The sequence below is a fragment of the Shewanella putrefaciens genome (assembly GCF_016406325.1).
In the GTDB taxonomy this organism is placed as follows: Bacteria; Pseudomonadota; Gammaproteobacteria; order Enterobacterales; family Shewanellaceae; genus Shewanella; species Shewanella putrefaciens.
This window is the reverse complement of the sequence record NZ_CP066370.1, coordinates 807,401-865,071: the sequence shown is the minus strand read 5'-3', so window position 1 is coordinate 865,071 and position 57,671 is coordinate 807,401. Positions and strand designations below refer to the sequence as shown.

54 protein-coding genes (2 of these 54 running past the window's edge) are annotated in these 57,671 nt (G+C 44.3%); 23 read left to right on the top strand and 31 right to left on the bottom strand.

Going from position 1 to position 57,671, the window contains the following annotated elements; all coding sequences use genetic code 11:
• From nhaD to tkt, 6 genes are all read right to left on the bottom strand, one after another.
• Positions 1 to 924, bottom strand: the 5' portion of a protein-coding gene (gene nhaD, locus JEZ96_RS03975) for a sodium:proton antiporter NhaD (protein WP_198779853.1). Its footprint begins 546 nt before the window's first position; 924 of the gene's 1,470 nt are visible here — the first part of the coding sequence; it begins with the start codon at positions 922 to 924; its stop codon lies off the left edge, out of view.
• A 180-nt stretch (positions 925 to 1,104) separates the two neighbouring features.
• On the bottom strand, positions 1,105 to 1,842 hold the full coding sequence (locus JEZ96_RS03970) for a DUF481 domain-containing protein (protein ID WP_011790559.1): 738 nt from the start codon (positions 1,840 to 1,842) through the stop codon (positions 1,105 to 1,107).
• 196 nt (positions 1,843 to 2,038) lie between these two features.
• Positions 2,039 to 3,106, bottom strand: coding sequence for a class II fructose-bisphosphate aldolase (gene fba / locus JEZ96_RS03965; protein WP_011790560.1), 1,068 nt, complete (start codon positions 3,104 to 3,106; stop codon positions 2,039 to 2,041).
• A gap of 213 nt (positions 3,107 to 3,319) precedes the next feature.
• Positions 3,320 to 4,495: a phosphoglycerate kinase gene (locus tag JEZ96_RS03960; RefSeq protein WP_011790561.1), complete on the bottom strand. Its 1,176-nt coding sequence runs from the start codon at positions 4,493 to 4,495 to the stop codon at positions 3,320 to 3,322.
• Positions 4,496 to 4,622: 127 nt separating this feature from the next.
• Positions 4,623 to 5,639, bottom strand: coding sequence for an erythrose-4-phosphate dehydrogenase (gene epd, locus JEZ96_RS03955; RefSeq protein WP_011918750.1), 1,017 nt, complete (start codon positions 5,637 to 5,639; stop codon positions 4,623 to 4,625).
• A gap of 116 nt (positions 5,640 to 5,755) precedes the next feature.
• On the bottom strand, positions 5,756 to 7,750 hold the full coding sequence (tkt, locus tag JEZ96_RS03950) for a transketolase (RefSeq protein WP_011918749.1): 1,995 nt from the start codon (positions 7,748 to 7,750) through the stop codon (positions 5,756 to 5,758).
• 478 nt (positions 7,751 to 8,228) lie between these two features.
• Here tkt and metK point away from each other — a divergent pair, with 478 nt between their 5' ends.
• The 3 genes from metK to JEZ96_RS03935 all read left to right on the top strand — a co-directional run bounded on the left by metK (position 8,229) and on the right by JEZ96_RS03935 (position 10,982).
• Positions 8,229 to 9,380: a methionine adenosyltransferase gene (metK, locus tag JEZ96_RS03945; RefSeq protein WP_061782833.1), complete on the top strand. Its 1,152-nt coding sequence runs from the start codon at positions 8,229 to 8,231 to the stop codon at positions 9,378 to 9,380.
• Positions 9,381 to 9,513: 133 nt separating this feature from the next.
• Complete coding sequence (locus JEZ96_RS03940; protein ID WP_011918747.1) at positions 9,514 to 9,999, top strand: hypothetical protein; 486 nt, start codon at positions 9,514 to 9,516, stop codon at positions 9,997 to 9,999.
• 467 nt (positions 10,000 to 10,466) lie between these two features.
• On the top strand, positions 10,467 to 10,982 hold the full coding sequence (locus tag JEZ96_RS03935; protein WP_025008430.1) for a hypothetical protein: 516 nt from the start codon (positions 10,467 to 10,469) through the stop codon (positions 10,980 to 10,982).
• Between the two features lie 228 nt (positions 10,983 to 11,210).
• On the opposite strand, the gene JEZ96_RS03930 is transcribed toward JEZ96_RS03935, so the two are convergent.
• Positions 11,211 to 11,801 carry a hypothetical protein gene (locus tag JEZ96_RS03930; protein ID WP_025008429.1) on the bottom strand — a complete coding sequence of 197 codons (591 nt, stop codon included), beginning with the start codon at positions 11,799 to 11,801 and terminating at the stop codon, positions 11,211 to 11,213.
• A 331-nt stretch (positions 11,802 to 12,132) separates the two neighbouring features.
• Here JEZ96_RS03930 and JEZ96_RS03925 point away from each other — a divergent pair, with 331 nt between their 5' ends.
• A complete protein-coding gene (locus tag JEZ96_RS03925) occupies positions 12,133 to 13,167 on the top strand; it encodes a transposase (RefSeq protein ID WP_025008428.1) in 1,035 nt (344 codons plus the stop codon).
• A 154-nt stretch (positions 13,168 to 13,321) separates the two neighbouring features.
• On the opposite strand, the gene JEZ96_RS03920 is transcribed toward JEZ96_RS03925, so the two are convergent.
• From JEZ96_RS03920 to JEZ96_RS03910, 3 genes are all read right to left on the bottom strand, one after another.
• Positions 13,322 to 13,672, bottom strand: a complete 351-nt coding sequence (locus JEZ96_RS03920; RefSeq protein ID WP_025008427.1) for a hypothetical protein — start codon at positions 13,670 to 13,672, stop codon at positions 13,322 to 13,324.
• Between the two features lie 66 nt (positions 13,673 to 13,738).
• Positions 13,739 to 14,275, bottom strand: a complete 537-nt coding sequence (locus tag JEZ96_RS03915) for a GNAT family N-acetyltransferase (protein WP_025008426.1) — start codon at positions 14,273 to 14,275, stop codon at positions 13,739 to 13,741.
• 120 nt (positions 14,276 to 14,395) lie between these two features.
• Positions 14,396 to 14,620, bottom strand: coding sequence for a hypothetical protein (locus tag JEZ96_RS03910; protein WP_011790569.1), 225 nt, complete (start codon positions 14,618 to 14,620; stop codon positions 14,396 to 14,398).
• Positions 14,621 to 14,691: 71 nt separating this feature from the next.
• Between JEZ96_RS03910 and JEZ96_RS03905 the strand changes: the two genes are divergently transcribed.
• Positions 14,692 to 15,108 carry an META domain-containing protein gene (locus JEZ96_RS03905; protein WP_011790570.1) on the top strand — a complete coding sequence of 139 codons (417 nt, stop codon included), beginning with the start codon at positions 14,692 to 14,694 and terminating at the stop codon, positions 15,106 to 15,108.
• 99 nt (positions 15,109 to 15,207) lie between these two features.
• On the opposite strand, the gene JEZ96_RS03900 is transcribed toward JEZ96_RS03905, so the two are convergent.
• Positions 15,208 to 16,539 (bottom strand): dicarboxylate/amino acid:cation symporter, encoded by a 1,332-nt coding sequence (locus JEZ96_RS03900; RefSeq protein WP_011790571.1) that lies wholly within the window; start codon positions 16,537 to 16,539, stop codon positions 15,208 to 15,210.
• 339 nt (positions 16,540 to 16,878) lie between these two features.
• Between JEZ96_RS03900 and JEZ96_RS03895 the strand changes: the two genes are divergently transcribed.
• On the top strand, positions 16,879 to 17,322 hold the full coding sequence (locus JEZ96_RS03895; RefSeq protein WP_011790572.1) for a GNAT family N-acetyltransferase: 444 nt from the start codon (positions 16,879 to 16,881) through the stop codon (positions 17,320 to 17,322).
• A gap of 93 nt (positions 17,323 to 17,415) precedes the next feature.
• Here the strand turns inward: JEZ96_RS03895 and JEZ96_RS03890 are convergent, their stop codons facing one another.
• Positions 17,416 to 18,711, bottom strand: coding sequence for an SLC5/6 family protein (locus JEZ96_RS03890; RefSeq protein ID WP_011790573.1), 1,296 nt, complete (start codon positions 18,709 to 18,711; stop codon positions 17,416 to 17,418).
• A gap of 466 nt (positions 18,712 to 19,177) precedes the next feature.
• Entirely contained in the window at positions 19,178 to 21,742 is a 2,565-nt protein-coding gene (locus JEZ96_RS03885; RefSeq protein WP_198779852.1) for an acylase, read from the bottom strand.
• Positions 21,743 to 22,000: 258 nt separating this feature from the next.
• Here JEZ96_RS03885 and yjjX point away from each other — a divergent pair, with 258 nt between their 5' ends.
• The 3 genes from yjjX to JEZ96_RS03870 all read left to right on the top strand — a co-directional run bounded on the left by yjjX (position 22,001) and on the right by JEZ96_RS03870 (position 24,473).
• Positions 22,001 to 22,555 carry an inosine/xanthosine triphosphatase gene (gene yjjX, locus JEZ96_RS03880; RefSeq protein WP_011790575.1) on the top strand — a complete coding sequence of 185 codons (555 nt, stop codon included), beginning with the start codon at positions 22,001 to 22,003 and terminating at the stop codon, positions 22,553 to 22,555.
• Positions 22,556 to 22,677: 122 nt separating this feature from the next.
• The gene (locus JEZ96_RS03875; protein ID WP_082785923.1) at positions 22,678 to 23,640 is read left to right on the top strand and encodes a bifunctional helix-turn-helix transcriptional regulator/GNAT family N-acetyltransferase; all 963 of its coding nucleotides are present in this window, start codon (positions 22,678 to 22,680) and stop codon (positions 23,638 to 23,640) included.
• A gap of 413 nt (positions 23,641 to 24,053) precedes the next feature.
• The gene (locus JEZ96_RS03870) at positions 24,054 to 24,473 is read left to right on the top strand and encodes a hypothetical protein (RefSeq protein ID WP_025008423.1); all 420 of its coding nucleotides are present in this window, start codon (positions 24,054 to 24,056) and stop codon (positions 24,471 to 24,473) included.
• 137 nt (positions 24,474 to 24,610) lie between these two features.
• Here JEZ96_RS03870 and JEZ96_RS03865 read toward each other — a convergent pair whose 3' ends face one another.
• The gene (locus JEZ96_RS03865; RefSeq protein WP_025008422.1) at positions 24,611 to 25,810 is read right to left on the bottom strand and encodes a serine hydrolase domain-containing protein; all 1,200 of its coding nucleotides are present in this window, start codon (positions 25,808 to 25,810) and stop codon (positions 24,611 to 24,613) included.
• Between the two features lie 491 nt (positions 25,811 to 26,301).
• Here JEZ96_RS03865 and JEZ96_RS03860 point away from each other — a divergent pair, with 491 nt between their 5' ends.
• From JEZ96_RS03860 to JEZ96_RS03850, 3 genes are all read left to right on the top strand, one after another.
• Entirely contained in the window at positions 26,302 to 26,934 is a 633-nt protein-coding gene (locus tag JEZ96_RS03860; RefSeq protein ID WP_025008421.1) for a hypothetical protein, read from the top strand.
• Between the two features lie 302 nt (positions 26,935 to 27,236).
• On the top strand, positions 27,237 to 27,419 hold the full coding sequence (locus tag JEZ96_RS03855) for a hypothetical protein (protein WP_198779851.1): 183 nt from the start codon (positions 27,237 to 27,239) through the stop codon (positions 27,417 to 27,419).
• A gap of 130 nt (positions 27,420 to 27,549) precedes the next feature.
• Positions 27,550 to 27,867 carry an ankyrin repeat domain-containing protein gene (locus JEZ96_RS03850; protein WP_115018049.1) on the top strand — a complete coding sequence of 106 codons (318 nt, stop codon included), beginning with the start codon at positions 27,550 to 27,552 and terminating at the stop codon, positions 27,865 to 27,867.
• Positions 27,868 to 27,986: 119 nt separating this feature from the next.
• Here JEZ96_RS03850 and nqrF read toward each other — a convergent pair whose 3' ends face one another.
• The 6 genes from nqrF to JEZ96_RS03820 all read right to left on the bottom strand — a co-directional run bounded on the left by nqrF (position 27,987) and on the right by JEZ96_RS03820 (position 33,903).
• Positions 27,987 to 29,204, bottom strand: a complete 1,218-nt coding sequence (gene nqrF / locus JEZ96_RS03845; protein WP_014609952.1) for an NADH:ubiquinone reductase (Na(+)-transporting) subunit F — start codon at positions 29,202 to 29,204, stop codon at positions 27,987 to 27,989.
• A gap of 77 nt (positions 29,205 to 29,281) precedes the next feature.
• On the bottom strand, positions 29,282 to 29,890 hold the full coding sequence (nqrE, locus tag JEZ96_RS03840) for an NADH:ubiquinone reductase (Na(+)-transporting) subunit E (protein ID WP_011790579.1): 609 nt from the start codon (positions 29,888 to 29,890) through the stop codon (positions 29,282 to 29,284).
• 9 nt (positions 29,891 to 29,899) lie between these two features.
• A complete protein-coding gene (locus tag JEZ96_RS03835; protein WP_011790580.1) occupies positions 29,900 to 30,520 on the bottom strand; it encodes an NADH:ubiquinone reductase (Na(+)-transporting) subunit D in 621 nt (206 codons plus the stop codon).
• Positions 30,517 to 31,311, bottom strand: a complete 795-nt coding sequence (locus tag JEZ96_RS03830; protein WP_025007837.1) for a Na(+)-translocating NADH-quinone reductase subunit C — start codon at positions 31,309 to 31,311, stop codon at positions 30,517 to 30,519. Before JEZ96_RS03830 ends, JEZ96_RS03835 begins: the two co-directional genes overlap by 4 nt.
• The gene (locus JEZ96_RS03825) at positions 31,301 to 32,533 is read right to left on the bottom strand and encodes an NADH:ubiquinone reductase (Na(+)-transporting) subunit B (protein WP_061782829.1); all 1,233 of its coding nucleotides are present in this window, start codon (positions 32,531 to 32,533) and stop codon (positions 31,301 to 31,303) included. Before JEZ96_RS03825 ends, JEZ96_RS03830 begins: the two co-directional genes overlap by 11 nt.
• Positions 32,533 to 33,903, bottom strand: coding sequence for a Na(+)-translocating NADH-quinone reductase subunit A (locus JEZ96_RS03820; RefSeq protein ID WP_011790583.1), 1,371 nt, complete (start codon positions 33,901 to 33,903; stop codon positions 32,533 to 32,535). Before JEZ96_RS03820 ends, JEZ96_RS03825 begins: the two co-directional genes overlap by 1 nt.
• A 454-nt stretch (positions 33,904 to 34,357) precedes the next feature.
• Here JEZ96_RS03820 and JEZ96_RS03815 point away from each other — a divergent pair, with 454 nt between their 5' ends.
• From JEZ96_RS03815 to JEZ96_RS03805, 3 genes are all read left to right on the top strand, one after another.
• The gene (locus JEZ96_RS03815; protein ID WP_011790584.1) at positions 34,358 to 35,398 is read left to right on the top strand and encodes an NADP(H)-dependent aldo-keto reductase; all 1,041 of its coding nucleotides are present in this window, start codon (positions 34,358 to 34,360) and stop codon (positions 35,396 to 35,398) included.
• A gap of 233 nt (positions 35,399 to 35,631) precedes the next feature.
• The gene (ompV, locus tag JEZ96_RS03810) at positions 35,632 to 36,405 is read left to right on the top strand and encodes an outer membrane protein OmpV (protein WP_025007838.1); all 774 of its coding nucleotides are present in this window, start codon (positions 35,632 to 35,634) and stop codon (positions 36,403 to 36,405) included.
• A 21-nt stretch (positions 36,406 to 36,426) separates the two neighbouring features.
• Complete coding sequence (locus tag JEZ96_RS03805; RefSeq protein ID WP_011918736.1) at positions 36,427 to 36,885, top strand: CC0125/CC1285 family lipoprotein; 459 nt, start codon at positions 36,427 to 36,429, stop codon at positions 36,883 to 36,885.
• 113 nt (positions 36,886 to 36,998) lie between these two features.
• Here JEZ96_RS03805 and JEZ96_RS03800 read toward each other — a convergent pair whose 3' ends face one another.
• The 4 genes from JEZ96_RS03800 to JEZ96_RS03785 are packed head-to-tail and all read right to left on the bottom strand — an operon-like array spanning position 36,999 to position 40,235.
• Positions 36,999 to 38,294: an ATP-binding protein gene (locus JEZ96_RS03800; RefSeq protein ID WP_025007839.1), complete on the bottom strand. Its 1,296-nt coding sequence runs from the start codon at positions 38,292 to 38,294 to the stop codon at positions 36,999 to 37,001.
• Positions 38,295 to 38,299: 5 nt separating this feature from the next.
• Positions 38,300 to 38,995 carry a response regulator transcription factor gene (locus JEZ96_RS03795; protein WP_061782828.1) on the bottom strand — a complete coding sequence of 232 codons (696 nt, stop codon included), beginning with the start codon at positions 38,993 to 38,995 and terminating at the stop codon, positions 38,300 to 38,302.
• A 1-nt stretch (position 38,996) separates the two neighbouring features.
• A complete protein-coding gene (locus JEZ96_RS03790) occupies positions 38,997 to 39,386 on the bottom strand; it encodes a DUF3019 domain-containing protein (protein WP_011790590.1) in 390 nt (129 codons plus the stop codon).
• 9 nt (positions 39,387 to 39,395) lie between these two features.
• Complete coding sequence (locus JEZ96_RS03785) at positions 39,396 to 40,235, bottom strand: MipA/OmpV family protein (RefSeq protein ID WP_014609947.1); 840 nt, start codon at positions 40,233 to 40,235, stop codon at positions 39,396 to 39,398.
• A gap of 15 nt (positions 40,236 to 40,250) precedes the next feature.
• On the opposite strand from JEZ96_RS03785, the gene JEZ96_RS03780 reads away from it, so the two are divergent.
• The 4 genes from JEZ96_RS03780 (at position 40,251) to JEZ96_RS03765 (ending at position 43,821) form a co-directional block, all read left to right on the top strand.
• On the top strand, positions 40,251 to 40,523 hold the full coding sequence (locus JEZ96_RS03780) for a CbrC family protein (RefSeq protein WP_082785922.1): 273 nt from the start codon (positions 40,251 to 40,253) through the stop codon (positions 40,521 to 40,523).
• 178 nt (positions 40,524 to 40,701) lie between these two features.
• The gene (locus JEZ96_RS03775) at positions 40,702 to 42,015 is read left to right on the top strand and encodes an aminotransferase class V-fold PLP-dependent enzyme (RefSeq protein ID WP_011790592.1); all 1,314 of its coding nucleotides are present in this window, start codon (positions 40,702 to 40,704) and stop codon (positions 42,013 to 42,015) included.
• Between the two features lie 74 nt (positions 42,016 to 42,089).
• A complete protein-coding gene (locus JEZ96_RS03770) occupies positions 42,090 to 42,536 on the top strand; it encodes a SufE family protein (protein WP_025007841.1) in 447 nt (148 codons plus the stop codon).
• A 118-nt stretch (positions 42,537 to 42,654) separates the two neighbouring features.
• Positions 42,655 to 43,821 carry a membrane dipeptidase gene (locus JEZ96_RS03765; RefSeq protein WP_025007842.1) on the top strand — a complete coding sequence of 389 codons (1,167 nt, stop codon included), beginning with the start codon at positions 42,655 to 42,657 and terminating at the stop codon, positions 43,819 to 43,821.
• 9 nt (positions 43,822 to 43,830) lie between these two features.
• On the opposite strand, the gene JEZ96_RS03760 is transcribed toward JEZ96_RS03765, so the two are convergent.
• The gene (locus JEZ96_RS03760; protein ID WP_025007843.1) at positions 43,831 to 44,148 is read right to left on the bottom strand and encodes a cupin domain-containing protein; all 318 of its coding nucleotides are present in this window, start codon (positions 44,146 to 44,148) and stop codon (positions 43,831 to 43,833) included.
• A 151-nt stretch (positions 44,149 to 44,299) separates the two neighbouring features.
• Between JEZ96_RS03760 and JEZ96_RS03755 the strand changes: the two genes are divergently transcribed.
• Positions 44,300 to 46,540 (top strand): toxin-antitoxin system YwqK family antitoxin, encoded by a 2,241-nt coding sequence (locus JEZ96_RS03755; RefSeq protein ID WP_061782827.1) that lies wholly within the window; start codon positions 44,300 to 44,302, stop codon positions 46,538 to 46,540.
• Between the two features lie 68 nt (positions 46,541 to 46,608).
• Here the strand turns inward: JEZ96_RS03755 and JEZ96_RS03750 are convergent, their stop codons facing one another.
• Positions 46,609 to 48,525 carry a peptidase U32 family protein gene (locus tag JEZ96_RS03750; protein WP_128090166.1) on the bottom strand — a complete coding sequence of 639 codons (1,917 nt, stop codon included), beginning with the start codon at positions 48,523 to 48,525 and terminating at the stop codon, positions 46,609 to 46,611.
• A gap of 205 nt (positions 48,526 to 48,730) precedes the next feature.
• On the opposite strand from JEZ96_RS03750, the gene rluA reads away from it, so the two are divergent.
• From rluA to JEZ96_RS03735, 3 genes are all read left to right on the top strand, one after another.
• Positions 48,731 to 49,408 carry a bifunctional tRNA pseudouridine(32) synthase/23S rRNA pseudouridine(746) synthase RluA gene (gene rluA, locus JEZ96_RS03745; protein ID WP_198779879.1) on the top strand — a complete coding sequence of 226 codons (678 nt, stop codon included), beginning with the start codon at positions 48,731 to 48,733 and terminating at the stop codon, positions 49,406 to 49,408.
• Between the two features lie 95 nt (positions 49,409 to 49,503).
• On the top strand, positions 49,504 to 49,965 hold the full coding sequence (gene asnC / locus JEZ96_RS03740) for a transcriptional regulator AsnC (RefSeq protein WP_014609941.1): 462 nt from the start codon (positions 49,504 to 49,506) through the stop codon (positions 49,963 to 49,965).
• Positions 49,966 to 50,164: 199 nt separating this feature from the next.
• Positions 50,165 to 54,043 carry a S8 family serine peptidase gene (locus JEZ96_RS03735; RefSeq protein WP_025007845.1) on the top strand — a complete coding sequence of 1,293 codons (3,879 nt, stop codon included), beginning with the start codon at positions 50,165 to 50,167 and terminating at the stop codon, positions 54,041 to 54,043.
• Between the two features lie 68 nt (positions 54,044 to 54,111).
• Here the strand turns inward: JEZ96_RS03735 and JEZ96_RS03730 are convergent, their stop codons facing one another.
• From JEZ96_RS03730 to mpl, 5 genes are all read right to left on the bottom strand, one after another.
• Positions 54,112 to 54,882: an ABC transporter permease gene (locus JEZ96_RS03730; protein ID WP_011918726.1), complete on the bottom strand. Its 771-nt coding sequence runs from the start codon at positions 54,880 to 54,882 to the stop codon at positions 54,112 to 54,114.
• Entirely contained in the window at positions 54,879 to 55,817 is a 939-nt protein-coding gene (locus tag JEZ96_RS03725) for an ABC transporter ATP-binding protein (RefSeq protein WP_011790602.1), read from the bottom strand. The genes JEZ96_RS03730 and JEZ96_RS03725 overlap by 4 nt, the downstream gene beginning before the upstream one ends.
• 137 nt (positions 55,818 to 55,954) lie before the next feature.
• The gene (hpt, locus tag JEZ96_RS03720; RefSeq protein WP_011790603.1) at positions 55,955 to 56,485 is read right to left on the bottom strand and encodes a hypoxanthine phosphoribosyltransferase; all 531 of its coding nucleotides are present in this window, start codon (positions 56,483 to 56,485) and stop codon (positions 55,955 to 55,957) included.
• 7 nt (positions 56,486 to 56,492) lie between these two features.
• Positions 56,493 to 57,152 (bottom strand): flavin prenyltransferase UbiX, encoded by a 660-nt coding sequence (locus JEZ96_RS03715; RefSeq protein ID WP_011790604.1) that lies wholly within the window; start codon positions 57,150 to 57,152, stop codon positions 56,493 to 56,495.
• Position 57,153: 1 nt separating this feature from the next.
• Positions 57,154 to 57,671, bottom strand: partial view of a UDP-N-acetylmuramate:L-alanyl-gamma-D-glutamyl-meso-diaminopimelate ligase gene (mpl, locus tag JEZ96_RS03710; protein ID WP_198779850.1) — the end only. The gene runs 877 nt beyond the window's last position; 518 of the gene's 1,395 nt are visible here — the last part of the coding sequence; the start codon falls outside the window, past its right edge; its stop codon occupies positions 57,154 to 57,156.

The window sequence follows — 57,671 nt, the reverse complement described above, 5'->3', positions numbered from 1 at the left end:
AAAAAACTGCAGAAAACCTAACCCAGTCATCATACCTAGCACGGGTGGCATACCAAAGAGCGAATGAGCACACACCGCGGTAGCAATCGTAAATAGAAATAGGGCAACAATGCGTTTGGCACCGGGCTTAGTGTAAACCTTTACCGTTTCAGCCTCAGGCACATAATGCGGGATAAACACACTCATAATGGCCGCAGGTACCGCAAAATTGACTAAAGAAGGAATAAATAAATGGAAGAATTCCCCAAAGTGTACCGCCCCCTTTTGCCATACCATTAATGTAGTAATATCCCCAAATGGACTGAAAGCGCCTCCCGCATTGGCTGCGACCACAATGTTAATACACGCAAGGGTAATAAATTTACGCTGCCCTGCCCCCACCTTCATCACCACGGCGCACATCAATAATGCAGTCGTCAGGTTATCCGCCACAGGGGAGATGAAAAAAGCCATAAACCCCGTAAGCCAAAATACCGTTCTTAAGCTAAAACCCCGACCAACGAGCCAAGCGCGAATAGCATCAAATAAATTACGTTCCTCCATCGCGTTGATATAGGTCATAGCAACGAGCAAAAACAGTAATAATTCAGAGTATTCCAATAGGTTATGTTTAAATGCTGCCTCAGAAATCTCAGACATCCCATTTTGTGTATACACAAAACCGATCATGCCCCAAATAATACCGGCCGCCACAAGCACTGGTTTTGACTTGCGCAAGTGTAATTTCTCTTCCGCCATCACCAATATATAGCCAACAATAAACACAAAGACGGCAATATAACCTACCGTGGCAGTCGTTAAATTAAGACGCTCGATTCCGTCTGCCATCGCCCAAGCCGCGGGTGAGAAACTGCCCAATACGGCAATACAACATAGGCTGAGAAATGCCATTCCACTGCCCCTAAACAACCGCTGTAATTTCATTAAGTTCATCTCTACGTGGGAATGAGTTTAGAAATTACCATACCGAGTCAGTAAAAAATGTTGATAAGAAGCAAACTTCTGAATGCCCATTACTGGCTAACGGGCTAAAAAGCATTAATTTTTGTCAATCTACCAATAAAAAAGCACCCTGAGGTGCTTCTGAGTTGATGTGACTCACGATTAGAATGCGTATAACAACGTCATATTCGTTTCAGTGTCTGTGCTTTTCTTATTATCAAATGGTTCACTGTTATAGCGCACAATTACCGCAAACTTCATTGCCAACGAGCCGATAATATTAGCCGTTAACGAGGTTTCGGAGCGGGCATCTAACTTATCACCATAGTCTGCAACAAAACGTTGTTGGAACTTAGAAGTATCGGTAATTTCAGTTTCAAAGTTAATCACACCGTGGGCAACGATACTGTCGTTAGAATTCTGCCCCTCTAAAATAGCCTGTTCAGAATCAAGACGTTGATAGATATAACCAGGACCGACTTCAACGTCTAAAAACGTCTTTGTCGCATCATATAATCTATGCCCATAACCCGTTGCACCTGACAGAGTGTATTCGTACCCTGTAAAGGGATCGACTTCGTAGTTGGCATTTGTAAACAAGTAACTACGGTCTGTCATTTTGTAGTTACCTTGTGCAGCGACTAAATACCGTTTCGCAGTGACAGAACCCGTATCTTCTTTGTATAAACCTTCGAGTAGGTACTGATTCTCCCAATCACCAAGCTCATGTTTAAGGTTTAAACGTCCCTTGTAGGATGAAGTATCCGTATTACCTGTGGTTAAGGTTGCACCCAGCTCAACTTCACCAGCAAATGTTTTGTCCCCTTTGACAAAATCACTCCCAGCATTCGCCATAAAAGGTGCAGCCATTAATATCGCTGCGGTCAGTACTTTCTTCATGTCTACCTCTTCCTATTTCGCTGTACCCACCTTATGGCATATCTGCTCGACCAAATTGGATAAACACATATTGATAGGGTTAGTACGCCTAAAAAATGCGCGCAATACTAACATTTATGAGTAACAATTGAAAACCGACTCTATTTTGAACATAAAAAAACCCGCTTTTTAGCGGGTTTTTCATTAAGCCGAAAACTTACATATTGATCTTAGGATCTAACGCACCAGACTGATAAGCTTTGTACATTGCTTGTAAAGACAAAGGCTTAATCTTAGATGCCTGACCCGCACAACCAAAGGCTTCGTAGCGAATAGTACAAATATCCGCCATCGCTTCCATCGAGGCTTTTAAGAATTTACGAGGGTCGAACTCGCTTGGGTGTTCGGCCAAGTATTTACGTACCGCACCAGTAGACGCTAAACGCAGATCGGTATCGATGTTCACTTTACGCACACCGTGTTTGATACCTTCAACGATTTCTTCTAATGGCACACCGTAAGTTTCAGGAATTTGACCACCGTATTGGTTGATGATCTGTAACCATTCTTGTGGCACAGAAGATGAACCGTGCATCACTAAGTGAGTATTAGGAATGCGGGCATGGATTTCTTTAATACGGTCGATACGCAGTACATCGCCTGTCGGTTTACGGCTGAACTTGTATGCACCGTGGCTAGTACCAATCGCAATCGCCAGCGCGTCAACATGAGTATCAGCAACAAAGCGCGCCGCTTCTTCTGGGCTGGTCAGCAGTTGGTCGTGGCTTAACACGCCTTCTGCACCAACACCGTCTTCTTCACCGGCAGTACCGGTTTCTAAGCTGCCTAAACAACCGATTTCACCCTCTACAGACACACCACAGGCGTGGGCGAATGCAACGGTTCTGCGAGTCACATCAACGTTGTACTCATAAGACGCTGGTGTTTTACCGTCGGCCATTAATGAGCCGTCCATCATTACTGATGACATACCTAATTGGATAGAACGCTGACAGATATCAGGGTCAGTACCGTGGTCTTGGTGGATACAGACCGGGATATCAGGATACTGCTCAAGGGCCGCAGTCATCAGATATTTTAAGAACTGAGGACGGGCATATTTACGCGCACCCGCAGAGGCTTGCACAATAACAGGGCTGTCGGTAGCTTCTGCGGCCTGCATGATGGCGCGCATTTGCTCAAGGTTGTTTACGTTAAACGCTGGCACACCGTATCCATGTTCTGCCGCGTGATCGAGTAGTTGTCGTAGGGAAATTAACGCCATTTTTTTAACTCCAATAATAGGGTGACTGTCACATTAACGCTTGGTCACCGAGGTCGCTATCGTTTGGATGGATTTTTATGCTTAATCACTTAAGTCAGATTGTGGTATGACAAAAGAGAATAAGCGGTTTTTTATAATTCTTTTACTTTTATAGCCACTTAGTTAGCGGCTTATTGCGGCGTCTTATGCGCCGCATTGTTTAAAACTAATCTCTTAAGCGCCGCGTTTTTTCAGCATAGCTACAGCGGGTAATTCTTTACCTTCGAGGAACTCGAGGAAAGCGCCACCACCCGTAGAGATATAAGACACTTTATCGGCGATACCGTATTTATCGACCGCCGCTAAGGTGTCACCACCGCCAGCGATAGAGAAGGCTTTAGAATCCGCAATCGCTTGGGCGATACGCTTAGTACCTTCGCCAAATTGGTCGAATTCGAATACGCCAACAGGGCCGTTCCATACGATAGTACCAGCAGATTCAATGATTTTGGCTAAGGCTTCGGCGCTGTCTGGGCCGATGTCGAAAATCATATCGCTATCGCTAACATCGCTCACCGATTTTAAGGTCGCCGTTGCCGTTGGGCTAAACTCACCCGCCACAACCACATCGGTTGGTACAGGAATATCGCCGCCGCGGCTTTGGGCGTTCGCCACTAAACGCTTAGCTTCGTCAATTAAATCGGCTTCGTATAAAGATTTACCGACATTGTGACCCGCCGCAGCGATAAAGGTGTTAGCAATACCACCGCCAACCACTAATTGATCCACAATGCCCGATAAGCTTTCTAATACGGTGAGCTTAGTTGACACTTTAGAGCCGCCAACGATCGCCACTAATGGACGCGCTGGATTATCTAACGCCTTACCTAAAGCATCTAACTCTTGGGCCAGTAATGGGCCAGCACAGGCGATAGGCGCGTATAAGCCAACACCGTTGGTTGACGCTTCTGCACGGTGAGCTGTGCCGAAGGCATCCATCACATAAACGTCGCACAGGGCGGCCATTTTCTTAGATAGCGCTTCGTCGTTTTTCTTCTCGCCTTTATTAAAGCGCACGTTTTCAAACACAACCACTTCACCTACAGCGACTTCAACGCCGTCTAAATAGTCGGTCGCTAAACGGACGGTGCAAGACAGGGCTTTGGCCAAGTAATCGACCACAGGTTGCATTGAAAATTCGCTGTTGTATTCACCTTCGGTTGGACGACCTAAGTGCGACATCACCATTACCGCCGCACCTTTGGCAAGGGCTAACTCGATAGTGGGGAGAGAGGCTCTAAGGCGCGCATCACTGGTGACGACGCCATTGCTGACAGGCACATTGAGATCTTCACGGATAAGCACTCGCTTACCTTGGAGATCCAGATCTGACATATTGATAATTGCCATGGTAACGCTTCCTTTTATAATCAAAAAACAAACTGGTTTTTCATCAATCGGTTTGAGTAGATAGCAACTCGATATCCCGTCGAATTAACTACAAACTTCTTAACCCATTGGTATAAATTCTTATTTTTCAGCTTTGTTTAGCTGCAATCATCGCCAAACTCGTATCCAACATACGATTAGCAAAACCCCACTCGTTATCGCACCACAGCAACAGTTTAACTAACTGCCCAGCGCTTACCCGAGTTTGAGTGCCATCAACAATACTGGAGCGGGGATCATGGTTGAAATCACATGATACCAAAGGCTCATCAGTATAGCCTAGGATACCGTTAAATCGCCCATTGGCGGCCAATTCTAACACTTGGTTCACACTGGCAATATCAACGGTTTTAGCTAAGGTGACAGACAAGTCGATCGCGGTTACGTTAATCGTTGGCACGCGCACCGAAATGGCCTCAAACTTGTCCTTCATATGTGGCAAAATCCGTTCAATACCGCGGGCAAGTTTAGTGTCAACGGGGATAATAGATTGGCCTGCAGCTCGGGTGCGACGTAAATCATCATGATAGGCATCAATCACTTGCTGATCGTTCATCGCCGAATGGATGGTGGTAATAGCACCGCTTTTCACCCCAAAGTGTTTATCGAGTACATCAATCACTGGCACGATACAGTTGGTAGTGCATGAGGCATTTGAGACAACGGTATGTCCGGCGCGCAGTAAATCGTGGTTCACACCATAAACAATAGTGCCATCAACATCGGCTGACGATGGATGACTTATCAGCACTTGCTTAGCGCCAGCATGGATATGGGCTTCACAGCTTTGACGATCTAAGATTACGCCCGTGGCCTCATAGACGATATCAATATCCATCTCGCGCCAAGGGAGTTTTGCCGCATCGGGCTCGTGGAGGATTTTTATCGCATCGTCGCCAATCAACATATGATTATCAACAAGCTTCACTTTGTGTTGAAACCGACCATGGGTGGTATCGTATTGGGTAAGATGAATAATGGCTTCAGGCTTAGCCAATTCATTAATCGCGACAATCTGTATTTGCTGACGTTTTCCCGACTCATATAAAGCGCGAAGGATAGAGCGGCCGATACGGCCATAACCATTAATAGCGACTCGGATCATTGAGGTATCAGTTTCCTCTTAATACAAAAACGGCCTGCAAACGATTGCAGGCCGCATTATACAGATTAACAGTTCAAAAGTTTAACCTTTTGTATTTAATCTAATCCTTTGGCTGATTAACCTAGTGATTTTGCTGCATTCAGCACATTTTCAACGGTGAAACCGAAATGCTTCAGCAACACGTTGCCTGGCGCAGACTCACCGAAAGTGGTCATACCCACAACAGTGCCTTCGAAACCAACATACTTGTACCAGAAGTCAGTATGGGCTGCTTCAATGGCGACACGCTTAGTCACAGCACGGGGCAATACTGACTCTTTATAAGCCGCATCTTGCTTATCAAACTCAGTGTTTGATGGCATAGAAACTACGCGAACTTGTTTGCCTTGTTCAGTCAGAGCCGCTGCCGCTTCCATCGCCAATTGCACTTCACTACCGGTTGCGATCAGGATCAGTTCTGGTGTACCTGCACAGTCTTGCAGTACGTACGCACCTTTTGCCACATTGGCTAATTGCTCAGCACTGCGTACTTGAGCCTTCAGGTTTTGACGGCTGAAGATGAGTGATGTTGGTGCCGTACGACGTTCGATAGCCGCCTTCCACGCAACAGCGGTTTCAGCCGCATCACAGGGGCGCCATACAGCCATATTTGGCGTCATACGCAGGTTAGCTAATTGCTCAACGGGTTGGTGCGTTGGGCCGTCTTCACCTTGACCGATAGAGTCATGGGTGTAAACGAAGATGTTTTGAATGCCCATCAGTGCAGACATACGCACAGCATTACGCGCGTATTCCATAAACATCATGAAAGTCGCACCGTAGTTAATAAAGCCACCATGGAGTGACACGCCGTTCATAATGCCACTCATACCGAACTCGCGCACACCGTAGTACACATAGTTACCGGCTGGATCGTCTTGAATCCCTTTAGAACCTGACCATAAGGTCAAGTTAGAACCCGCTAAGTCGGCAGAGCCACCAAGCAGTTCAGGCAACATAGCACCAAAGGCACCGATGGCATTTTGTGACGCTTTACGGCTCGCAATACCTTCGGCTTTATCTTGGCATTCTTGGATAAATGCCTGTGCTTTAGCTTCGAAATCAGCAGGTAATTCGCCTTTCAGTACACGGCGCTCGTACTCTGCAGCCAGTTCTGGGTATGCTTTAGCGTAAGCAGCAAACTTGTCGTTCCACGCGGCTTCCCTTGCAGCACCCGCCTCTTTAGCATCCCAACCGGCGTAAACATCGGCAGGGATTTCGAATGGCGCATGTGGCCAGCCTAAGAATTCACGAGCCGCGGCGATTTCAGCATCACCTAATGGTGCGCCATGACAATCGTGGCTGCCAGATTTGTTTGGCGAACCGAAACCGATAATGGTTTTGCAGCAGATCATGGTGGGCTTGTCGGTCACGGCTTTCGCCGCTTCAATAGCGGCACGAATCGCATCGCTATCATGGCCATCAACATTGGCAATCACATGCCAGCCGTAAGCTTCGAAACGTTTTGGCGTGTCATCGGTAAACCAGCCTTCAACATGGCCGTCGATAGAAATACCGTTGTCATCCCAAAATGCAATTAACTTACCTAAACCTAAAGTGCCAGCTAATGAACAAGCTTCGTGGGAAATACCTTCCATCAAGCAACCATCGCCAAGGAAGCAGTAAGTATAGTGATCAACAATCTCGTGGCCGTCGCGGTTAAACTGCGCCGCTAGTGTTCTTTCGGCAATCGCCATACCGACCGCATTACTAATGCCCGCGCCTAATGGACCCGTTGTGGTTTCAACACCTGGGGTATAACCATATTCAGGATGACCTGGGGTTTTTGAATGCAATTGACGGAATTGTTTCAGTTCTTCAATCGGTAGTTCATAACCCGTCAGGTGGAGTAAAGAGTAGATCAGCATAGAGCCGTGACCGTTAGAGAGGATAAAACGATCTCTATCTACCCATTTCGGATTGTTCGGATTGTGCTTAAGGAAATCATTCCACAGCACTTCAGCAATATCTGCCATGCCCATTGGGGCGCCGGGGTGGCCTGAGTTTGCTTTTTGAACTGCATCCATACTTAACGCACGGATTGCGTTGGCGAGTACTTTACGGGAAGACATGCTCTCTCCTGCTTAATTTGTGGGGTCTAGCGGGCAATTTGGATGCATATTTTCCCCTACATAAGAGGATGACGCAAACGAAAATTCATCACAATTTCACCTTCATCGCGCCAATCGTGCTTTATCAAGATAAAAAAGAGATTGAATATGAACTTTTATAGTCCAAACTTCGTAATTAAAATCGGCATACCAAGACACTCATAAAGTTTTTACTTAAGATTGCCTACGGGCCATCTTGGGCATTTTAATTAGATATACCAATGAAAAATAATGGTCCAAAGATATATTTAATGATTTATTTTCAAAAAGTTAATTAACAAAATCGCTTTTTAGTTTGGATTTTAAAGCTGGGATTTACCTCACTAAGTACACAAATATTTGGCTTTGGGGGTGTCATAGTGATGAATTTCCACTAAAATAGCCGTCTAGATGTAGATGCTTCTACACGTTTGAATGCTAACGACGAGATTTTCCTACTATGGCAAAGCACTTGTTTACTTCTGAGTCGGTCTCAGAAGGTCATCCCGATAAAATTGCAGATCAGATTTCTGATGCTGTGCTAGATGCAATTCTGGCCCAAGATCCTAAAGCACGCGTCGCGTGTGAAACCTACGTCAAAACTGGCATGGTTCTAGTGGGTGGTGAAGTCACTACTTCTGCATGGGTAGATATTGAAGAGTTGACCCGTAAAACGGTTCGCGAAATTGGTTATACCCATTCAGACATGGGGTTTGATGCCGATTCCTGCGCCGTATTAAACGCGATTGGTAAACAGTCTCCAGACATCAACCAAGGTGTTGATCGCGCCGATCCAAAAGAACAAGGTGCCGGCGACCAAGGCTTAATGTTTGGTTATGCCAGCAATGAAACCGAAATCCTGATGCCTGCACCTATCACTTATGCCCATGCATTAGTGAAGCGTCAATCAGAAGTACGTAAAAACGGCACTTTGCCATGGCTGCGCCCAGACGCGAAAAGCCAAGTCACCTTCGCCTACGAAAACAACAAGATTGTCGGTATCGATGCTATCGTGCTTTCAACCCAGCACAGCCCTGATATCGCCCAAGCAGATTTGATCGAAGGCGTGATGGAAACCATCATCAAGCCCGTTCTGCCTGCCCAGTGGTTAAGCAAAGACACTAAATACTTTATCAACCCAACTGGCCGTTTCGTTATCGGCGGACCTATGGGTGACTGTGGTTTAACGGGTCGTAAGATCATCGTAGATACCTACGGCGGTATGGCGCGTCATGGCGGTGGTGCATTCTCTGGTAAAGACCCATCAAAAGTTGACCGTAGTGCCGCTTACGCTGCCCGTTATGTAGCAAAAAACATTGTTGCTGCAGGTCTGGCTGATCGCTGCGAATTGCAAGTGTCTTACGCTATCGGTGTGGCTGAGCCAACATCAATCAGTATCGAGACCTTCGGTACGGGTAAAGTGTCTGAAGATGTGCTGATCAAATTAGTGCGTCAACACTTCGACCTACGCCCATATGGCCTGACTGAAATGCTAAATCTGGCTCGCCCAATTTATCAGGCAACTGCCGCTTACGGACACTTTGGCCGCAACGAATTCCCATGGGAAGCAACAGATAAAGCCGAAGCACTGCGCGCTGACGCTGGCTTATAATCCCATATTAAGATGCATAAAAAACCGCTACCAAGCGGTTTTTTTATGCATGATGGGGTAGATTAATAATGCTAAGACAAATACAGCAAGATAAAAAGCAGCATATACACTAACCATTAGAGTGCACAGACCCATGACCGATAACGCCACCTTATTACAACAACTTCAAACTTGTGCATGGGCAGCCAATGTAGGTCAGCCAGAGGAAACAGCAAAGACATACGGCACATTAGCGGACATTGCCGCTTTTATTGAATCCGATCCTGAAGCCTTTTTTGAAACACCTTACGAAATCCAATATGAAAGCCTGTGTGTAACAGATCATAACTTGGCTACTTCATTAAAAACAAAGGCAGTAGTAAATGACATGCATGCTTGGATTTCTGACAACGAAGTAGATGAAATATCTAAGTCAGCTTACCTCTCCACTTGGAAAATGATTCCCGTTGCAGAAGTATGCGCACTGACATCCGACGACGCAGATACGCTCGCTACACTACTCCGAGCTGACGTTAAACTTTCAGCCTTTACGAGTGAACGCCTATCTTGGTATCTCAGTGGAAGAATACCTTTTGGTTATATTGGTACTTACCCAAACGGGCAATGGCTCATTCTTTAGGCTGATACGCTAGTGTAAAGCTAGAAAGCGGGTGTCCCGTTTCATTTTTTTGAGGACTCTCATTCTAAGCCATTTTAGCCAAAGCAGATTGTAGGCAAACTGAAAGTGCATTATGTTGTTTTATAATGAGTGGCTGTTTATATGTTTATTAATCCATAGAAATTTTAATGAGAAACTGACGAGTTAGAGCAAAGGGTCTATCACGTTTATGTCCCAAAAGTGAGCTAGTGAATCAGACTTTCCTAGTCTGGTTCATAGGGTAACATCCAGCCATAGATATCAACTAATTACCCTTCAAACGGTATAAAAACCGCTACCGCAAAAAAGCAAATTCCTATAGCATCATTTATACCCATTTACATGGATGTGGCAGCGGCCATATTTGAGATTTAGTAAACAAGCGATTTATGCCCAGCAAACAGCGCAGCGCATAAATACTAAGACGTTAGCTTTTTGTAGGGATAACAATGTCAACAACAGCATCATTAAAGTGTAAGTATTGTGAAAAATATAATGAAGTCGATGCGTGTTTTTTTGATGACTTTATGACCAGCAATAAAATTAATCTTTCATTTCATTGCGGAATATGTGGTAAAGATAACATTTATAGCAATCTCACACAGTCAGAACTGGAAGAAATAATTAATCCTTCAAGTGAATTAGAAAGACAGGCGGAATTCTTAGGTATCTCTGCTGCAAAACTTAGTGCATACGTTTATCCTCCGGATGTAATGAAGGAGGCAGATTTAGATAGAAGAAAAATTCGTGGTTTGTCTATAAAAGAGTACCTAAAATCATGCCGTCAGAGCTACCCAAAAAAGGAAGGGCAGAATTGGTGGCTCGTTTATCAATTAAAGACATTAGATGCTGTTGTGTTCTTTCATAGAGATTTTAAGTCATATAGGCTTCTAGATTGGAAAGGTATATCTCTTGAATTTGGAAATATCATAGAATTAGGAGATTACGTACGTGAAAGAATCTAAAAACACTGTGGGGGCGGGCTGTCTAGGAGCTGTTCACCGTGGTTCTAGACAATTGCTATGATATTACTAAGTCATCAGCATCAAGTGGTCAATAATCTGTGGGTATTGACCTGCCCACCAAGAACCTTGCCCAATATGTGTCCCGCATCAATATGCGCCTACAAAGTTGAGGGATGGATATACAAACAAAATTATGCCGAGGATGTTTAATAACCTCCTCGGCATTTATTATTTAAGAGATAGTGGTTTAAAATCAAGAAGGGAACTATCGAACTCCACAGACAACAATTTATCTTTGAAAGCTTCTGATATTATTATATTAAATGCACCACCCCACTCATACAAACGAAAGGCGTCTAAGTGTTCAGGTATTTTGTCCTTATTGACAACTGGTTCAATAAAAAATCGCCCATGCTTTGATTCCCAAACTTCTGGAATGTAGCCCAGAGGCCAGCGTTCAATTCTAGAACATTCCCAATCAACGCAGTCAATGTAATTAAATACATGCATCAACACATACTTTAAATTGTTATGCCTATTTATAAATGGTATTAACTGGACACCACTGACATTAATATAGTCCGCAAAAAAGACATCCTCATTAAACGCCAATAACCTAGATCCAACCGAGACCACCGGAGGTGATTTACCTTCTTTTAATGCATTGAAATATAAAACACCTTTGAATCCAGATTGAATCGCAGATAGTTTCACATCACTTAATTCATTTCCTTCGCCATCTATAAAAAATGAACTAGGATTCATATAACCCATCCATTTTTTACTTTCCGAATTTATACCTAATTTATAGTAATTCATTATTTGTTAACCTTCGTCAATATGTCAGTGCCAGCAGTAGTATCATTAAACTAGGATCCTATCTCTAAGCACGGCGCCGTATAGAAGGGAAATATTTATTAGACTCCTTTGTACAGTTTCCCAGCGCTGTTATCAATGTCGCTTTATCCATAAATGACAAAACGATCCCTGAATCACTCAAGTTTATAAAAAATAAGGTGATAACACTAGATTCTGAAGAGGAGGAACGAAAGCAAGGAAACGAAAGCAAGGACAGCCACATCTTTTTGTGTTTTTTAGCTTCTTTGACTAGGCTTTACATTATCTTGCTTTTGTCGTTTTGGAGTGTCTCATGACCTCAGCCAGAAGACAGTTAATTGATGCCAATGCGACGCCTTTCTATCATGTGATAAATCGCTGTGTTCGCAGGGCTTTTTTATGTGGTGAGGATAAACTCACTGGTCGAAGCTATGAGCATAGGCGTGGCTGGATTGTTGATAAAATCAAAGTATTGTCATCGATTTTTTGTATTGATATTTGCGCCTATGCGGTGATGAATAACCACTATCATTTAGTGCTTAAAATTAATGTTGAGAAAGCTAAATCCTTAAGTCAAAGGGAGATTATCAGTCGTTGGTGTCAAATCACTAAAGGCCATGCGGTTGCTACTAAGTATATGAATGGTGACGTCTTAATCGACGGTGAAGTCATGTTACTTGATGCATTGCTCGCTGAGTGGCATGAACGGCTAAGTAGTGTTAGCTGGTTTATGCGCTGCCTTAATGAAGAAATCGCCCGCAAAGCCAATCGTGAGGATGAGTGTAAAGGTGCCTTTTGGGAAGGGCGGTTTAAGTCGCAAGCACTGTTAGATGAGCAAGCACTGCTCGCCTGTATGATGTACGTGGATTTAAATCCAATCAGGGCGGGGGTTGCAGACTCTTTGCAATCCTCTGATTTTACATCGATTCAAGAAAGAATTAGCTTGCTAAACCTGCAACGTGACGCTTTTACCTCACTTAAAACACAGGTTAAATCCGTAAATAAACTGCCGCAAATTATTCACCAATCCCTCGCCAAATTTGATGGTCCAACACACCAGAGTCAGCAAACGGGCATTCCGTTTCATTTTGTCGATTATCTTGAGTTAATAGATTGGACGGGTCGAGCCATCCGCCTTGATAAAAAAGGTTATATCGATAATCAACGGCCAAAACTCCTTCATGAGTTAGGGATTGCCTCCGATGCATGGCTCACTTCTGCCAAAGAGTTTCGTCGTCAATACAGTGGTATAAGTGGTCGATGGGATAGCATGTGCGAATTCAAAAAGCAGCACAACAGTGGTAAATGGTGTAAAGGTAAAGCCTCTAGCCAAGCTTTGCACCCTTAAACGGGTAAGCTTCTCCATGCTGACTGTTCACGCTCTGCATTACTTTTGTTTAGTCTGAACAAAAGTAAACATGCAAATTCCTAAATTACTATTGTCCCATACCGAGTTCGTGATAACTAAAGGCTCTAAAATCAGAGTATTAATATTAAACCACTTAGCAATGGTCGAAATGGGCATTTTGCATGCAAAGTAAGCCAATTTGCTCTTGGGATAACAGTGCGCACTCTACGTTATTTTTTACCTTTACTCGCTTAAAATCATCGGCCGTAACATTTTCTATTGTCACAGAATAAGCATTGGTTCGGCCGCAATTGAGCCAAATATCCCCAATTTGAACCCAATAATAGCGCGATAGATCCGAGTCAGCGGCAAACTCGACTTCAAATCCCCTCGCCTCACACTTATTGAGAGCACACTCAGATAGGATCAATCGCAAATTATCCCAAGCCGATAAATAGACTTCAGCATAGGCGGTTAGGAGTGACTCAACAAATGGATCGTTCACGTATTGCTCTCCTGAATGTTTGTCAATAAAGACACTGTTCTCAATTGCGATAATCCGTTATCTGACTTATGTCTTCGCCAACATTAAATAGTAATCCCTTGCTGATACCGTGAAAAAGTCCACAACTTGCATGTTCGCTTTTCCCGAGTGAGCGGCAAATGAACGCTCATTCTCCTCAGCAATAAAGGTCAACATATAACTAAAATGCGGTGAAACAACGGAGCGAATGGCGTTAACTAGGGCCTCAAAAACCCCTGTCCCACGATAGGTTTGATGCACCCAAATAGGTCCATATTGGCAGCTATTATTTTTTGTCAGCTTTGGGCCATCCCAACTTAGCTGAGGCAGACGATTTAATAGCGAGCGATAGATCGGCCAAGCCTCGAAAAACGTCCACCGTCCTGCGATAACATAACCGATAATGGTTGAATCAACCTCGGCAACCATAACCCAGTGATGATTCACTAATTCACTGAGTTCATTACGAGAAAAGGCTTGCCCCTCAAGGCCAATATTTGCTGACGTTAACTCATCATTGAGATACCGTTTCTCAAGCACCACTAATAAATCAATATCTTGCGCTGTCGCTAATCGTATTATCACGGCTATATTCATATATAAAATCGATTTCAAGGGCATGATTATACATTAGCTAAAGGGCAACCCAACCCTGTTGCTCCTCAAGATAAGCACAATTCCATGCGCTCCATCCGTTCATCAACGTCACTTTTCTTCCTGTTGTTTCGCCCATTGAATAAAAAGCACTACCGGATAAGGTGACATCAATACTAATCCTAAACCAATAAGACTTGAGATGAATAACATTCCGCTGATGTCGAGACTCCATTGCGTCAACATATAGACCCCAACTCCACAAACTAACATCAATACGCCTAACCAATGTAAAAACTTCAATAAATTCAGAGTACTTTTAACCGTATCTCTCATAGAAACCTCTTTCGATTTTGAGCTAAACTTGTCACACTATGGGCATAATCATGGGAAAAGGAACAGAAACGATGTTAAAACAAACATTCATAGTAAGTGCATTACTACTCGGATTGACGGCTTGCCAAGGCACCGACCTCACAAAGAATAATTCGACTCCATTAGAGGGAAGCTGGCACATTGAAGCCATTCAAGGCAAACCCGTTATCGATTACAGCCCTGCACACATCACCTTTGAAGCTGAAGGTAAACTCCATGGTAATAACAGCTGCAACAACTTTTTTGGCCAATATATCCAGCAAGACCAAGAACTTAAATTAACACCAGCGGGGAGCACAATGAAAGCCTGCGTTGATGCTCTGATGCAGCAAGAGCATAAGGTCATGCAGGCTATGCCACTTGTAGCAAAAGCCACATTAGTCGAAGGGCGTCTGACCTTGCTCAGCAGCGATGACAAGCCTGTGCTTATTCTAAGCAAAATGAAATAACCCTAAGGCCATTGCCATAAAAAAACCGCCCTCGGCGGTTTTTTTATCTATCTCCAAGCAGTGTAAACATCCTCGTTTCAGCTTGTTTGGGGATAATGGTCACGCTTTAGCATTCTTCGCAGCGGCGTTTTCAATGGCGGCATTTTGTTCTGCTAAGACTGCACTTTGCACCATATCAGCATTGTAATGCGCTTCATCAAGCTCATCTTCTGATTTAGCGATAATAGTCGTTGCCACTAAGTCGCCAGAGACGTTTACAACGGTACGAGCCATATCCAAAATACGGTCAATCCCCGCGATTAACGCTACCCCTTCCAGTGGAAGACCCACTGTTGATAGCACTAAGGTCAACATCACTAATCCAGCCCCAGGTACACCAGCAGTACCAATAGAAGCCAACGTCGCCGTTAAAATAATGGTGAGATAATCTACCCAAGTTAAATCGATACCAAAGGCCTGTGCCACAAATAATGCTGTCACACCTTGGTATAACGCTGTGCCATCCATATTTATCGTGGTGCCAAGCGGTAATACAAAGCTCGAAATCTTTTTATTAACCCCTAAATACTCACTGGCACATTTCATGCTCGCAGGTAAGGTGCCAGCAGAGCTTGATGTTGTAAAAGCCACTGCCATGGCATTGCTAATGCCCTTGAAGAAATGCAATGGATTTAATTTAGCGAACACGCGCAATACTATGCTGTAAAAGCCTAATACATGAATAATACAGCCGAGGTAAACCGCAATAATCACTTTAATAAGTGGCCACAGCATGTCGATACCATACTCACCGGCCACCCAAGCCATTAAGCCAAACACCCCATATGGCGCAAGTTTCATCACCATATCAGTGAGCTTGTACATCGCCTCGGCTAAGCTCTCAAACACTTTAATCGCCGGTTTACCATGATCACCAATCAGCACTAGTGCAATCCCTAGGGCGACAGCAAATACAATCACTTGTAAGATTTGTCCACTGGCTAATGCGGCAATAGGATTGGTCGGTACAATATCGATCAAGGTCTGCATAACCGAAGGGACTTCCTTTGCGGTATGCACAACATCATGCTGCAAAGGCGGTACACCTGCGCCAGGTTGGATAACATAACCCACCAAAAGCCCCAAACTAATGGCAATAGCGGTAGTACAGAGATAAAACGCAAAGGATTTAAAGCCGATACGTCCCATTTTGGCGGTGTCTTCCATCGACGTCACGCCGACAATTAAAGAGCAGAACACTAAAGGTACAATCAACATCTTGATTGTATTCACAAACAACGTACCGATAGGCTTTAAGAAAACCGCCTGCTCACCTAACACCACCCCAACAGTGATACCTAGCACCATACCAATAAAAATTTGCAGCCATAGTGGCACTGACATCCAACGCGACCAAGCACGGCCTAACGCTGACGACCTTTGTTTTGACATGTTTTTAACCTTGATGTTGAAATGATGATATGGCAAAGCCTTATCCATGGCAGGTGCTAACTTAACTCACTAATTTAGCGAACCGCTGAGTCTAGCATAATGAATAAAAATCTAAGGATGATCTATATCACGTTGAGGCCAACCGCTATAAAATCCAACTAATTTTCATATCCACAGTAAAATGATGTGTTACAGGTTCAATGCCGTTTTTCTGTTGCTATCTCGCTCATTTGACTCCACTGCTCCATGCTGAGATACATTTCGTGCTAAAGTAAGCCACACAAATATCCCTTATAAAACAAGAGCGGCCTTGCCAGGCAACCGCCTAGGAGTTGTTGTATGTTAATTCGTAAAGCTAAAGCGCAGGATCTCACGGCCTTAGTTCAATTTAATCAAGCGATGGCCCAAGAGACTGAAGGCTTAGTGTTAGATGAAACCACACTAACTAAAGGTGTCAGTACGCTACTCAATGCACCTGAAAAAGGTTTTTACCTTGTCGCAGAAATAAAGGGAGAGATTGCAGGCTCGCTAATGGTGACATTTGAATGGAGTGATTGGCGTGCTAAGGATTATTACTGGATCCAAAGTGTGTATATTCGTCCACAAAATCGCCGACAAGGTATTTATGGCAAACTCTATAACGAGGTAAAGAACCTCGCCCAAGCCAATGGCGGTGCCGCAAGTTTTAGGCTTTATGTCGAACAGGAAAATACGGCTGCACAACAAACCTACAAGGCACTAGGGATGAAGCAGAGCTACTATTTGATGTACGAAGAAAAGTAAGCCAAATAAAAAGGATCATGTCATTGACAGGATCCTTTTACTTTTTATATATCGGGGTTTAGATCTAAACCCAGTTCCATTCAGGATTAATCCTTAGCGGAAGAAACCAAACAAAATCGCTGTCATCGCCAGTACACCAGCAATCACCACAAAGATATTGCTGATACGGCCACGGTAAGCCTTAAGTGCGGGCACTTTATACACGGCATACATAGGCATTAAATACAAAATCGCCGCAATGATAGGCCCACCCAAGGCTTCAATCATATCCAAAATACTGGGGTTTTTGATTGCAACGCCCCAAATCGTCACAAACATAAACACCAAAATAAAGGTGTTGATCTTTTGCTCTGAAATACTTTTATTGCTCGAACGTAACTGTTTAACGATGATCCCTTTCATACCTTCTGTTGCACCCATATAGTGCCCAAAGAAGGACGATACAATCGCAATAAAGGCGATAAATGGACCAAAGTAGCTTACAAAACCACTGTTATGTACGTTTGCGAGGTAAGACAGAATCGGCAGGTTTTGCGCTTTTGCATCGGCGAGTTGCTCCGGTGATAGAGACAACACACAGGAGAACACAAATAACATCACAAAACCGACTAACATCATGGACGTATTGCGTAAAATCACATCGGCTTTACGCGCGGCATTAACACCATGGTCACGTTTAAGGGATACCGAAAACTGTGAAATAGCAGGTGAATGGTTAAAGGCAAATACCAACACAGGGATCGTTAACCAAACCGTGCCTAAAAAGGCTCCTGCTTCAGGCACAACCTGCAGTGCATCCATTTTCCATTCAGGGATTAAATAAATCGACATAAATGCCAAAATCCCCACCAATGGATAAACCAGTAACTGAGTGACCTTGAGCATAAACTTCTCACCCGCCACCATAACCGCCATCATACCGAAGATCAAAACTCCGGAAAGTAAGAAACGCGGTGGTGAAGCCATACCAAGTTGGTTCACAATAAAGCTATCAACTGTGTTAGTGATCCCCACTCCATAAATTAAAACAATGGGATAAATCGCGAAGAAATACAGCACAGTAATCGCTTTACCTGCACCCACACCAAAATGCTCCTCAACCACTTGAGTCACATCACTGCCAGGAATGCTCGATGAACATACAAAACGAGAGAGTCCACGGTGAGCTAAGTAGGTCATAGGGCCGATAATGGCAGCCATAAGCACTAATGGCCAAAAACCGCCCATACCCGCATTAATAGGTAAAAACAAAATTCCAGCACCGACTGCGGTACCAAATAAACTCAGCATCCAAGTGGTGTCTTGGCGCGTCCAAGATAAACGTCTTGTTGAATCGTGTTCCTGCGTGTTTTGGGGTGTACCAAGAACACTCGTCGCATCTTTTTGCATATAAAGGTTACCTTACGGTGTGGCTAGCATAAAAAATTCGCCGTAAGGATATCTAAAAAAACCTTCTAAAAGTTGATCTGACACCATTAAAAGTAAGGGAATTTCAGATTAACGTGATATTGGGATCTGGATCTATTAAATGATGTAATTAGTTTTCAAAATAGCTTCAAAAAAGTCACAAATTAACAGCATGAATACACAATACATTCACCATGAGCCCGAGATTGCGACAAACCCAATCTGTAGACAAAAACAGCAAATCCATCAATGTTCACAATAATAACAAAAACAAGATCATCATCAGCAAATGACAAGCATAAGCTGAGCAGGATCACATTCCTGTTTGTTAATTTTTAACAACTTATTGCATGCGTTGATGCTTCAAAATAGCGTTGCTCGCGGGATAAAAATGGCTCACCTATTATGTGAGCCATTGGGTGAGCCATTTGAGCAACGACTACATCAGTCAGTTTGGTTTTTGCAGTGTTAATTCCATGGTCGATACTACAGCAGGCGCGATATCAGCCTCTTTAAATAACAAAGGACGGAAACTTTTTGTACTTGAGTACAACACACTTTGATCAGCAAATTCAGGCGTTAAAATATTGCTAGACTCAGAGTAAGTGAGTATTCCACGCGCAACCGGACCTTCATCAGTGAAACTCACCGCCATCATCCAACTCGAACCATAACGAATTTGATATCCCTTCGCCGTTAACCCTGAACCTAAGGCTTTGCCTGTCACCACATCCATCACTGGCGCGTATTTATGCTGCGGGATCAAAGTATCATCGCCAGACAGACTGGTCGAAAACACGTTAAAGCCACCTTCGGCATTATGGCTGCCCGGCCAAGGTAAGCGCGCTCCACTAGGCGTGCCATCGGGTAGCGATTTTTCAACAAACTGAACATCACCTAGTTGTGCATCGAGCGTAAAACCTGCCGCCTCTAAGTTAAGTGATGCGCGAGCTAATGCAACTAAAGCACTGCCGTCGGTCGCTAAAGTGTTTGGCGTGGTCGCTGCATTAGCGGGATCAAATCCCTTCGTCAGCATCGTTGTTTGATTAAATAAATGGGCAAACTCACGCAGCAAAGCACCACCTTTACTGTCGTTATCTTGCTTACCGTTCCACGCCTTTAATGCCGCGCAAGCAGACGTAATATCTTTAGATAGACTTGCTGATACCACAACTGGCGTACTGCCTTGAGCATCACATTGCGCAATTAAGTCTGGCAGCACTAACTCAGCTAAATAACTGCGATTAGACAACACCGCCGCCTCAAGCTCTTCCAAGCTAAACTTACCGCCAGCCCCCGCAGCGTCCTGCATTAAACGAAGACCCATACGAGTGCGTAACGACAACTGTCCAGCCTCTGCGCCATACATAGGTGAAAAGTAAGTCAATGGCTCATTCAGGTTAGTTGACCAAAATGAGTCATTGGAGTTTTGCACAAAGTCGCTGCGCTCGAGCTTTGGTGCACGCTCATAGGGCGTTGGACCATCAAAACTAAACAGCGAAGTATTGCCGGGTAAAATCGTAAATCCGGCCTGCGCCTTGGCCGCTTTAATATCGGGCGAGGTTTTAAGTAACACTACGGCCGATTCAGATAATCCCGGGACTGTTGAGTCATCAATATAGAAGGCATTTCCTTCTTTATCGGCGTACATAGTGTTGTTGAAAATGACCCCATCGTAATCTTTAAAGGCCTGTTGGAATTCTTGCTTATTCGTCGCACGGTTCATCGCAAGCCAATGATCAACGGGATCCATTGTGCCCATATTGGCATCTTGGATCATAAAGGCACTGCCATCATTCCAGCCAAAAGGGGCTAATGCGGGCGGCGCTTCAACCATGGGGCCTTTTGCTGTGGTATAAATATCCTTCTCAGCCACTAGCATGCCTGCAGGACCTGCATTAACGAGAATCGATACTGTCTCTTTGTTGATGGGCATAGGTTTACCATCAAACAAATACTGCATGCGATCACCCGAGACTAACTCAAGGTTATACATCACAAAATGTTCAGCGGTAGAGAAGGTATGGGTCCAAGCTAAATCTTTGTTAAACCCGATATTAATCGGGCCTGGCATACCGACTAACGAACCGCCCATCATATCGATATGCCCGGGGATAGTGATATGTGATTGCCAAAAACGTAGATTACCCGTATGCGGGAAATGCGGATTCCCCAGTACCATACCTTTACCATTTTCGGTTTTGTCTTTACCTAAACCCCACCCGTTTGAACCTAAATCGCGGGGATTCGTCTCTGGCGTTGTAATACGTGCAACGCGGGCAAGTAACCTAGACTGCATATCAGCAACAAAGGCCATTTGGTCTTGGCTTGGTGCTGGCCCAACAATACGTGGCATATATTCCTCTGCATCCCCCGGATTGGCGTAGAAAATCAAATCAAGAAAGTTAGCTGCGCCGGGTAATAAAGCAATTGAAAATAGATACGTCACCACATCTTCTGGCACTATGGGTTTCACCCAAGGTTGACCGTTACAAAAAGGTTCTGCCGTCTGCTTACCCGCGTCAACATCAACAAGATACTGGTTATAGCCCGCGGTAAAACCTTGGATCAACGCCCGCGAGTTTTCACTAAAATTAGGCCACTTAGCCTCGGCTTGCTCCCTTATTTTTAGCGCTTTATAGGCAAAGTCAGAGATTAAGTTGCCGTTATCTTCTGACGTGGGTAAGCCCGTCGAAAAATCAAGTGACGCATGTGGGCCAAAGTACATAGAACGCTGCGAGTTAGCCTTGATAAAACCATCGGCTAATACGCACAGATTATCCTGTGCCTGCGCATAACCACTACCAAAACCAAGGCTTTCTAAGTTATCAGCTTGGATATGTGGCACGCCGTAGGTCGTACGGCGAATATTGGCTTTAAGTAGACCGTTAGGGGCGAAGGTTTGAAGCTGGCTTTCTGGTACTGGTGCAGTACTATCTTCGTTGTCGTTACAACCTGTGAGCATAATGCCGCAGGCTATACCCATAGCAATGGCGAGTTTGTTGAATTTCATTATTATTATCTCTTAATGTTGATTCCTTCAAGGACATAGCATTACTGCATATTTCAGTCTACGTGCTGAAGGCGCAATAATCATATGTCGCGTCCTGATATCTAAACTCGGCTATTTCGCCCCCCATTCACCCGCATTTTTTACTGAGCTTCTCTGGCGAATATGGCAAAATAGAAAACCCGAGGCTTAAACACCTTTATCCATTTAAGCAATGATCCAAACGAGCGTCCACATCAAAAACCCAAACAAGCAACTTATATGCAACAAAATATTATCAAGATAAAAATAGGTTCGAAAAATCCTGTAAAAATCAATGCGGCTGCGAAAGCCATGGCAACGCTCTTTCCCGATGCTCAAATTGATGCGCAAGGTATGGATGCCCCTTCTGGTGTTGCAGATCAGCCCATGACGGATCTTGAAACCCGCCAAGGTGCCATTAATCGTGTACGCTATTGTCAACAACAAAGCCAGATACAACAGACTGAAGTAGATTACTATTTTGCAATGGAAGGCGGCGTCGATTGCTTTGAGTTTGGCCCAGCCACATTCGCCTATATTGTCATTGGTCATCAAGATCAGCTTGCCATTGGTCGCAGTGCCATTCTGCCTCTGCCAATGCAGGTTTATCGAGCATTAGAAGCCGGTGAAGAACTCGGCGTGGTGATGGATAGGTTGTTTAATACAGTCAATATCAAGCAAAAAGGTGGCGCCATAGGTTTACTCACCCACGGTCATGCTACCCGTGAAAGCAATTATACGCAGGCCATTATTCTTGCAATGGCACAGTTCTTAAACCCCGCCATCTATGTATAAAATTCTTATTGATATATTGCAATAAACGGTAAGCCTCACTAAATTGGTTGTGACTTACAACCAAAATGCACTGACATAGTCTGACTTTATGTCACTCCTATGACTCAAACTGTGGTTTTACTATGGCGAATCTACAACACGAATCCACGCAATCGCGACTAGCACCTTGCGGCTCATCCAGCCAGCTTAGGCATTTATCTCGTTATATGGTGCGACATTTAGGCATGCTCAATGCGGCCTGTGGTGACTTGCCCCTCTCCCCTGTCCAAGCCCATGCCTTACTTGAAATAGGCAACCAACCGCAAACGATTAAGGATCTCGCCAGCAAACTCAGCATAGATAAATCCAATGCGAGTCGAGCAATTAAACACTTAGTTGATAAAAATCTTGCCCAGAGCCAAATTCATCCACGTGATAACCGTTGCTTAGTAGTACAACTCACACCCGCGGGGAAAAAGTTACTCTTTAAACTTGATACTCAGCAAAATCAATTATTTCAAGAGATCTTAGCCCAACTAACTCCGGCACAAACCCAACAAATAGAACAAGCCCTTATGCTATATAATCAAGCGATATGTCACGCCAAACAGCAAAGTGATTGCCTTATCCGCCAAGCCACGGCACAAGATGATGCAGCGATTGCACACGTGATCCGCAATGTTTCGGCAGAATACGGCTTAACCGCAGATAAAGGGTATAGCGTGGCTGATCCCACCTTAGATTGTTTAAGTGAGATCTACTCACAAACGGGCGCCAATTATTGGGTGGTAGAGCAAAATGGCCGCGTTGTAGGTGGTGTTGGCATTGCCCCATTAGCCAATAATGCCAGCATTTGTGAACTGCAAAAAATGTACTTTATGCCCGAAATTCGCGGAAAAGGCTTAGCTAAGCGTATGGCGCTTATGGCGCTCGATTTTGCCCGCGAAACGGGTTATCAAAGCTGCTATTTAGAAACCACCGCCAGCTTAAAAGAAGCGGTAAAACTCTACGAAAAATTAGGCTTTAGCCATTTATCAGCACCACTAGGTGACACTGGCCACGACGCCTGCGAAATGCCGATGTTATTACCATTACAGCCAGAATAATGCCATCTAGCAGGCCAAGGATGGTCTGTTCCCTTAATGCTCAATTAATTGAAAAGCGCGACCACTTTCAAAGGCCGAATTTGAGGACGCTATTTAGGAATATATCAATAAAACCGCCGAAAACATTAACGGGATTATCGAGGATGATTACCCCGCGCTAACCGAAGTATTAGTCGATGCTGCTTGGACGATTTTGCAGTACTTTAGGGCTTATATTGAGATCGAGACGGCGCTAATAAAGCGCTTTTGGTAACTATAAGTCACAGATTAACGTCTCTTTGTTAGGGACGTTAATCATTAAAATAGAGTTTAAATAATCTGTTAGCTAACAAACCTCCCCTTAACTAAAGAAAAGTGGCTCTTTAAAAGACGCCAGAGCCGATAAAATCTATTCAATGAGGAGATACAACTATATGAAACATCAAGTACTATTTGGCATAAAATCAACAAGTAAAGATGAAAAAACAATTCATAATAAACTCAAAGAATTTTTAGCATTGATAGATAGAAAAACATCTACAGCTAAGAACCCTACTATGCTTGAGAGTTTTTTACCATTCAGGATAAAACATTACCATTGGAATCTAAATAAAAAGACAGGCACATTCATTAAATTATTTCCCAATGTAGATCTTGATGAAAATATTTTCGCACCATCAAAACCAGAATGCAGCTGGTTATTAAGTATCATTTTCCACCAAGATTTTCCTGGATACGAAAAAGTTAAATCCGAAGATTATATAATTAGTTTGTTAGACTCATTGAACTATGAATATGAAATGATATATGAAACAGATAGTCGTGATTCAATTAAATATGGCGACATTAAGTAGTAAAAGACTATATTTATTCCCTTAACTCGGGAGATAGTAGCCACTATCTCCCGCAGAAACTGTATCTTAGTCATCTTTTAAGTACCGTGCTTAATATCAGCATAAGGGCACTTATGTCAGTAGTCAGTTTACTCAAATCACTGTGCAAGTGATGTTTTAATAAGCAGTAACTGGCTACGAATGATTTGACGTATCTGATTATGCAGTTCAAATACTCGAGCGCGATCATTCAGATTTAGCGATAGATTTTCCAGCATCACCAGATCCAAATTAAATTCAGGATAATGCAGTGTCATCGACATATAGCCAGATAAATAGCCCGTATGACTGTATTCGACGAGACCATCGTCCTTATTGATCCTCACCCCATAGCCATAGCGCATATTCGGCCATAAGAATTGGATCTCGGTATACGCCGTTGTCATCCGTTGATAACTCTTTGCACTCATCAACTTGCCAGAATGTAATAGATGCTGAAAGGCGGCATAAGCTGGCGCTGAAGCAATTAATCCCCCTGCGGGCAACAAAGCTTCATCAAGCACTAAATCAGAGGGGGCAATCACCTCGCTTTCCTGTAAACCTACGGCGAATGAAGGCACTTTGGCGTGAATCGCCTCAATACTGCCAAGCTCAGCACTCAGGCCATTAAGCTGGTATCGCGTTGCAAACTGCGCCACTTGCTCGGCAAAGGATTGGTGATTGACCTTCTCAAGCACTTGCCCAAGCAGTGAATAACCAAAGTTGGAGTATTCAAATTGGCTACCCGGCTCGAATCGATTGGCCTTACCCAGTTTATCGACACCCGATGTATGAGTTAGCAGTTGGTGCAGCGTAATCCGCTCATCATATCGACTGGTATTCAATGCATCCGCACTTAGATTTGCCCCCGCCACAGTGCCTTTTAGCGCCTTATTCTCCCCTTCAGCATCACCAAAAAAGTAATGATTAAGCATTTGATTTAAGTCGAGTTTTCCCACATCGAGTGCCTGCAATATCAAGGTTGCAGTAATCTGCTTAGAGAGCGATGCCATCACAAAGCGCGAATCTTGATTAATCCCCTCACCCTTTTGCAATTCAAGCAGCGGCTTGCCCCGCTCAAGTAGGATAACACTGCCACTAAATGGCTGCGGTGAATCCTTTATCGCGGCTTGGATTAAGGTCTTAATCTCCGCCACCTTCGATACTGAAGATGCGGTTTGGCTTTCAACGGCAATAGAGTTACTGCCTTGCCCAGTTTGCTCTTGTTCAGCACCTGTTTCTAATAACAGACCAAAACTATTGGCACTTGGAAATAATAAAAAACCAGTCAACAGGGTACTGATAACACTCAAACGCATGGGTTATCCTTAACGTAATTAACAAATAATGCTGCCTTTTAGAAAGCGGCAAGCTTATCACAAGGTCGTGTTAAGTGTTGTTATGTTTAAGGTTTAGAGTGCCAGAAATAACTTAGACTTTAACCGAGAGTTGGATTATATGCCAAGACTCACGCACTCTTTATTAAATCAAGAGCTCTATTCGCTCTGCGGTAACTCCGAGGGGATTGTGCATCCCTTGAACTCAGGTGTTATTGGTAAATTATTAAGGAATTAAACTTATACCAGTCAGATTTTCCCTAAGTAATATATCTATAAAGCTATCAAAGAAGAACTACAATATAATCGATGTGTATCCTTAATTAACAGGGGCATTAGGGTAAGCTGTTGGGATTATTTTGCATTCTATTATAGGGCTTGAAGAATTAACGTAATAAACCAAAATAATAGGACGTATGATATACCGCGATCCCTATTAGTAGAGAAACCTAACACTTTAACAAAGGAGTAATATGAAAGAATTAGAAAAGTATCTTGATCTCGTGAAGTACGATTATGACCCAGAGTGGCAAGGTATTGATATTAATGGAGATCTAAAGCCTCGTGACTACTTCATTTTTGCAATTAAGGATCTTGAGGGAACTCTAGACAATCGCTCTTTGATTAATGCGCTGTTAAATGCAAAGAGAGCATTGCATTATCAAGTTGATCTTTTAGTCGATACATACGGTTACAAAAGTCACACCAACAAAAATGCGTTTCCAGCTAAGCTTGAATACTGCAAAAAATGCGGAATAGTCAGCCCTCGAGTATTAAACAAGTTAAACAAAATAAGAAACGAAGTCGAGCACAATTATGCCGTACCAACTGAAACTGAAGTCAATGATTTCATAGATGTTGTCGAGTTATTCCTTGCTGCAACAGATCGTTTCTTTTATCGCCTTCCTGATAATATTGTGTTTCCTGGATTAGATGAAAAAAATAGTGATGAATTCAGTGACATATATAACATTAAACTTATCAAGAATTTAGGAAAAGTTATCATTGCAAGAGAAGTAAACAATAACGAACAGTATGAGACGATTAAGGCTCCAGATGAAAGATTTTTCATATGGATTAGTTTTTTGAATAGATGTACCCAGTAACATAAAAAAGAATTTATCAAACCAAAAGATGGGATAAGCATAACTCTTTCAGGATTAACTGCCGACACCTAGACAGCAGAAGTTCACCTTCCCCTACGAAGTTGCTGAAGGGTGTTGAAGAAAATCGCGTGACGCAGACAGGACGTCTGCGTAGTTTTCGGAGGGAATGGACGCCCCATCGGAAGCGTTAGCGATTTTCGAATATGCACGAAGCCACTCACCAATGCATCTAACTTCGCCAGGGACGCCGGGGGATTTCCAAAAGGGGAACAGGCGCTTTTCCCCTTTTGGTCGGGTGTGGGGTGAAGCCCCACGACTTTGACTTTGACTTTGACTTTGACTTTGACTTTGACTTTGACTTTGACTTTGACTTTGACTTTGACTTTGACTTTGACTTTGACTTTGACTTTGACTTTGACTTTGACTTTGACTTTGACTTTGACTTTGACTTTGACTTTGACTTTGACTTTGACTTTGAAAAATAGTGAGTCAGAACAATAATCTGCTTACCAAAAGTTTTGGCCTTCGTTTGCGGCTCAACAATATCACGACTCTTATCGTTGCTTTTTAAGCGACTCATTTATGTACTAAGACAGGATCAGGTTAAATATCACTATGAGCACTGAACTTATCGATGCAGTAAAGGCGAAGGATACACTTGCAGTAAAGCGCATTATTGCCAATGGTGCTGATCTTGAAGGCGTGGACGAAAATGCGATGACGGCACTCTTGCATGCCTGTGAGCTACAGTCTTTTGAACTGCTCAAATTATTGGTGGATGCGGGGGCCGATGTGAATCATCCGAATGTGATGGGATATCATCCGCTCGATATTGCATACTGGCAGGGTGAGTTTCGCATGGGATGCTATACCGCTGAGAGTGAGCGCATAGTGAGCTATTTAACCCGCCACGGCGGTAAATCCTTTAGCTAGGTGAAGTGCTAAATAGCACCAAGATGCGAAAGCTAAAAACTGCGAAATTATAAAAAGCCCTATAAACAAAAATCGCGTTAAGCTGGGCCTAACGCGATTTTTTATTACTCACTTACAACCTAATCACCAAAGTCATCGAGTAGAATATTTTCTGGCTCAACGCCTAGGCTTTCAAGCATCTTAATCACTGAAGAGTTCATGATTGGAGGACCACACATGTAGTACTCGCAGTCTTCTGGTGCCTTATGATTTTTAAGATAATTCTCATAAATCACATTATGGATAAAGCCGGTATAACCCGTCCAATTATCCTCGGGCAATGGCTCTGATAACGCCACATGCCAAACGAAGTTGTCATTCTCGGCCGCTAAAGCATCAAAATCTGCTTGGTAAAACACTTCACGCGTTGAGCGTGCACCGTACCAGAAGCTCATTTTACGTTTGGTTTTCTTGCTTTTAAGTTGATCGAAAATATGTGAGCGCATCGGCGCCATGCCCGCACCGCCGCCGATAAACACCATTTCCGCATCGGTTTCTTTCACAAAGAACTCACCAAATGGGCCTGAAATCGTCACTTTATCGCCGGCTTTAAGATTAAAGATATAGGACGACATCTTACCCGCTGGTACATTGGCCGATGGTGGCGTCGCAATCCGCACGTTCAACATAATGCGGCCCTTTTCATCGGGATAGTTGGCCATAGAGTAGGCACGCAACACATCCTCATTCACGGTAGAAACGATGTCAAACAAACCGTATTTATCCCAATCACCGCGGTATTTTTCAGGAATATCAAAGTCGGCGTATTTCACCACATGGGCAGGCGCTTCAATCTGAATATACCCTCCCGCTTTAAAGTGAACATCTTCACCTTCGGGCAATTTAAGCAGCAATTCTTTGATAAATGTGGCTTTGTTATCGTTAGAAATCACTTCACACTGCCACTTTTTCACCCCAAAGATTTCCTCGTCAAGCTCAAGCTCCATATCAGTTTTCACCGCGACTTGGCAGGCAAGACGACAACCTTCTTTAGCCTCTTTTTTGGTAATGTGCCCCATCTCAGTCGGTAAGATATCACCACCGCCGGATTTGATTTTCACTCGGCACTGACCACAGGTTCCACCGCCGCCACAGGCTGACGGAATAAAAATACTTTGACTCGCTAAGGCGCCCAGTAGCTTGTCGCCCGCTGCAACTTTAATGCTTCTTTCGGCATCATCATTGATGCCGATTGTCACTTCACCACTTGTGACTAATTTCTTTTTGGCGATAAGGATCACTATCACCAACAAACAGACCACTAGCGTGAACATGCCTATGCCAATTGCCATTTCCATCGTATAACCCTTTTCTAGCTCTTTTCTAAAAAGAATGTGGTTTCACTTTCTCAGCTAATGGCTCGCCTACAGTATCTTTAAAGCGAGATCCCTGAGAAAGACATAAACCCAAGTGCCATCAAGCCTGTCGTAATAAAGGTGATGCCAATGCCTTGTAACCCTTCAGGGATTGCATGAAATTTCATTCTTTCACGCAGCCCTGCTAGCATCACAATCGCCAACGCCCAACCAAGGCCTGAACCCATGGCAAATACGGCCGACTCGGTAAAGTTGTAATCACGGTTTGCCATAAAAATCACCCCTGCAAAAATCGCACAGTTTACGGTGAGAAGTGGCAAGAAGATCCCGAGCGAGTCATACAGGCTAGGAATGTACTTATCCAAAAACATTTCTAAGATTTGCACTAAAGCGGCGATCACACCGATAAACGTGATTAATTGCAGATAGCTTAAATCAATCGTCGCGAGCCCCGCCCAAGACAGTGCGCCGGGTGCTAGCACTTTGACATAAATAAGTTGATTTAACGGGACGGCCAAGGTCATCACCACAATCACTGCAACGCCTAAACCAAAAGCAGTAGACACCTTTTTAGAAACTGCCAAGAAAGTACACATGCCCAAAAAGAACGACAGCGCCATGTTGTCAATAAAAGCGGCCTGCAAAAATAGATTAATATAGTGTTCCATATCTGCTCCTTAACCCCGTTTCCGCTGGATCACATTAATAGTCCAGATCAGCGCACCGATCAGGAAGAAGGCGCTCGGTGGTAACTTAAACATTTCGTTCGGCAAATACCAACCGCCGTTTTCGATGGTGGTAAACACGCTATGACCAAATAAATTACCCGTGCCAAAGAGTTCACGTACAAAAGCGACACTTAATAAAACCAAGCCATAACCCATTGCATTACCTAAAGCGTCGACAATCGCCAAGTGCGGTGGATACTTCATCGCAAAGGCTTCTGCACGGCCCATAATGATGCAGTTAGTAATGATTAACCCAACAAATACAGATAGTTGCTTAGATAACTCATAGGCTATATCTTGCAAAACCATATCAACAATAATCACTAAAGAAGCAATAACCGTCATCTGGGCGATAATGCGCACACTGTTAGGAATAAAACTACGGATGGTCGAAATAATCAGGTTAGAGAACACCAATACAAAGGTCACCGCCAGTGTCATCACTAGGGCCGTTTGCATTGAGTTACTGACGGCTAAGGCTGAACATACGCCAAGCACTTGCATAGCAACAGGGTTATTGGCAAACACTGGCCCCGTTAACATGTCACGCATGGATAAAGTATTGCTCATTTTTCACCCCCAAACTCACCTTGCACCGCTGACGTCTTTAACTGGTTAAAGAAGGTTTGGAAACCCTCAACACCAAACCAAAACTCCATTGCACGCTGCACACCTCGGCCAGTCATGGTTGCGCCACTTACCGCATCCACACCGTGAATGTCGCCTTCTTTGGCACCACCTTTAACGAGGCGTATCGAAAATTTGCCTTTTCCATCAAATAATTGCTTACCCTTCCACTGCGATGACCAACTAGGATCCGTCAAAAAATCACCAATACCAGGCGTTTCACCGTGCTCGTACACGACGAGCCCTTTAATGGTGTTGAAATCAGGTTCAACTGCCACATAACCGTAGATCATCGACCATAGTCCTTTACCGTAGAAGGGCACGACTACGCTGGATAATTTGCCGCTGTCATCGAACACTTTAAATACTCGGGCATCGTTCGCACGGGTTTTAATCTTGGCGATATCTTTTTTCGGCGTACTTGAGGTCTCAGGATTGATGGCGGCCATACGCTCGTCAAAATCAAGCACGTTAGCGTCAGAATCCACCTTACCTGTGTCTAGATTGATCAATAACGGTTTAACCGATTTAGCAAAAATCTCTCTAAACTCATTACCTTGGCCTAAGTTAACATCGGCAGCCATCAACACATAACGCTGCACTTCGTCACGTTTTTTCGCTAATTTGCGCTCTTTCAATATGCCTGCGGTACCTGTGATCATAAAGGAACACAAAAGGCAGAGCGTAATGGTGAAGATCATGGTCCCCACCACTGTATCTTTCTTAAATACCATGACGTTTTAATCTCCGTTTGATGTTGGCGCGGGCCACCAGATAATCGAACAACGGCGCCCAAAGGTTGGCAAACAGAATCGCTAACATCACGCCCTCTGCCATTTTGGGGTTCGCGACACGGATAAGCACAGTCATAAACCCAATCAAGGCACCGTAAATATATTTGCCTGGACGAGTGTAAGAAGTCGTTACGGGGTCAGTCGCCATAAACATCATCGCCAACGCAAAACCACCCGTCACAAGATGCCAAGTCCATGGCATTGCCATCATTTGGTTGCTGTTAGAACCAATCAAATTACACAGGCTTGCGGTGGCTATCATGCCAAGCATTACACCAGCAACAATACGCCAATCGGCTAAACGGCTGATCAGCAGGAATGCCCCGCCGATTAAAATCGCTAAGGCGCTGGTTTCACCAATGGCACCCACGGTAAAACCAAAAAAGTTGTTCCACCAGTTAGGATCGCTAAAGGCGCTAAACCAAGAGTAATCGGCAAAACTCAGTTTGCCCGCTGCGGTTTGTGCCAGCGCCGTTGCGCCGGCAAAACCATCAACGGCCACTAACTGTTTTACGGTAGACACTTCAGATGGATAGGCAAAGTAAATAAAGGCAAGGCCCGCCAGTGCAGGGTTTAGGAAGTTATATCCCATACCACCAAATAGCTCCTTAGCCACAACAACACCGAAGCAAATCCCCATGGCCACCAGCCATAGTGGTGTTGATACAGGTAAGATTAAGGTAAACAATAGCGCTGTCACGAAGAAGCCTTCGTGTAATTCTTGACCACGAACCCGCGCAAACACTACTTCCCAAAATAAACTGGTTAGCAATGCGGTGAGATAGATGGGTAAATAGAAACTTAGGCCATAGAGAAATAAGCCCACCACCCCAGTTTGCTCGCTTAACCCTCCTGAAAGGCTATTAAAGATAATAAGCTTCCAAGTATCAGGTGTGGTTAATCCTGTAGAGAGCGCAATCTGAGCCTGTAAACCCACGTTATATAAACCAAATAAAATGGCAGGTAGTAAACAAAGGCCGACTAAGGTCATAGTACGTTTTACGTCAATTGCGTCACGTACATGTACTTGCCCCTTAGTGCTGCGACCACTGGCAATAACCAATGAGCGCAAAAAGCCTTTCATCGACTTACCCGTTGCGTAGTACTCTTGTTGTAAATCTGGGGCGTCCTGTAAATCAGGTTTTTTAACTTGCTTGGTCATTAACCTTCCCTCTCAATAACATCTAGACAGGCACGCAATTCTTTACCAAAGTCATATTTGCCGGGACATACAAAGGTACATAACGCCAAATCTTCTTCATCTAACTCTAATGCACCTAATGCCTGCGCCTCATCGGTATCACGCACCACTAAGTCGCGAACCAGTAAAGTAGGCAAAATATCCAGCGGCATCACGCGATCTAATTGACCAAAGGCCATCATCGCACGCTGTGAGCCACCTTGATGGGTCGTAAACTCAAACCGTTTAGAAGCACCAAATAATCGAGAGGTGACAGCCCGAGTGATAGAGAATTTATCCGAACCACCACGAACCCAAGGGAGCACTTGATGCTGTGCATCTTCTGCCAATACTGACACTTGGTTATGGAATCGGCCTAAAAAGTCATGTACACCCGCAGCAGTATGGCCAGATAACACAGAGCCTGATACCACACGGTTATTACCGGGTTTAATCTCATCAGCTACAAGCACGCTTAACTCAGCACCAAGCTGAGTCCGCAGTAAACGTGGATTCAGTACGCTTGGGCCACCTAAGGCGATGATGCGGTCGGTATACAACTCACCGGTTTGGAATAACTTGCCGTAGGCAATCACATCCTGATAGCCGATATGCCATACCTGACGCTCTAAGCTCACAGGTAAAGTGAAGTGGATATGGGTACCCGCTAGCCCCGCTGGATGCACACCTGTAAAACGGCGAATTTCAAGATTGGGTGAAACATCACAGGCAATGGCATCACCCTTATCCTGACATAGATAAACCTTGCCTTCGGTTAAGCGAGTCAACACCTGTAAGCCCGTTTTAAAGGCTTCAAGCTGTTCTGCAATAATCAAACGGGGATCGGCGGCAAGTGGATTAGTATCTATTGCGGTGACAAATATACCTGCTGGCTGGCTATCTAAGGCTGGCACTCTTGAAAAAGGACGGGTGCGAAGCGCTGTCCATAGACCACTGCTCACGAGTTGATCTTGAACGACTTGGCGCGATAACGAGATCACATCAGGGAGAATATCAAAACGGATCTGCTCATTTACATCTAATCCATCGCAACCAATCACTACGGATTGCAGCACTCGGCGATCCCCGCGATTAATCGCGACAATTTCACCACTGGCGGGGGCGGTAAATAAGACTCCCTTTGTTTTTTTATCTTCAAACAAAGGTTGGCCCTTTTTGACCTTATCGCCGACCTCAACCAACATAGTCGGTTTTAAGCCAACATATTCCTCGCCCAGTATGGCCACTTGGGATGGCTTATTACCGGATTCAATGATCTGCCTAGGCTCGCCCGCTATCGGCAAGTCGAGGCCTTTTTTGATCGTTATTATTTGGTTTGAAAAATCTGCCATCACAAATATCAACCATAAAAAATTTTTAGATACTTTAGGGTACAGGTTTGTTAACAAAGAATCCGATATTGGCGTCACATTCCTCGGCAAATTCGTAAGTTAGATACGTAAATTTACATGATTGCGTGACGCAGATTCACATCCAGCCCCAATGCAAGCCCTGAAATGTAGTTTTATAACAACTCGTACATAAATACAGTATTGCTGTTTTAGTCATCGCTAAGATTATCATAAATAAGCAAAAATTGAGATTTCAGCACAATTTAATGACAAAAGGACGAAAACTGACACTCAAAGAACAAACTTCAACCAATGGTATGCATTAACCTAGGTAAACACGGCTCTGCTTGTTGGCTATTTTTAGCGCACTAACATTTCAACCTATGGTTTAACCTTTGCTTTACAGCAAAAGCTTGGTAGCCTCAAACTAAGAGAGTTTCCGTAGGAGAAATAGATGGAATACAGACGCATACCGCATTCTAATCTTGAAGTCAGTAAAATTTGTTTAGGCACTATGACTTGGGGCGAACAAAATACCCAAGCCGAAGCGTTTGCACAGCTAGACTACGCCATAGGAAATGGCATTAATTTCATCGACACCGCAGAAATGTATCCCGTACCACCTAAGCCAGAAACCCAAGGGGAAACCGAGCGTATCCTTGGGCAATATATCAAGGCCCGCGGTAACCGAGACGACCTCGTGATCGCCACTAAAATTGCCGCACCGGGGGGTAAAAGTGATTACATTCGCAAAAATATGGCGCTGGACTGGAACAACATCCATCAAGCGGTTGACGCCTCTTTAGCACGCCTCCAAATAGACACTATCGACCTTTATCAACTCCATTGGCCTGACCGTAATACTAACTTTTTTGGTGAACTGTTTTACGACGAGCAAGATCATGAGCATCAAACGCCGATCCTCGAAACCTTAGAAGCGCTCGCCGAAGTGATCCGCCAAGGTAAAGTACGCTACATAGGAGTGTCGAACGAAACGCCATGGGGTTTAATGAAGTACCTGCAACTCGCCGAAAAACACGGCTTGCCGCGTATTGTGAGTGTGCAAAATCCCTATAACTTGCTTAATCGCAGTTTTGAAGTCGGCATGAGCGAAATCAGCCACCGTGAAGAATTGCCACTACTTGCCTATTCGCCGCTGGCCTTTGGCGCCTTGACGGGAAAATATTGCAACGACCAATGGCCTGAAGGCGCGCGCCTGACCTTGTTTAAGCGTTTCGCCCGCTATACTGGTTCACAAATGGCACTGGATGCCACAAAGGCCTATGTCGATTTGGCCCGCGAGTTCAAACTCACACCCGCCCAAATGGCGTTAGCTTTTGTTAACTCACGTAAGTTTGTCGGCTCCAATATCATAGGCGCTACCGACTTGTATCAACTGAAAGAAAATATCGACAGTTTAAAAGTCACCCTATCGCCTGAGTTATTAGTACGATTAAACCAACTGTCCGATCAATTTAGATTACCCTGCCCTTAGTCAGATAAAGTGAGCGGAGTGCTAGAGGGGTAGCATCAGGAAAATGTGCCTGATGCTACTGATTGACATTAATGTTCTTGCATTCCCTAACACTACTTTCCTTCACACTATTCCTCAGTTTAGCAAAGTGCCATTGATAACCTTATCTAGGTTACATTCGGATACAGAGTCCTATTCATATCTGAAATATAGTGTCGCCACAGTCACTAGACAGATGTCATAAGGATCTAAAAATGAAAAAACTTTGCTTTGTAATCACAACCATTTTGATGTCAAGCCATGCCCTTGCTGAAGGCAATACCTACATACGCAACGGTAATATTTATAGCCATCAGGATCAGTTTTTTGCGGGTGCCGGAGTTGCAACAGGCAGTAAGTTCTATAAGGGTCAAGATCACCAAACTGGTGCCTACCTCAATGGCGGCTACCACGGTGAAGACTTTAACGCCGATCTGTCCGGCATCAACTACCGTTTTTTAGGCAATAACGATAGTACCGTCAATTTCAGCGTTTTTATGGTCGCGAATCCCGGCTTTGATGCCGATGATGCCGATATTTTAACGGGCATGAAGGATCGCAAATTCAGTGGTGATTTGGGGTTAAACGCCGACATTCATTTAGGAAATGGCACGCTATCATCCAAATTCCAACACGATGTAACGGGTGTCTATAATGGTTTTCAGGCTGATATCACCTATTATCATCCAATCAATCTTGGCTTCGGGGATCTGGTGCCTTATGCGGGAGTGCACTATTTCAGTAAAGATTTCGCAAACTATTACGCAGGTGTGACATCATCTGAAGCAACGGCGCTGCGCCCTGCCTATCAAGCCGACGGCACCTTTGCATATAAGCTAGGTTACGCTTTGGTTATCCCAGTCACTAAACATTTAGATATCACTCAAACCACTGGTTACTCGCACATAGGTGCCAATATGGCTGACTCTCCGCTAATAGACAGTAACAACCAGTGGGTTACCACCCTTGGCGTGACCTATAGCTTCTAAACCACTTTATGAGACAAGATCATGATACTCATCAGAAAAATGTTTATATGTACCGGGCTAGCTCTGATGCTTTCAGCTTGTGCCACGTCCTACGATACCGAAAAACACTTTTGGTCTTTCGGTAAAGGGTTTGAAACCGTACAAATTGCATCCGATAGCTGGCAGATTAGCTTTGTTGGCAATACCAACACTGACCGCGCATTGGCTCGTAAATACGTTATGCGTAAATCGGCCGAGTTATGTAAACAGGCGGGTTATGCCTATTTTACATTCACTCGCGAACAAACGGATCGTGATGCAGTGGGTCAGTTCGGTGTGGGAAAAAACAGCCGTGATGATATCATGTGGGGAACGTCGACGATGAATCAAGAAACGTCTGTCATGGTCGAAGTCACAGGTTTACCTAGCAAACCCGAAAATGCGAGTTCCCGCATCTACGAGACAGATTACATACTTAGCCATGTCAATGTGAAAAGTTAATTGCTCGTAGATCTCGGATAACGAATGGATAGCTAAAAAGTGCATCAGTTTACATACTTGCTGATGCACTTTTTTATTAATAATATCATCAACATTTATATATATTCAGCGAGTCAATTATTCCTCAATGTAAACCTCAATGACATACGAGCACCACCCAAGTCAGGAGAGCGGCCAATACACAATTTGGACCCCATCCAACAACCAATTCTATCGACAATCGCCAGACCCATGCCATGACCGGAATTTCCGCGGCTGTGCTGACCACGCACAAAAGGTTTAATCACTTGAGCAGATTCCTGTTCATCTATGCCAGGGCCATCATCGTCAACGTGTAACCACGCAATCCCATCTTCCAATGCCAACATCAGCCGGATGTTGGCACGACCAAAACGCAGCGCATTATTGAGTAAATTGTTCACCTGCATTGATAAATACTTAGGATCTGTCTTGATGTTCAGCGGAGTTGGGCTGGTAATGAGTTCCACTGAAAATCCTGGATATACTTGGCCTTGATACTTTTCCAACAACCAAGTATTAAGCTCAATAGGCTGCCAATCAGGTTGGATATTTGCCTCATCAAGGCGGGCATAACTGAGCAGTGTCATCACCAAGTCTTCCATTGTGTCCAGATCGCGGTTCAATCGTTGGAAATACTTCACCCTAAGCTGTTCGCTTTGGGTTTCTTCTAACGCCGCAATACCAAATCTGAGCCGTGCTATTGGCGTTTTTAAATCATGGGAAACTGCCCGGCTAAGCAATTTATTGTCATCGATCAGTTGTTGAATACGATCGGCCATGCGATTAAATTCACTTTCAATTGCACCTATGTACGATGTTTTACTGACAGGAATTCGCTGCTGTAACTCCCCCATACCAAATGCTTGAGTCGCTTTACTGAGATTAACCAGTTGGCGGATTAAAGGAGACACCCACACCAACAAAATCACCACCACACCGCCATAAAAAAGCATGGTATACAGTTTATTCGCGTTAAAACTCACATCGGCGGGCGTCACTATCTGGGTATTGATATTCAGCACCTGACCCGTTTTAGGCAATAAATAGTGCAAAGAGATGCCATCATCGGACTCCAGCAGTAATGATTCCCCTGAATAAAACTCTGTTTTTAGGGCTGAGGGTAAGACGAAATCCGCCTCATTCACCAAAGACAATTGATCTGCATTTCGCTGATTCCAGTTATCTATAAACGCATTATTGGGCAAGGGATCATTATCTAACGTCTGTGCTAGTGAACCGCCCAGTAGCTTTAATGCCGCAAGGTGAGTTGCTGGACTAGGCGTTTTATTATCAGAATCAATAAGTGTTGCAAACTCACTTATCGACCAACCTAAACTCGCAATGGCGACTAGCACCACCAGCACGAGCGAAGCCATCAACTTCTTCATAACGCTTACTCAATCTCATCGCGGCAAAATAAATATCCCTTGCCACGAATGGTTTTGACTTTATAGGGCTGACTCAACGCATCCTGCAATTTCTTGCGTAAGCGTGATATACGGATATCAATCGAACGATCCAAACCATCGTATTCAATGCCCCGCAGTTGAGCCACCAACTCATTGCGACTCACTATCGTGCCCGCTTTCAATGCGAGCAGCCACAAGACATCAAACTCATTGGCATTCAAATCCAGCGGCTGTTTATCAATAGTGACTGATTTTGCCGTCGCATTTAACACTAAAGAATCAAACACTAATTGCAGCTTTTGCTCCTCATCACCCACGCGGCGTAATAGGGCTTTTATTCGCGCCAACAATACCTGTGGCCGGATCGGTTTCGTCAGGTAATCATCAGCCCCAGCATCTAACCCGCGGATTTCATCGCCGTCCTCAACGCAAGCCGTCATAAATAAAATAGGCCCCGCATAAAATGCCCTAGCCTCTTTACACACATCGAAACCATTTTTAACGGGCATCATCACGTCGAGTAGCACTAAGTCAGGTGTCTCATCGGCTATCATCTCTAAGGCGAAGTCGCCTTGGCTGGCAACCGTCACCTCGTAACCGTGATCCAGTAAATAATCACTGATCCACTCTGCCAGAGAGGTATCGTCCTCTACGACTAAGATGTGCTTGGCAACTGACATGTTAGAATAACCTCCAGCCGGATTGACTCTGTTTAGGGGCCTTATAAACCCATGTCACGACCACTTTGACTTGCGCGAGCGGTTGCACATCATCATTACGAATAAGACTAAAAGTGGCCGTTTTATCCCCCTCAAAACTATATTGGTATTCTTGCAACGCTTTGCCAGTCCAGCAGGTTAACTGGTGTCCATGGTCTGACAAAATCAGACAGTACTCACCACTCGCGGGTGTCTGCCACCGAAACAACACATCTTGATAGCAAGTTTGCCCTTTATGTAGCGCAATGCAGCGTTCTGGGGTCGCAGTAAAAATAACGGCATCATCCTGACTGCAAACACCAAAGGAAGTGCTCAGCATCACTAACGCTAACCATAAATACAATCGGTTCATGCTCTCCCCCTAAAACACATAGCTAATAGAGGCATTAAAATAGGAGACATAGCTGGCTTGATTTAGGGGACTGTCTGTAACTTCTTTGGACAACAGGTTCAAGCGATACATAGCTCGAAAGACAACACTCTCACTTAAAGGATAGGCAACCCCCACCTCCATACCGTAACTAAAAGAACTGTTTGGTTGATATTCAGGAAAGCGTTCGGTCGCTTCTTCCTTACTGATCCCAAAAAGATAACGATTTAAGGTGGCGGATGAGTAGCCGACGCTCCCTAATACGTGAAAATTCCAATTACGCACTTGCCAAGACTTGCCTAATCTAGCTGAACTCTGAATCCCTTGGTCATCGTAGTAATCAGACACTAATCTATACTGGAAAACGTAGTTATCGCCCCAATAACGCGTGGCACGAAAACCTGCGCCAATATAAAGAGAATCTTCCGAGAGTAAATAAGCATTGCGGCCAGCTTCATCGAGTGTTCGGGGATCAACATCAGGACGAGACCATGAACTTTGTAAATTAGCCAGCAGCAACTCTAAAGACCAATCCTCTGAGCTCCAAAGATTAAACCCTAGATTAATGCCATCTTGAGATTGGTGGATCATCTCAACAAATAGCCCTTTATACTGGTACATACCACTTATCAACAAAGACAACTGTGCAGCACCATCATCCGTTTGCCGAACATCGACTCGATTTATCCCGTAAACACTCATGCCCAGTTCAAAATCACCGCCGTCAGCAAGACGATTAGTACCTCCGTTAACACTGCTGGCAATATCCGATGCTGCAGCCGCTCCTGAAAGAATGCTCAGCGTTAACACAAGAAACCAAAGAATACGCATGCCCATTGAACTCACATTTTTAGTCGGTATTTAGCACTATATATTACAACAGTTTATTGCCAGTCACTGCACAACCAGTATCATTTTTGCGGCACCTGCGGTAAGGCCACAAGATTCGTCTGCACATCCACAATTTATGCCGTTAAAAAAGTCGACTTTATCTGCCCATGGTGCGTCGCTGATGGCACTGCTGCTAAAAAATTTAATGGCTCATTTATAGATGACTATCCGCTTATTGAAGCAGGCATTGTCATAAAATTATTTTCACCATGTATTTTAGCTAGATAAGAGATAAGCCATTAAAAATAGCGGGCACAATTCATCCCTAATATTGAGCTAACACGCCAAGCACAGGAAATACATCATCACATATCAGTGATGATGTGGATTGGCTCGCTAAAACTTGCATTAAAGTGGCAGATCACAGAAGATCCTTTGGCCTTTTTCATTGCCTTTAATCTTACCTATGACTCAATCAGCATCGCTTACACCAAACTCTGTGACTCATCATCCGACGTCCCATGCTACGCGGGAAGCGACTGTCATACAGTGTTCATTAGAGGCGACACAGCGCAATGCTCAGATTAGATCGCAATTCCCAGCCTTAAATCAAATGCTTGATGGTTATCCCCTATGTTATCTCGACACCGCAGCCACCAGCCAAAAGCCACAAATGGTACTCGATGCCATGGCACAGTTTTACACCAACGACAATGCCAATGTGCACCGTGCAGCGCATCAGTTATCGGCGCGTTCGACCTTAAGCTATGAAAAAGTGCGCGATCAATTGCAACAGTTTTTAAAGGCAAAACACCGCGAAGAAATCATTTTTACCCACGGCACCACAGAATCCATCAACTTAGTCGCCTTTGGACTCACAGCGCATTTAAGCAAAGGGGATGTGATACTTATCGACACTGCAGCCCACCACGCTAATATTGTGCCTTGGCAGGAACTAGCAAAACGCACGGGGGCTGTCATTAAACCTATCCCTCTGATGCAAGATTGCCGTTTAGATATCAACGCCTATCAAACCTTGCTTAAATTAAAACCTAAAATTGTTGCACTTTGCCATGTTTCCAATGTATTAGGCACAGTTAATCCCGTGGCTCAGTTAGTTAAATTAGCGAAAGCACAAGGGGCAATCACCTTAGTTGACGGCGCGCAAGCCGTGGCACATTTAACGCTGGATATGGCTGAAATCGACTGCGATTTTTATGTATTCTCAGGACATAAAATGTATGGTCCCACTGGCGTTGGCGTGCTTTATGGTCGTTTAGACGTATTAGACACGCTCACACCACTGTTAACTGGCGGTGAGATGATTAAGCGCGTGAGCTTTGAAGCGACAGAATTTGGCAACCTGCCAAATCGCTTAGAAGCCGGCACGCCACCCATTGCCGAGGTGATAGGCTTAGGCGCAGCCATTACCTTTTTACAAACCGAGCTTACACCGCAGGTTCAAGCCTATGAAGCTGAACTACTTAGGTATTTACAAACCCAATTGCGCGCGCTCGGCGAGGTGCATTTATACGGCGCCTTTGACAACAACATTGGCGTGGTTGCCTTTAACCTCGCCGATGAACATCATCAAGATATTGGAATTTTACTGGATCAACAAGGGATTGCCGTGCGCTGTGGCCATCACTGTGCCATGCCATTAATGCACACTCTCAATCTTAAGGGCTGTTGCCGCGCTTCTATCGGTATTTATACGAATAAAGACGATATTGACCGCTTTATTGCCGCATTAGCCTCGGTCAAAGACTTGCTGTTGTAACGAGCAACATTTAGCTATTTATTCACACATCACTCATTCGATGTTCAAACTGACGTTAAACAGGATTTTAGTCCATGACAGATTCGACCATACCTCTACCAAACGAGGCCGATTTTCACTATTTAGTGCAAGATGCCGATACCTTGTTGGCGCGTTTTACCAAGGCCGCTAATTGGCAAGAAAGATATCGCCAAATCATGCTATTAGGAAAAGAGTTACCTAACATAAGTACTGAATTTCGCATCGATATAGCACAAGTAAAAGGCTGCGAAAGTGATGCTTGGCTCTATCACCGAGAAGAACATGGAAGACATTATTACCTTGCCGACAGTGACGCGCGCATTGTTAAAGGACTAATAGGGCTGTTACTTGGTGCTTGTCATGGAAAAACTAGCGATGAGATCCACGCATTTGATCCCCATGCTTACTTCGAACAATTAGGGTTAGCAGGTCAACTGAGCCCATCGCGGACTAATGGCCTGAATGCGCTCGCTAAAGCAATCAAAGACGCTGCACAATAAGATAAATGTTTTCTACACTGAGTGTTGTAATCGCCAAAAAAGGGATTTAATCAAAGACTTCGACCCGCTAAATAGGGTATAAAGAAGTTACATTTGCGTTAATTGATAGGAATCGAGCATGCCCAACCAGGCTGTCAATCACTACCGTCGCACTCTTCTTAAAGGTCTTGGCGCTGCAACCCTGTTAAGTCCCCTCGCCAGCATTCCAAGCTTTGCGGCTGCCCCAAGGCGGTTATATGTTGATGGTTTATCATTTCTCCCCGATGACTTAGCTGATGTTACCGCCTCTAAACTCGATGCCTATCTTTGCGATATTTCAGCCATTGAAACCCTGCAACTGCCCGATGGTACGCAAAACTATAAGCGTACTTATAAAGCCTGTATGGAAAGTATTAAGTTGGCCGCTAAACGGGTAAGCGATCACCCCGATATCCTATTGCAAGGTTTAACTGGGCGAGATATTCAGCTTGCGAGGGAAAGTAAACGCACTGCGGTGTATTTTCAAATTCAAGGAGCTGATTGTGTTGAGGAAGATAGCGATGTCAACCAATGGGCGCGCTTGGATGAATTTCATCAACAAGGACTACGTGTCCTGCAACTCACCCACCATTATGGCAATACCTTCGCGGGGGGCGCATTAGATAATGATGCTAATGGCGGACTGAATAAACCACTCACTGCCCATGGTAGAGAATTAATTGCAAAGCTCAACCACAGCAATATATTGGTTGATCTGAGCCACGCTAGCGCCCAAACCGCTCTTGATGTCGCCAAAATCAGTAAATCACCCATCGTCCAAAGCCATGGTGCGGCGCGTGGGATAGTCAATCATGCCCGCTGTTCGCCCGATGAAGTTATCCGCGCCATTGCGAATTCTGGAGGTGTTTTTGGCGTCTTTATGATGAGTTTTTGGTTAACACCAAATCCTGTGCCGACCATAAATGACTACATCCGTCAGTTAGAATACGTTATGCGTGTCGGCGGTGTAGACTGTGTGGCCATCGCTAATGACTTTCCGCTCCGTGGCCAAGAAAACTTACTGGCACTCGGTAACGACAACGCCCAAGGCATAAAAGAATATCAAGAATGGTGGTACAACCTGCGAGCCAAAAACGTATTAGGATTTGATGCTGAACCAAGACATGTCGTCATTCCCGAACTGAACCATATCGACCGCATGGAACGTATCGACGATGCCCTAGCCAAGGCACGTTTTAAATCTACCGACCGCGACCGTTTTATGGGTGGTAACTGGCAAAGAGTGCTCAATCAAGTCCTGATTTAATCAGAGCCCCTAATCATAAAATACCGCTAGCCACAGGGTTTCTGAACTCGTCGACGTTGAGGCTACGCGGTGTTTTTGGTGTGGCAGTATCGTTAAATAATCGCCCTTGGTGAGTGTCACGATTTCACCTTGTTCAAATTCGAGCGTAGCCTCGCCTTTGAGTAACATCACCCACTCATATTGAGTTTGATCATACCATTGCCCAACTGGGGTTGACTGTCCATGGGAGACAATACGCTCAATCGTCACACTATCATTGCCCGCCAGTTTTTCAAAAACCTCGGCGGATAAAGCCTCTGGTAAGTGACTAAAAAAATTTTGAATCATTTTTTATCCTTTATTTAACGGCCTTTTACCCGTTGAAGCATTGAGCAACCCTATCCAAAACCGCTATCATAGGTCGGCGTAAGGCTCGTTTTCTATGAGCTTATATCAAATAAATATGTTGTTTTGCATATGGATATGGAGATTTCCCACAATGTCGTTGTTTCGTGCGCTCAAAGCTAAACTCTTTAATTCGTCTGAACATAATCGCGCCGAGCAAAGCACTCTACTACAAGTAACACCCGCAGAACCTCCTATTGAAACCCCATATTTTTGTCGCCACTTTAGTTTAAAAATCCATGCAACAGAAGCCCTTGCGACCTCACTGGAGCAGGATGCCGAGCGGGGGATCACTACCTATCATTATGACTCTCCACAATTAATTGAGCTTCTCGGCTGGGAGTTCGCCAATGAACCTTGCGCTTTCCATACAACTCAATTTGATCGGCTCGAAATCAATAATCAGGCTAATGCACTGGAGCAATATTTTTGGTTAAACAAGGAAAAAGTATGCAGTATTACTCCTGTCATTCCCAACCAAGACAAGATGTTATGGCAGGTAGAACTGTACAATATCGATGATTTACTAATCAGCCACTTTACTATAGATGCGCACTTTATCGTTTGTGGTGATATCCAAGATCACGCCAGCCTAACCGGAAAACTGCAGCGTACTTTCCACGAAGTAGAAGACGAGCAAGGCATACGTCGCCTAAGAATTATTACTCAAAACCCTAAATTGACTCAGGTCGTTGAATCTAACTATTTTGGTGAGCGCGATGGTATTTCTCGCCAATTTGACGCCCTTGGCACCTTGTTATTTGAAGGACATTTTATTCAAGATCAGCAAGTGGGGTTACAAACTTGGTTTCACCATACAGGTAACATTAATTACAGCGAAGATCGTCATCCTAATGGCATGTTTATTACGCGTTACCATGAAAATGGCAAGATAAGTGAAACGGCCGAAATCAATAGTGATGGCTTATATATCAATACATTAACTCGATTTTATGAATCAGGGCATGTCCAACTCACCCGCCCATTAATCAATGATCAAATCCATGGGATTGAATATTTATATTATGACAATGGTGCCCTAGAAGCTGAACGCCACTACGAGCAAGGCTATGAATACCAAGCATTTTGGTATCACCCCAATGGAGTGTTAAAACAAAAAATGCGCGCCGATAGCACAGGAAAAATCCTTGAAGAATTTTATGAGAGCGGACAATTAGCTTGGCGTGAACAATTTAATCCTACAGGTGAGTTACATGGTGAGCATGTAAAATGGTATCCCAATGGTCAACTTGAAGAAAAAATCTATTTTGAACATGGCAAAGAACAAGGCATGGCCAATTGGTACCATGAAAATGGCCAACTTGCCCTTGAGATTTACTTAGAAAATGGCCTGAGGGAAGGTTTATTTAAAAGCTACTACGAAAGCGGAGTGTTGTCGGCAGAAGGTCAATATAAAAACAATCTTTCGGTCGCTCCCTTTATTGAATACTACGAAAATCAGCAAGTGCAAATGTATTTACCACACACCCAAGGCAACCGTGACGGCACCGCCCGGTGGTTTTATGAGGATGGCACTATACGTACTATTTCAGAATATGAAGTGCGCGATGGCCAAGGCTATCTTAAGGAGTCCAGCTTCTATAATAAACAAGGCATACTCGAATCCTATCAAAGCCATTCCAATACTCGCTGTGGTTATCATCTTGAAAATAATCAACGTGAATATTACCAAGAAGGGATCCCTGATACACGAATCGAATACTACGAGGATGGTGCAATTCGTTGGCTATTAACCTGTATTCAAGACAACTTGTTTAGTGCTAAGTCACTGTCCAGACAAGGCGCAATATTAGAAACAGGCACAATTCAAGTCACAGAAGAACGCTACCTTGATCTTGGTCACTGGCAACGCTTCACCCCTCAAGGACAACTCCTACGAGAAGTGTGGCTAGATGAGCAAGGACAACTTATCGAAAGCCGCCACTACTTTGATATTGATGAAAATACCACCGCACAAGAAGATGACGAAGCAGAGTGGGATAACACCAAAAATGTGAGTAATGGCGATACTGTTGGCCAGCCTGCACAAGATCAAGCCGCCCCAGTGGTTACAACAAGGTCTGCAGAACCCCTAAGGCTCTCTTATCACTTAAAATTTGATGACGAAAGCAAGCTTTATACCTTGAAGCGTTACCATTCCAATAGCCATATCGCCGAAGAAGGGAATTTACAAATTCGAGGAGAAGAACAATTTTGGGTTGGCATTCATAATCAATATGATGAACAAGGCCGCATAGCACTGTCAGAAACCTACACCATGAGCGGTGAGCGGATTGAGCAAGCGACCAACACCAGTGCAATCGTGTTGAACTAAGTCATTATCAGCCCGCATTAACAGCCCCAAAATGTGGAGGCCACATTTTGGGGCTGTTAAATGACAGATTAAATCTGCTTCAACCCTCGTACTTGACGATTTTCACCGACCACCATCATTTCGCATTTAGGGCAGTCGAACACCAACTTAAGCACATCGTTACCAATTTCGAGCACCATAGGATCGGCTTTGATCCCCGGCACTTCTTTAGGGCAAAGATTAAAGTTAAAGCGCAAACAATGCTTAGTGATCATTAAGGGCACATCTTCGGTGACACCGTTTTTCTCATAGGTGTCTTGAATTTCAATCACACCATGGCGTTGATAAAAATCTTTCGCCTTTTGATTTGCGACATTACCTAAGTAACTCAAATGCTTAACAGGATAAACTGCATCTTGGTTATATTTCCATGGTTTTGGACGTATATATCCCTGCACGCGAGCCACTTCTAACGCTGCAACCGCATCACGGCGCAAACCATTAAGCACTGACGCTGGTAAGAACCACGCTTGGGCCGTATCGATACTGATACTGCGGGCAACAAAGTCAGTACTACCGAGTTTGCCAAGCTGAGTGCGGGTTGTTTGCAGCGTTTTTTCAATATCGGTCGCAGGTGTTTTTTCGGCCACTAAGTTCACGCAGGCGCTTAACCCATAAGTATCAGTTAGGGTCAACGCAAGTCCATCAGTGGTATCGCTCAAGCGCATATCCACGCCAATAATACGTTTAGATGATTCCTTGGCGAGTAAGGTTTCGAAGGCTTGATTATGGTTGCGGTATAACGTCATCCCAACCTTTAAGTCCTTTGGCACCTGTAATATATGCAACTTAAGCCCTTCTGCTCGATTGACCCGTAAGCCTTGGAGTTTATCATCGGACTGTTTGGCCATGGCATAATTGAGGGGGAAAAACGCTAAGCCATCACCATTGTTGAACTCATGGGTTGAACTCACTTGGATAAAGTCTTTGCCTATGCTGACCACTTTACCCACTTCTTCGCCTATGTATTTTGGTGAGCGAAAATCTTTGATCCCTTGGCTACGTTCATGGACAAAATAGTCCGTACTGCCGCGGTTAAAGGTTTTTTCAGGATCTGGGGTAAAAGTGTGCTCGCAACGACCATGGGATGAAGCCACAAATTCAGGGCGACGCGCCATAATCGCATCAAGTTTTTGCCGATAGTGGGCAGTGACGTTTTTAACGTAACTTAAATCCTTAAGGCGACCTTCGATCTTAAATGAACGAATACCAGCATCAATTAGCGCTTCAAGGTTTTCGGTTTGGTTATTGTCTTTAAGTGACAATAAATGCTCATTCTGCGCTAATACATCTCCTGCACGAGTTTTTAAATTCCCCGGCAAACGGCACATTTGCGAACATTCTCCGCGGTTAGCACTGCGATTACTAAAAGCATGGCTTAAGTTGCATAGCCCACTGTAGGCCACGCAAAGCGCACCGTGAATAAAAAATTCAAGCTGCATATTAGTATGCGCCGCCACTTCACGGATCTGGCTTAGGCCAAGTTCGCGGGCAAGTACAACCTGTGAAAATCCCACTTGCTCTAAAAACGCCACCTTTTCAGGGCTGCGGTTATCCATTTGAGTACTGGCATGCAAGGCAATCGGTGGTAAATTAAGTTGCAATACGCCCATGTCCTGCACAATCAGCGCATCGGCACCGGCTTCATACAATTGCCAAATGAGTTTTTCAGCATCAGCCAGTTCGTTATCCATCAGGATAGTATTAAGCGCGACAAACACTTGAGCATGGTACTTGTGAGCATAGGTACACAGACGCGCGATATCTTCAACACTGTTACCCGCCGTTGCTCTAGCACCAAATGCTGGGCCACCGATATAAACCGCGTCGGCACCATGGCGTATGGCTTCGATACCGTAGTCAGCATTTTTTGCTGGCGCCAATAACTCGAGGCGGTTATGAACGTGAGAAAGATTCTCAGGGGTGTAAATCTCTGGCTGGCTCATGGCTTCACAGGCTCAAAATGATCAAGAACAAAAAAGAGCGTGATTATAGCAATAACTCGAATGTAGCTCTATCAGCAAATCATCAACTAAACACGCTTTCCTTCTATCCAAACTAAATGCTAGCAACCAGTAATCTTAATCCCCACACTTGCACCCTCAAGCTGAGCAGAGTATCTTTGCCGCGCATTGACCAATAGGCACTATGATGACTGATTTTATTTATCACCCCCCCACAACACCTTGGCTTGAGATTCTTTATCAAGATAAAGATATTATCGTGATTAACAAACCTTCAGGATTGTTGTCTGTGCCAGGTCGAGATCCAGCCCATTACGATAGTGTTTATGCCCGCGTAAAAGCCGAACACCCCCATTGCCAAATCGTGCATCGTCTCGATATGGCAACCTCGGGCGTGATAGTCCTCGCCCTTATTCGCAGTGCTGAACGAGAACTAAAACGTCAATTCCACGATAGAGAAACCAGTAAAACGTATATTGCACGGGTTGCAGGCCATATAAAGCACGACACAGGTAGTATTGACTATCCACTTATCTGCGATTGGCCAAATAGACCCAAACAAAAAGTCGATCATTTTGTCGGTAAACCTTCGCTCACTCACTATCAAGTTATGAGTCGAGCCAAACGTTCAACACTCGTTAAACTCACCCCAATCACGGGCCGCTCACATCAATTACGGGTGCATATGATGGCAATAGGCCATCCTATTTTAGGTGACGGTTTTTATGCCGATCCACTCGCTAAATCATTAGCCCCACGCCTATTACCCCATGCGGCAGAGCTCACCATCAAACATCCCTACACAGGTGTTAGCATGACTTTTAGCGCTGAAGCCCCGTTTTGTGAGCCTTTGGGTGAACAATGATCACTAAAATCAAATAAGATGGGCAAAATTGGTAGCAATTCTCCATAAAAAAACGTAGCTTTATGACAATTCATTACGTTATAGAGAGTTTATTTATGGATACCGCATTTCAGCGCGATCAACTCGATAATCATATCCTTGAAGCCCTAATGCAAGATGCAAGAACCCCCTTTGCAGAGCTCGCTAAACGCTTTGGCGTCAGTGCTGGTACTATCCATGTTAGGGTAGAAAAGATGAAGCAAGCAGGTATTATCACTGGCGCGCAAATCACCGTAAACCCTAAAGCCCTAGGTTATGACGTTTGTTGTTTTATCGGCATCAATCTTAAAAGTGCTGGCGATTACCCTGCCGCCATAGCGAAACTTAATGCCCTAGAAGAAGTCGTTGAAGCCTATTACACCACTGGCAATTACAGTATTTTTGTAAAAGTCATGTGCCAATCGATTGATGGTTTACAGCACGTTCTTATTAATCGCATTCAATCTATCGATGAAATTCAGTCAACAGAAACCTTGATAAGCTTACAAAACCCAATAGTCAGGGCAGTTAAGCCCTAAGTTGCCCCATCTCGCTTTAAGCACAATTAAAGTTACAAAATATGATATAAGTCTTTTTTCCATTAAAAGTGTTAAACACATAACACTTTTATGTTACAACTTCATTGCTACCACCAAAAGAGCGAGGCATAACTATAACAATTCAGCTACAGACACATGATTTAGTGTGTTGAAAGCATTAATTGACAAGGAAGAAGTTGTGAAGACAAAATTATCGATCGCCATATCCACGGCACTGTTATCTAGTGCTGCTATCGCAAACAGTGAATTTACCTTTAAACCATACTCTCCTGAAATGTCCTCCCATGAGAAATACAGTAAACCTCAGGTTGCTGTATCCAATATTGCAGCTCCACAGCGTTTTATCGTTGAAATGGAATCTCCTGCACTGGCGGCTTATCAGGGTGGGATAGGTTCATTTGCTCCAACAGCATCCACAAAAGAAGGGCAAAAACTAAACGTACAATCCGCTGAAGTTAAAAGCTATGCCAGCCATCTCGCCAAAGAACAAAATAATTTTGCATCAGCTTTAGCAAAGACAATTCCTAATGCAAAAGTTGAGCGTCATTTCCAAACTCTTTTTAATGGTGTAACCGTTGTTGGCCAAGGATTAAGTGCCGAAAAACTGGCTAAAATGCCTGGCGTTAAATCCGTCTACCCAGAGACCATGTATGAAACAAACATGGATGCATCTCACCAAGTGATTAATTCCCAAGCAATGTGGGAAGCCGTTTCAGGGATGGAAAATGCAGGTAAAGGAATTAAAGTCGCAATCATTGATGGCGGTATTCGCCCCGAAAACCCAATGTTTGCAGATGCAGGTTTCACTGCCCCAAGTGGTAACCTACCTTCAGATGATTATTGCTCTACTGTTGATGCCTCTTTTTGTAACAACAAACTCATAGTTGCGCGTTGGTCACAACCGACCTTCCCCGTTTGTGCAAAAGAATACATGAGCCCACTCGGTTATGGTGGGCATGGTACCCACGTTGCGGGAACGGCTGTCGGTAATAAGGTTTCAACAACATTCAAAGATATTCCTGTTGAGTTATCGGGCGTCGCTCCAGCCGCATATCTGATGGTCTATAAAGCACTTTATAGTAATCTCGAGTGTGAAAGAGGCAGCGGCTCAAACATTATGTTAATGGAAGTATTGGAACATGCTGTCAATGATGGTGCTGATGTTATTAACAACTCTTGGGGTGGTGGCGCGGGTGGAGATCCTGCTAGTAGCCCATATAAAACCATGTTTGAAGCGGCAGAAGCTGCTGGCGTTGTTGTAGTCACTGCTGCAGGTAATGATGGTAATGGCGCACAAACAGTGGGATGTCCTGGCTGTATTGAATCAGGGATTACCGTTGCGAACACGACAACAGGTCGCTATTTTGCCAATAGTTTCAATGCTGGTGGTGAAGATTTACTCGCAATACCAAGCTCAGATGCTGTATTGAGCGCAGATATTACAGCACCTATCATTGCAGCTAAAAATCTAAATGCTGAGAATGCCAATGGGTGTGATGCCTTTCCAGCAGATTCATTTAAGGACGGTATCGCATTAATTTCTCGTGGCGTATGTAACTTCTCATTAAAAGCAGCCAATGCTAAAGCTGCAGGCGCCAAAGCCGTCGTTGTATACAATAGTGTTGCGGGCGCTCCGATTACCATGTCTATGCCCGATGATCCATTTCCTGCACTAATGATTACTAAAGATGCTGGTTTAGCCATTATAGAAGCCATAGGAGACACGCCAACAATTGGAACGTTGTCGGCAACAACCAAACGCATTATCGCACCTGAACTTGCTGATAATTTAAATAGCTCAAGTTCACGAGGCCCTAACGGTAATCAAAATATCCTAAAACCAGATATCGCGGCACCGGGCACAGATATTCTATCTGCTTACTCACCAGATGATGGTGGGCAAGGATTAGATTTCAATGCCATTTCAGGTACCAGTATGGCAAGTCCTCATGTTGCGGGAGCTGCTGCTCTTATGAGTCAATTGCATCCAGACTGGAGCCCCAATGATATCAAAACCGCGCTCACCTCTACGGCTAAATATGTCGATATTCTTGATGATGACTCTGTAACAGCGGCTAACCCATTTGACATGGGTGCTGGTCGTATGGATTTAGATGCAGCAGCGAAAGCGGTGCTAACCTTCGACAAACCATCAATCGCCTCTGACTCTTGTGTTGGACCATGTACTTTCACTCGCACTGTTTATAACAAAAGTGACAGTACAACGTCTTGGAGCTTATCAGCTTCATCCGATAGCACAGGTATCACAGTATCACCGTCTACATTAGAACTTGCCGCAGGCGCCTCTGCCACATTTACAGTAACAGTTGACTCAACTTTCGCTAAATATGGTGAGTGGATCTTCGGAAACATATTGATCAATAGCAATGAGGGGCGACAAAATGCTCACTTACCTCTAGCGGTTCTGGCTAAAGAATCAAGTAATGCATCCCTAATTTCAACCAATACGACCAAATCAGATATTAACGCCAGTGATGTCATCCCTATGGTAGCAACACTCACTAATACTCTGTTTGAAAACACAGTTACTTTTACAGCACAAGCACCTAAAGGGACTAAGCTGACCTCCAAAGATGATGTCAATGTCACATTAGCTGGAGCAACCCAAAATGGCTTGCAGGTAAACGAAGATTTAGGCCTAATCACTTGGGTTGGTTCTCTTAATTTACCTAAGATGGCGACCACAAAAGGGGCTCAAAGATTCCCAAGTATCATTGGATTAGGAACCAACCCTATCACTTGTAGAACTGGATGTGATGAGGTGAGCTTCAGTTATAATGTTCCTAGCTTTAAATATAACGGTGTAAGTTACTCCAGAATTACATTATCGGATAACGGTATGGCAATTGTTGGGGGAGGAAATACGAGTGGTTCTTATGCCAATAAGCAGCTACCTGATGGTGCAAATCCCAATAATATTCTAGCGCCATTCTGGTCTGACTTTGATCTATCAGATAAAACGGTTGGCGATACTGGTGGCGGTGATCTTGCTATTGGCGTATTTACCGACAATGCAGGTGTAACATGGCTCGCTTTAGAGTGGAATAAAGGCAAGCTCTATGGTGATACATCAGGTTCGGAATATACTTTCAGTATTTGGATTCGGACGGGTGCTACAGAAGAAGTTGTATTCAACTATATCGATATTCCAAACATGCCATCTGCAGTCACCATTGGTGCAGAAAACATAGGAGGAACGATTGGTACCACATATCACTTTAATGGCACTGGTGGCACTGTCACATCTGGCGATGCTGTAACCTTAAGAAACACAACCGCTGGTAATGTAACGATTAATTACAGTGCTAAAGCAACGTCTCTTAATGTTGGTCAAGCGGATGTAATTGACACTGATGAAGAAACTCTAGTTTCTATTAATGTCCTTGAAAATGACATTAAACCAGATCAAAAGGTAGCCCAAGCCTCTGTCACTGGCGATGGCATGACAGCAAAAGCACTACGTGTTATTGACGTTATGCCCAAGGGGCCTTTAGGTGGCGTAAAAATAGTACAAGCTCCTACCCACGGTACAGCAGTGGTGAGTACTGAAGGTCATATTGACTATACCCCTAGTGTCGATTTCTTTGGTACTGATACGCTGAGCTACACATCCGTTGATGAAGATGGCAATACTGGAGAAGCTGCAATGGTCACTATTAACGTTCACAATGTTAATGATGCGCCAACTGTCGCTCCTGTAGGCTCAACAGGTGTAGAAGGTTCGACAGTAACAGCTACCGCTAATGGTGCAGATATAGACCAAGATACTTTAACCTATAACTGGGTACAAACGAGTGGAACCCCTGTTACCTTCACAAATGGTGGTGGAACGATCAGCTTCACCGCTCCAGCAGGTGCCCAATCGCTGGTATTTACAGTAGTTGCGTCTGATGGTGAGCTAGAAAGTGCTCCAGGCACTGCAACTGTCACAGTAACAGCCAAACCAACACCCGCTAAAAAGAACGGTGGCGGTTCTCTTGGTTGGTTAACAGCTTTACTCTTGCCACTGGCGTTTATTCGTCGTCGTATGAAGTAATATTTTGTTAAAAACAAAAGGGAGCTCTTTAGTAGCTCCCTTTTTATTAGATGTAATGCGAAGAAATATTACGAACGCAGCCCGATCCCGCGTGAGATAAGATAGTAAGCTAACGCCCATAAAGCGATACAAAAACCCACCATAATGGCGATGGATAGCGGTACACTGATATCGGCAAATCCTAAGAATCCATAGCGGAACACGTTAATCATATAAACTACGGGATTTAGTGCTGAAACGCCCTGCCAGAATGAGGGTAAAAGTGTTAAAGAATAAAAGACCCCGCCAAGGTAGGTCAATGGGGTGAGCACGAAAGTCGGTATGATGCTGATATCATCAAAACTCTTTGCAAAAACGGCATTAATTAAGCCTCCTAAGGAGAACAGCACTGAGGTTAAAAAGACCGTCATTATCACCAACCCCGCATGGTGCAAGCTAATGTCGACAAAGCACATCGCGACTAAAGTTACAATCAACCCAACACATAAGCCACGGGCAACACCACCTCCCACATAGCCCGCAATCATTACATAATGGGGCACAGGTGCTACCATTAGCTCCTCTAAATTGCGTTGAAATTTAGCACTATAAAACGAGCTCGCCACATTTGAGTAAGAGTTAGTGATCACCGACATCATGATCAAACCGGGTGCAATAAACTCCATGTAAGATACGCCACCCATATCCCCAATTCGGCTACCGACTAAGTTACCAAAAATCAAAAAATACAAGGTCATGGTAATCGCAGGTGGGACTAACGTCTGAATCCAAATCCTTGTAAACCGATTGATTTCTTTACTTAAAATACTTTTAAAGGCAATAAAGTAGAGCTGATTCATGCTAAAGCTCCCTGGGTTTTATTCACCAATTCAACGAAGAGTTCTTCTAGCCGATTTGACTTGTTACGCATAGACAATACTTCCACATTTGCGGCAGTTAATTGGCGAAATACCTCATTAAGATTGTGATCTTTAGCCACATCCACCTCTAAAGTGTGGGGATCGGTGAGACGACATACCATGCCATCGAGCGTTGGAGCGACATTGATGTCGTGGCGTAGGTCGAGAATAAAGGTTTCCATATTCAGCTTACCGAGCAGCGCCTTCATACTGGTACATTCCACCAGCACACCATTATCGATAATGCCGATATTGCGGCATAGCATTTCTGCTTCTTCCAGATAATGGGTTGTGAGAATAATGGTTACACCCTGCTGATTAATTTGTTTAAGGAACTCCCACATAGAACGGCGCAGTTCAATATCCACACCAGCGGTGGGCTCATCTAAAATCAGTAGCTTAGGTTCGTGCATCAAAGCACGGGCGATCATTAAACGCCGTTTCATACCCCCAGATAGCTCCCGCGACTGGCTGTGACGTTTTTCCCACAAATCTAGCTGAGTTAAATACTTTTGCGCGCGCTCAAGCGCGATAGACTTGGGTACACCATAGTAACCTGCTTGATTCACTACTATCTGTAATACCGTTTCAAACTGATTAAAATTAAATTCCTGCGGGACTAAACCTATGCATAATTTGGCATGCTCTAATTGTTCATCAATATCATAACCAAAGACTTTAACCGTACCAGAACTCTTCTGAACTAAAGAGCTAATAATCCCGATAGTAGTGGATTTACCCGCACCATTAGGGCCGAGTAAGGCAAAGAAATCCCCTTGATTAACAGTAAGACTAATGCCTTTAACTGCTTCTACGCCACCTTTATAGGTTTTTTTAAGCCCTTCGAGTACCAGAGCATGGGCAGTATTCACCATAGTTGTACCTGATCCTTAACATAACGAGACTAATAAGATGGTGGCAAAAAAGCCAAATACAATACGTCGACCTTATATAAAACAAAACTCCCGCATATTGCGGGAGTTTTAACTGTTATAACCGAGCAAGAATGCAATTATTCGAGTGGCACAACTTTCGCGATGTAAGGCAGGTTACGATACTGCTCGGCATAATCAATACCATAGCCCACGATAAACTCATCCGGGATAGTAAAACCGATAAAATCAACCTTCACATCCACTTCTCGGCGCTCTGGTTTATCCAGCAAAGTACACAGAGCAAGACTTTTAGGTTCGCGCAGCAACAACATCTCGCGAACTTTACTTAAGGTATTACCAGAGTCAATCAAGTCTTCGACAATCAGCACATCGCGGCCTGCGATATCCGATTGCACATCTTTAAGCACTTTCACATCCCGTGAACTGGTCATTGAATTGCCATAACTAGAAACCGACATAAAATCAATTTCAACATGGCCCTTAATACGGCGACAGAGATCCGCCATAAAGACCACTGAGCCTTTTAACAATCCCACCATCAACAAGCGTTCGCTGTTGGCATAATGGGCATTGATTAACTCAGCCATTTGATCCAATTTTTGGTTAATCTCTTCGGCGGAGATCATCACTTCGGTGGTGTGTTTCATATCAGTCTCAATTGTCGAGGTCACGGTGGGTCTGCTTGTCATACCCCCAGCGACTCGTTAGTGCATGGTCAACGCCCAAATGATCGAGAATTCGAGCGACCATGAAGTCTACCAGATCTTCCACCGATTTGGGATTGTGATAAAAACCGGGCGCCGCAGGCATAATCGTCACACCGAGGCGAGAAAGGCTCAACATATGTTCGAGATGTATAGCATTAAAAGGGGTTTCTCTGGGCACTAGGATAAGCTGTCCGCGTTCTTTAATCACCACATCTGCCGCTCGTTCAAGCAGGTTATTGCTCATTCCTGTCGCAACCGCCGCGAGTGTTCCTGTCGAGCAAGGACAAATGACCATTTGTTTAGGTGCGGCGCTGCCTGATGCGGGGGGAGAAAACCACTCATCCTTACCAAGCACAACCAATTCCCCCACAATAGCCGCATTTTTTTCTGCCAATACAGCAAGCAGTTGTTGTTTCGCTTTTTCGCTATTCGCACTGAGTTGCAAACCGTGCTCTGTCGCTAACACCACTCGCGCCGCACTCGAAATCATCAAAAACACTTGAAAACCAGAAGCCAACAGACATTCGAGTAACTTCAGTCCATAGGGAGCACCCGAGGCGCCAGTCCAAGCTAAGCTAATTGCCTTAGTCGACTTTGCGTAGACCATCTTAGTTAACCTGCTCTACCGTTGAAGCCTGCTCTAATGCGGCAAGCAGCTTCTTATGTAAACCACCAAACCCACCATTACTCATGACCACTATGGTGTCACCGGGTTTAGCCGTTGCCGCAACCTTAGCGACAACCTCATCAATCTGATGCAACACCATGACAGGGATCACTGAGGCTCCCATCGCCTCTTTCATGTTCCAGTCAATCGTATCTGCTTGATATAAAAACGCTTCGTCAGCTTGCATCATAGAATATGCGAGCGTGTCTTTATGCACGCCACTCTTCATGGTATTTGACCGTGGTTCAAGTACGACAATAATTTTGCTCTGGCCGACCTTAGCGCGCATCCCTTTTAATGTGGTCGCAATAGCGGTGGGATGATGGGCAAAATCATCGTATACGCTGATACCATTCACTGTACCTAACAACTCAAGACGACGTTTTGGCGGTATAAATTGTGCTAAAGCCTCAATCGCAGCACTTGGCTTAACGCCCACATGACGCGCGGCTGCAATCG

Excerpts from the sequence above, each read along its gene's own strand:
- JEZ96_RS03850 (WP_115018049.1), top strand. The coding sequence starts at position 27,550 with ATGAGCACTGAACTTATCGATGCAGTAAAGGCGAAGGATACACTTGCA.
- JEZ96_RS03770 (WP_025007841.1), top strand. The coding sequence starts at position 42,090 with ATGACAGATTCGACCATACCTCTACCAAACGAGGCCGATTTTCACTAT.
- JEZ96_RS03715 (WP_011790604.1), bottom strand. The coding sequence starts at position 57,152 with ATGGTCTACGCAAAGTCGACTAAGGCAATTAGCTTAGCTTGGACTGGC.
- JEZ96_RS03825 (WP_061782829.1), bottom strand. The coding sequence starts at position 32,533 with ATGACCAAGCAAGTTAAAAAACCTGATTTACAGGACGCCCCAGATTTA.
- JEZ96_RS03910 (WP_011790569.1), bottom strand. The coding sequence starts at position 14,620 with ATGAGAGATACGGTTAAAAGTACTCTGAATTTATTGAAGTTTTTACAT.
- JEZ96_RS03925 (WP_025008428.1), top strand. The coding sequence starts at position 12,133 with ATGACCTCAGCCAGAAGACAGTTAATTGATGCCAATGCGACGCCTTTC.
- yjjX (WP_011790575.1), top strand. The coding sequence starts at position 22,001 with ATGCAACAAAATATTATCAAGATAAAAATAGGTTCGAAAAATCCTGTA.
- nqrF (WP_014609952.1), bottom strand. The coding sequence starts at position 29,204 with ATGGAAATGGCAATTGGCATAGGCATGTTCACGCTAGTGGTCTGTTTG.
- JEZ96_RS03960 (WP_011790561.1), bottom strand. The coding sequence starts at position 4,495 with ATGGCAATTATCAATATGTCAGATCTGGATCTCCAAGGTAAGCGAGTG.
- JEZ96_RS03940 (WP_011918747.1), top strand. The coding sequence starts at position 9,514 with ATGACCGATAACGCCACCTTATTACAACAACTTCAAACTTGTGCATGG.
- JEZ96_RS03725 (WP_011790602.1), bottom strand. The coding sequence starts at position 55,817 with ATGGTGAATACTGCCCATGCTCTGGTACTCGAAGGGCTTAAAAAAACC.
- rluA (WP_198779879.1), top strand. The coding sequence starts at position 48,731 with ATGACTGATTTTATTTATCACCCCCCCACAACACCTTGGCTTGAGATT.
- epd (WP_011918750.1), bottom strand. The coding sequence starts at position 5,639 with ATGATCCGAGTCGCTATTAATGGTTATGGCCGTATCGGCCGCTCTATC.
- JEZ96_RS03800 (WP_025007839.1), bottom strand. The coding sequence starts at position 38,294 with ATGAAGAAGTTGATGGCTTCGCTCGTGCTGGTGGTGCTAGTCGCCATT.
- tkt (WP_011918749.1), bottom strand. The coding sequence starts at position 7,750 with ATGTCTTCCCGTAAAGTACTCGCCAACGCAATCCGTGCGTTAAGTATG.
- JEZ96_RS03820 (WP_011790583.1), bottom strand. The coding sequence starts at position 33,903 with ATGGCAGATTTTTCAAACCAAATAATAACGATCAAAAAAGGCCTCGAC.
- JEZ96_RS03760 (WP_025007843.1), bottom strand. The coding sequence starts at position 44,148 with ATGATTCAAAATTTTTTTAGTCACTTACCAGAGGCTTTATCCGCCGAG.
- JEZ96_RS03835 (WP_011790580.1), bottom strand. The coding sequence starts at position 30,520 with ATGAGCAATACTTTATCCATGCGTGACATGTTAACGGGGCCAGTGTTT.
- JEZ96_RS03765 (WP_025007842.1), top strand. The coding sequence starts at position 42,655 with ATGCCCAACCAGGCTGTCAATCACTACCGTCGCACTCTTCTTAAAGGT.
- JEZ96_RS03900 (WP_011790571.1), bottom strand. The coding sequence starts at position 16,539 with ATGTCAAAACAAAGGTCGTCAGCGTTAGGCCGTGCTTGGTCGCGTTGG.
- JEZ96_RS03935 (WP_025008430.1), top strand. The coding sequence starts at position 10,467 with ATGTCAACAACAGCATCATTAAAGTGTAAGTATTGTGAAAAATATAAT.
- JEZ96_RS03865 (WP_025008422.1), bottom strand. The coding sequence starts at position 25,810 with ATGCGTTTGAGTGTTATCAGTACCCTGTTGACTGGTTTTTTATTATTT.
- JEZ96_RS03890 (WP_011790573.1), bottom strand. The coding sequence starts at position 18,711 with ATGCAAAAAGATGCGACGAGTGTTCTTGGTACACCCCAAAACACGCAG.
- JEZ96_RS03875 (WP_082785923.1), top strand. The coding sequence starts at position 22,678 with ATGGCGAATCTACAACACGAATCCACGCAATCGCGACTAGCACCTTGC.
- JEZ96_RS03815 (WP_011790584.1), top strand. The coding sequence starts at position 34,358 with ATGGAATACAGACGCATACCGCATTCTAATCTTGAAGTCAGTAAAATT.
- JEZ96_RS03785 (WP_014609947.1), bottom strand. The coding sequence starts at position 40,235 with ATGCGTATTCTTTGGTTTCTTGTGTTAACGCTGAGCATTCTTTCAGGA.
- JEZ96_RS03895 (WP_011790572.1), top strand. The coding sequence starts at position 16,879 with ATGTTAATTCGTAAAGCTAAAGCGCAGGATCTCACGGCCTTAGTTCAA.
- nqrE (WP_011790579.1), bottom strand. The coding sequence starts at position 29,890 with ATGGAACACTATATTAATCTATTTTTGCAGGCCGCTTTTATTGACAAC.
- JEZ96_RS03830 (WP_025007837.1), bottom strand. The coding sequence starts at position 31,311 with ATGGTATTTAAGAAAGATACAGTGGTGGGGACCATGATCTTCACCATT.
- JEZ96_RS03795 (WP_061782828.1), bottom strand. The coding sequence starts at position 38,995 with ATGTCAGTTGCCAAGCACATCTTAGTCGTAGAGGACGATACCTCTCTG.
- fba (WP_011790560.1), bottom strand. The coding sequence starts at position 3,106 with ATGGCGTTAATTTCCCTACGACAACTACTCGATCACGCGGCAGAACAT.
- JEZ96_RS03730 (WP_011918726.1), bottom strand. The coding sequence starts at position 54,882 with ATGAATCAGCTCTACTTTATTGCCTTTAAAAGTATTTTAAGTAAAGAA.
- JEZ96_RS03930 (WP_025008429.1), bottom strand. The coding sequence starts at position 11,801 with ATGAATTACTATAAATTAGGTATAAATTCGGAAAGTAAAAAATGGATG.
- JEZ96_RS03905 (WP_011790570.1), top strand. The coding sequence starts at position 14,692 with ATGTTAAAACAAACATTCATAGTAAGTGCATTACTACTCGGATTGACG.
- JEZ96_RS03750 (WP_128090166.1), bottom strand. The coding sequence starts at position 48,525 with ATGAGCCAGCCAGAGATTTACACCCCTGAGAATCTTTCTCACGTTCAT.
- ompV (WP_025007838.1), top strand. The coding sequence starts at position 35,632 with ATGAAAAAACTTTGCTTTGTAATCACAACCATTTTGATGTCAAGCCAT.
- JEZ96_RS03790 (WP_011790590.1), bottom strand. The coding sequence starts at position 39,386 with ATGAACCGATTGTATTTATGGTTAGCGTTAGTGATGCTGAGCACTTCC.
- metK (WP_061782833.1), top strand. The coding sequence starts at position 8,229 with ATGGCAAAGCACTTGTTTACTTCTGAGTCGGTCTCAGAAGGTCATCCC.
- asnC (WP_014609941.1), top strand. The coding sequence starts at position 49,504 with ATGGATACCGCATTTCAGCGCGATCAACTCGATAATCATATCCTTGAA.
- JEZ96_RS03870 (WP_025008423.1), top strand. The coding sequence starts at position 24,054 with ATGAAACATCAAGTACTATTTGGCATAAAATCAACAAGTAAAGATGAA.
- JEZ96_RS03775 (WP_011790592.1), top strand. The coding sequence starts at position 40,702 with ATGACTCAATCAGCATCGCTTACACCAAACTCTGTGACTCATCATCCG.
- JEZ96_RS03885 (WP_198779852.1), bottom strand. The coding sequence starts at position 21,742 with ATGAAATTCAACAAACTCGCCATTGCTATGGGTATAGCCTGCGGCATT.
- JEZ96_RS03860 (WP_025008421.1), top strand. The coding sequence starts at position 26,302 with ATGAAAGAATTAGAAAAGTATCTTGATCTCGTGAAGTACGATTATGAC.
- JEZ96_RS03970 (WP_011790559.1), bottom strand. The coding sequence starts at position 1,842 with ATGAAGAAAGTACTGACCGCAGCGATATTAATGGCTGCACCTTTTATG.
- JEZ96_RS03755 (WP_061782827.1), top strand. The coding sequence starts at position 44,300 with ATGTCGTTGTTTCGTGCGCTCAAAGCTAAACTCTTTAATTCGTCTGAA.
- JEZ96_RS03805 (WP_011918736.1), top strand. The coding sequence starts at position 36,427 with ATGATACTCATCAGAAAAATGTTTATATGTACCGGGCTAGCTCTGATG.
- hpt (WP_011790603.1), bottom strand. The coding sequence starts at position 56,485 with ATGAAACACACCACCGAAGTGATGATCTCCGCCGAAGAGATTAACCAA.